The organism is Rhizobacter sp. SG703 (assembly GCF_012275445.1).
Lineage (GTDB): Bacteria > Pseudomonadota > Gammaproteobacteria > Burkholderiales > Burkholderiaceae_C > Rhizobacter.
Map to the genome: position 1 here is coordinate 1 of NZ_JAAZQK010000014.1, position 54907 is coordinate 54907.

54 protein-coding genes and 1 pseudogene (1 of these 55 cut by a window edge) are annotated in these 54907 nt (G+C 69.6%); 25 read left to right on the plus strand and 30 right to left on the minus strand.

Features of this window, described 5'->3' with window-relative positions; genetic code table 11:
- The first annotated feature begins 696 nt into the window (after positions 1 to 696).
- Together FHT26_RS25250 and FHT26_RS25255 are read left to right on the plus strand one after the other, a co-directional pair.
- Positions 697 to 1245, plus strand: a complete 549-nt coding sequence (locus tag FHT26_RS25250) for a YcxB family protein (protein WP_168562864.1) — start codon at positions 697 to 699, stop codon at positions 1243 to 1245.
- Positions 1246 to 1334: 89 nt separating this feature from the next.
- A complete protein-coding gene (locus FHT26_RS25255; protein ID WP_168562865.1) occupies positions 1335 to 1742 on the plus strand; it encodes a hypothetical protein in 408 nt (135 codons plus the stop codon).
- Between the two features lie 7 nt (positions 1743 to 1749).
- On the opposite strand, the gene FHT26_RS25260 is transcribed toward FHT26_RS25255, so the two are convergent.
- The 5 genes from FHT26_RS25260 to FHT26_RS25280 form a co-directional block, all read right to left on the minus strand.
- The gene (locus tag FHT26_RS25260) at positions 1750 to 2103 is read right to left on the minus strand and encodes a hypothetical protein (RefSeq protein ID WP_168562866.1); all 354 of its coding nucleotides are present in this window, start codon (positions 2101 to 2103) and stop codon (positions 1750 to 1752) included.
- Between the two features lie 8 nt (positions 2104 to 2111).
- Positions 2112 to 2627, minus strand: a complete 516-nt coding sequence (locus tag FHT26_RS25265) for a hypothetical protein (RefSeq protein ID WP_168562867.1) — start codon at positions 2625 to 2627, stop codon at positions 2112 to 2114.
- 202 nt (positions 2628 to 2829) lie between these two features.
- Positions 2830 to 3435, minus strand: a complete 606-nt coding sequence (locus tag FHT26_RS25270) for a TonB family protein (protein WP_168562868.1) — start codon at positions 3433 to 3435, stop codon at positions 2830 to 2832.
- 228 nt (positions 3436 to 3663) lie between these two features.
- Positions 3664 to 4269 carry a TonB family protein gene (locus FHT26_RS25275; protein WP_168562869.1) on the minus strand — a complete coding sequence of 202 codons (606 nt, stop codon included), beginning with the start codon at positions 4267 to 4269 and terminating at the stop codon, positions 3664 to 3666.
- A 47-nt stretch (positions 4270 to 4316) separates the two neighbouring features.
- On the minus strand, positions 4317 to 4952 hold the full coding sequence (locus FHT26_RS25280) for an FMN-dependent NADH-azoreductase (protein ID WP_168562870.1): 636 nt from the start codon (positions 4950 to 4952) through the stop codon (positions 4317 to 4319).
- Positions 4953 to 5039: 87 nt separating this feature from the next.
- On the opposite strand from FHT26_RS25280, the gene pdxR reads away from it, so the two are divergent.
- The 3 genes from pdxR to sugE all read left to right on the plus strand — a co-directional run bounded on the left by pdxR (position 5040) and on the right by sugE (position 7342).
- Positions 5040 to 6458, plus strand: a complete 1419-nt coding sequence (pdxR, locus tag FHT26_RS25285) for a MocR-like pyridoxine biosynthesis transcription factor PdxR (protein WP_168562871.1) — start codon at positions 5040 to 5042, stop codon at positions 6456 to 6458.
- A gap of 97 nt (positions 6459 to 6555) precedes the next feature.
- A complete protein-coding gene (locus FHT26_RS25290; protein ID WP_168562872.1) occupies positions 6556 to 7023 on the plus strand; it encodes a carboxymuconolactone decarboxylase family protein in 468 nt (155 codons plus the stop codon).
- A 1-nt stretch (position 7024) separates the two neighbouring features.
- The gene (sugE, locus tag FHT26_RS25295) at positions 7025 to 7342 is read left to right on the plus strand and encodes a quaternary ammonium compound efflux SMR transporter SugE (protein WP_168562873.1); all 318 of its coding nucleotides are present in this window, start codon (positions 7025 to 7027) and stop codon (positions 7340 to 7342) included.
- On the opposite strand, the gene FHT26_RS25300 is transcribed toward sugE, so the two are convergent.
- Positions 7335 to 8951, minus strand: a complete 1617-nt coding sequence (locus FHT26_RS25300) for an esterase/lipase family protein (protein ID WP_168562874.1) — start codon at positions 8949 to 8951, stop codon at positions 7335 to 7337. The two genes, sugE and FHT26_RS25300, sit on opposite strands and share 8 nt — an antisense overlap.
- A 77-nt stretch (positions 8952 to 9028) precedes the next feature.
- Here FHT26_RS25300 and FHT26_RS25305 point away from each other — a divergent pair, with 77 nt between their 5' ends.
- The 4 genes from FHT26_RS25305 (at position 9029) to FHT26_RS25320 (ending at position 11353) form a co-directional block, all read left to right on the plus strand.
- Entirely contained in the window at positions 9029 to 9442 is a 414-nt protein-coding gene (locus FHT26_RS25305) for a hypothetical protein (RefSeq protein ID WP_168562875.1), read from the plus strand.
- A gap of 12 nt (positions 9443 to 9454) precedes the next feature.
- The gene (locus tag FHT26_RS25310) at positions 9455 to 9952 is read left to right on the plus strand and encodes a GNAT family N-acetyltransferase (RefSeq protein ID WP_168562876.1); all 498 of its coding nucleotides are present in this window, start codon (positions 9455 to 9457) and stop codon (positions 9950 to 9952) included.
- 19 nt (positions 9953 to 9971) lie between these two features.
- A complete protein-coding gene (locus FHT26_RS25315) occupies positions 9972 to 10412 on the plus strand; it encodes a hypothetical protein (protein WP_168562877.1) in 441 nt (146 codons plus the stop codon).
- Positions 10413 to 10480: 68 nt separating this feature from the next.
- The gene (locus FHT26_RS25320; RefSeq protein WP_168562878.1) at positions 10481 to 11353 is read left to right on the plus strand and encodes a hypothetical protein; all 873 of its coding nucleotides are present in this window, start codon (positions 10481 to 10483) and stop codon (positions 11351 to 11353) included.
- Positions 11354 to 11356: 3 nt separating this feature from the next.
- Here the strand turns inward: FHT26_RS25320 and FHT26_RS25325 are convergent, their stop codons facing one another.
- On the minus strand, positions 11357 to 12340 hold the full coding sequence (locus tag FHT26_RS25325) for an AraC family transcriptional regulator (protein ID WP_168562879.1): 984 nt from the start codon (positions 12338 to 12340) through the stop codon (positions 11357 to 11359).
- A gap of 88 nt (positions 12341 to 12428) precedes the next feature.
- On the opposite strand from FHT26_RS25325, the gene FHT26_RS25330 reads away from it, so the two are divergent.
- Positions 12429 to 13622 carry an MFS transporter gene (locus tag FHT26_RS25330; RefSeq protein WP_349238223.1) on the plus strand — a complete coding sequence of 398 codons (1194 nt, stop codon included), beginning with the start codon at positions 12429 to 12431 and terminating at the stop codon, positions 13620 to 13622.
- Between the two features lie 24 nt (positions 13623 to 13646).
- Complete coding sequence (locus FHT26_RS25335; RefSeq protein WP_168562880.1) at positions 13647 to 14687, plus strand: NADPH-dependent curcumin/dihydrocurcumin reductase; 1041 nt, start codon at positions 13647 to 13649, stop codon at positions 14685 to 14687.
- 10 nt (positions 14688 to 14697) lie between these two features.
- Here the strand turns inward: FHT26_RS25335 and FHT26_RS25340 are convergent, their stop codons facing one another.
- Entirely contained in the window at positions 14698 to 15504 is an 807-nt protein-coding gene (locus FHT26_RS25340; RefSeq protein ID WP_168562881.1) for a helix-turn-helix transcriptional regulator, read from the minus strand.
- Positions 15505 to 15580: 76 nt separating this feature from the next.
- Between FHT26_RS25340 and FHT26_RS25345 the strand changes: the two genes are divergently transcribed.
- Positions 15581 to 16486 carry an SDR family oxidoreductase gene (locus FHT26_RS25345; RefSeq protein ID WP_168562882.1) on the plus strand — a complete coding sequence of 302 codons (906 nt, stop codon included), beginning with the start codon at positions 15581 to 15583 and terminating at the stop codon, positions 16484 to 16486.
- 69 nt (positions 16487 to 16555) lie between these two features.
- Here the strand turns inward: FHT26_RS25345 and FHT26_RS25350 are convergent, their stop codons facing one another.
- Positions 16556 to 17872: an aspartate aminotransferase family protein gene (locus FHT26_RS25350; RefSeq protein WP_168562883.1), complete on the minus strand. Its 1317-nt coding sequence runs from the start codon at positions 17870 to 17872 to the stop codon at positions 16556 to 16558.
- Positions 17873 to 17968: 96 nt separating this feature from the next.
- Between FHT26_RS25350 and FHT26_RS25355 the strand changes: the two genes are divergently transcribed.
- Positions 17969 to 18826 (plus strand): LysR substrate-binding domain-containing protein, encoded by an 858-nt coding sequence (locus tag FHT26_RS25355; protein ID WP_168562884.1) that lies wholly within the window; start codon positions 17969 to 17971, stop codon positions 18824 to 18826.
- Positions 18827 to 18859: 33 nt separating this feature from the next.
- On the opposite strand, the gene FHT26_RS25360 is transcribed toward FHT26_RS25355, so the two are convergent.
- Positions 18860 to 19783: a hypothetical protein gene (locus tag FHT26_RS25360; protein WP_168562885.1), complete on the minus strand. Its 924-nt coding sequence runs from the start codon at positions 19781 to 19783 to the stop codon at positions 18860 to 18862.
- A gap of 165 nt (positions 19784 to 19948) precedes the next feature.
- A complete protein-coding gene (locus tag FHT26_RS25365) occupies positions 19949 to 20890 on the minus strand; it encodes a DUF4172 domain-containing protein (protein ID WP_168562886.1) in 942 nt (313 codons plus the stop codon).
- Positions 20891 to 21129: 239 nt separating this feature from the next.
- Here FHT26_RS25365 and FHT26_RS25370 point away from each other — a divergent pair, with 239 nt between their 5' ends.
- From FHT26_RS25370 to FHT26_RS25395, 6 genes are read left to right on the plus strand one after another with little or no spacing between them, the layout of a single operon-like run.
- The gene (locus tag FHT26_RS25370; protein ID WP_168562887.1) at positions 21130 to 22101 is read left to right on the plus strand and encodes an ABC transporter ATP-binding protein; all 972 of its coding nucleotides are present in this window, start codon (positions 21130 to 21132) and stop codon (positions 22099 to 22101) included.
- Positions 22098 to 23183: an ABC transporter ATP-binding protein gene (locus FHT26_RS25375; protein ID WP_168562888.1), complete on the plus strand. Its 1086-nt coding sequence runs from the start codon at positions 22098 to 22100 to the stop codon at positions 23181 to 23183. Before FHT26_RS25370 ends, FHT26_RS25375 begins: the two co-directional genes overlap by 4 nt.
- 19 nt (positions 23184 to 23202) lie before the next feature.
- Positions 23203 to 24723, plus strand: coding sequence for an ABC transporter substrate-binding protein (locus FHT26_RS25380; protein WP_210427595.1), 1521 nt, complete (start codon positions 23203 to 23205; stop codon positions 24721 to 24723).
- Between the two features lie 7 nt (positions 24724 to 24730).
- The gene (locus tag FHT26_RS25385; protein WP_168562889.1) at positions 24731 to 25672 is read left to right on the plus strand and encodes an ABC transporter permease; all 942 of its coding nucleotides are present in this window, start codon (positions 24731 to 24733) and stop codon (positions 25670 to 25672) included.
- A gap of 2 nt (positions 25673 to 25674) precedes the next feature.
- Entirely contained in the window at positions 25675 to 26553 is an 879-nt protein-coding gene (locus FHT26_RS25390; RefSeq protein ID WP_168562890.1) for an ABC transporter permease, read from the plus strand.
- Positions 26554 to 26586: 33 nt separating this feature from the next.
- A complete protein-coding gene (locus FHT26_RS25395) occupies positions 26587 to 28206 on the plus strand; it encodes a gamma-glutamyltransferase family protein (RefSeq protein ID WP_168562891.1) in 1620 nt (539 codons plus the stop codon).
- A gap of 22 nt (positions 28207 to 28228) precedes the next feature.
- Here FHT26_RS25395 and FHT26_RS25400 read toward each other — a convergent pair whose 3' ends face one another.
- The 4 genes from FHT26_RS25400 to FHT26_RS25415 are packed head-to-tail and all read right to left on the minus strand — an operon-like array spanning position 28229 to position 31808.
- Positions 28229 to 28972: a VWA domain-containing protein gene (locus tag FHT26_RS25400; protein WP_168562892.1), complete on the minus strand. Its 744-nt coding sequence runs from the start codon at positions 28970 to 28972 to the stop codon at positions 28229 to 28231.
- A complete protein-coding gene (locus FHT26_RS25405) occupies positions 28972 to 29910 on the minus strand; it encodes a hypothetical protein (protein WP_168562893.1) in 939 nt (312 codons plus the stop codon). The genes FHT26_RS25400 and FHT26_RS25405 overlap by 1 nt, the downstream gene beginning before the upstream one ends.
- 34 nt (positions 29911 to 29944) lie before the next feature.
- Positions 29945 to 30586, minus strand: coding sequence for a TerD family protein (locus FHT26_RS25410; RefSeq protein ID WP_168562894.1), 642 nt, complete (start codon positions 30584 to 30586; stop codon positions 29945 to 29947).
- 13 nt (positions 30587 to 30599) lie between these two features.
- Positions 30600 to 31808 (minus strand): hypothetical protein, encoded by a 1209-nt coding sequence (locus FHT26_RS25415; protein WP_168562895.1) that lies wholly within the window; start codon positions 31806 to 31808, stop codon positions 30600 to 30602.
- A 188-nt stretch (positions 31809 to 31996) separates the two neighbouring features.
- Here FHT26_RS25415 and FHT26_RS25420 point away from each other — a divergent pair, with 188 nt between their 5' ends.
- Positions 31997 to 32398, plus strand: coding sequence for a nuclear transport factor 2 family protein (locus tag FHT26_RS25420; RefSeq protein WP_168562896.1), 402 nt, complete (start codon positions 31997 to 31999; stop codon positions 32396 to 32398).
- A gap of 81 nt (positions 32399 to 32479) precedes the next feature.
- Positions 32480 to 32722 carry a glutaredoxin family protein gene (locus tag FHT26_RS25425; RefSeq protein WP_168562897.1) on the plus strand — a complete coding sequence of 81 codons (243 nt, stop codon included), beginning with the start codon at positions 32480 to 32482 and terminating at the stop codon, positions 32720 to 32722.
- A gap of 94 nt (positions 32723 to 32816) precedes the next feature.
- Here FHT26_RS25425 and FHT26_RS25430 read toward each other — a convergent pair whose 3' ends face one another.
- Complete coding sequence (locus FHT26_RS25430; RefSeq protein WP_168562898.1) at positions 32817 to 35885, minus strand: di-heme oxidoredictase family protein; 3069 nt, start codon at positions 35883 to 35885, stop codon at positions 32817 to 32819.
- A gap of 434 nt (positions 35886 to 36319) precedes the next feature.
- On the opposite strand from FHT26_RS25430, the gene FHT26_RS25435 reads away from it, so the two are divergent.
- Positions 36320 to 36877 carry a DUF308 domain-containing protein gene (locus FHT26_RS25435; protein WP_168562899.1) on the plus strand — a complete coding sequence of 186 codons (558 nt, stop codon included), beginning with the start codon at positions 36320 to 36322 and terminating at the stop codon, positions 36875 to 36877.
- Between the two features lie 11 nt (positions 36878 to 36888).
- On the opposite strand, the pseudogene FHT26_RS25440 reads toward FHT26_RS25435, so the two are convergent.
- The 7 genes and pseudogenes from FHT26_RS25440 to FHT26_RS25470 form a co-directional block, all read right to left on the minus strand.
- Positions 36889 to 37247, minus strand: a pseudogene (locus tag FHT26_RS25440) (hypothetical protein).
- Between the two features lie 21 nt (positions 37248 to 37268).
- A complete protein-coding gene (locus FHT26_RS25445; protein WP_168562901.1) occupies positions 37269 to 37652 on the minus strand; it encodes a hypothetical protein in 384 nt (127 codons plus the stop codon).
- Positions 37649 to 38104: a GTP-binding protein gene (locus FHT26_RS25450; protein ID WP_168562902.1), complete on the minus strand. Its 456-nt coding sequence runs from the start codon at positions 38102 to 38104 to the stop codon at positions 37649 to 37651. The genes FHT26_RS25445 and FHT26_RS25450 overlap by 4 nt, the downstream gene beginning before the upstream one ends.
- Positions 38101 to 38835 carry a hypothetical protein gene (locus FHT26_RS25455; RefSeq protein WP_168562903.1) on the minus strand — a complete coding sequence of 245 codons (735 nt, stop codon included), beginning with the start codon at positions 38833 to 38835 and terminating at the stop codon, positions 38101 to 38103. Before FHT26_RS25455 ends, FHT26_RS25450 begins: the two co-directional genes overlap by 4 nt.
- Positions 38836 to 38867: 32 nt before the next feature.
- Positions 38868 to 40085, minus strand: coding sequence for a polysaccharide lyase family 1 protein (locus FHT26_RS25460; protein WP_168562904.1), 1218 nt, complete (start codon positions 40083 to 40085; stop codon positions 38868 to 38870).
- A 182-nt stretch (positions 40086 to 40267) separates the two neighbouring features.
- On the minus strand, positions 40268 to 43321 hold the full coding sequence (locus FHT26_RS25465) for a sensor histidine kinase (protein WP_168562905.1): 3054 nt from the start codon (positions 43319 to 43321) through the stop codon (positions 40268 to 40270).
- Positions 43293 to 43946 carry a response regulator gene (locus tag FHT26_RS25470; RefSeq protein WP_168562906.1) on the minus strand — a complete coding sequence of 218 codons (654 nt, stop codon included), beginning with the start codon at positions 43944 to 43946 and terminating at the stop codon, positions 43293 to 43295. The genes FHT26_RS25465 and FHT26_RS25470 overlap by 29 nt, the downstream gene beginning before the upstream one ends.
- A 186-nt stretch (positions 43947 to 44132) precedes the next feature.
- On the opposite strand from FHT26_RS25470, the gene FHT26_RS25475 reads away from it, so the two are divergent.
- Complete coding sequence (locus FHT26_RS25475; RefSeq protein ID WP_168562907.1) at positions 44133 to 44570, plus strand: winged helix-turn-helix domain-containing protein; 438 nt, start codon at positions 44133 to 44135, stop codon at positions 44568 to 44570.
- Positions 44571 to 44586: 16 nt separating this feature from the next.
- Here FHT26_RS25475 and FHT26_RS25480 read toward each other — a convergent pair whose 3' ends face one another.
- The 5 genes from FHT26_RS25480 to glmS form a co-directional block, all read right to left on the minus strand.
- A complete protein-coding gene (locus FHT26_RS25480; RefSeq protein ID WP_168562908.1) occupies positions 44587 to 45342 on the minus strand; it encodes a hypothetical protein in 756 nt (251 codons plus the stop codon).
- Positions 45343 to 45542: 200 nt separating this feature from the next.
- Positions 45543 to 47372, minus strand: coding sequence for a multicopper oxidase domain-containing protein (locus tag FHT26_RS25485; protein ID WP_168562909.1), 1830 nt, complete (start codon positions 47370 to 47372; stop codon positions 45543 to 45545).
- A gap of 139 nt (positions 47373 to 47511) precedes the next feature.
- Positions 47512 to 49254 carry a glycosyl hydrolase gene (locus tag FHT26_RS25490; protein WP_168562910.1) on the minus strand — a complete coding sequence of 581 codons (1743 nt, stop codon included), beginning with the start codon at positions 49252 to 49254 and terminating at the stop codon, positions 47512 to 47514.
- A 396-nt stretch (positions 49255 to 49650) separates the two neighbouring features.
- A complete protein-coding gene (locus FHT26_RS25495) occupies positions 49651 to 50154 on the minus strand; it encodes a P-loop nucleotide/nucleoside kinase family protein (RefSeq protein WP_168562911.1) in 504 nt (167 codons plus the stop codon).
- Between the two features lie 76 nt (positions 50155 to 50230).
- Positions 50231 to 52108 (minus strand): glutamine--fructose-6-phosphate transaminase (isomerizing), encoded by a 1878-nt coding sequence (gene glmS / locus FHT26_RS25500; RefSeq protein WP_168562912.1) that lies wholly within the window; start codon positions 52106 to 52108, stop codon positions 50231 to 50233.
- Positions 52109 to 52245: 137 nt separating this feature from the next.
- Here glmS and FHT26_RS25505 point away from each other — a divergent pair, with 137 nt between their 5' ends.
- Positions 52246 to 52737, plus strand: coding sequence for an Lrp/AsnC family transcriptional regulator (locus FHT26_RS25505; RefSeq protein ID WP_168562913.1), 492 nt, complete (start codon positions 52246 to 52248; stop codon positions 52735 to 52737).
- Here the strand turns inward: FHT26_RS25505 and FHT26_RS25510 are convergent.
- The gene (locus FHT26_RS25510) at positions 52727 to 53083 is read right to left on the minus strand and encodes a winged helix-turn-helix transcriptional regulator (RefSeq protein ID WP_168562914.1); all 357 of its coding nucleotides are present in this window, start codon (positions 53081 to 53083) and stop codon (positions 52727 to 52729) included. The genes FHT26_RS25505 and FHT26_RS25510 overlap by 11 nt on opposite strands.
- 76 nt (positions 53084 to 53159) lie before the next feature.
- Between FHT26_RS25510 and FHT26_RS25515 the strand changes: the two genes are divergently transcribed.
- Positions 53160 to 53726, plus strand: a complete 567-nt coding sequence (locus tag FHT26_RS25515) for a carboxymuconolactone decarboxylase family protein (protein ID WP_168562915.1) — start codon at positions 53160 to 53162, stop codon at positions 53724 to 53726.
- 23 nt (positions 53727 to 53749) lie between these two features.
- Here the strand turns inward: FHT26_RS25515 and FHT26_RS25520 are convergent, their stop codons facing one another.
- Positions 53750 to 54907 carry the 3' portion of a class I SAM-dependent rRNA methyltransferase gene (locus FHT26_RS25520; RefSeq protein WP_168562916.1) on the minus strand. Its footprint extends 24 nt past the window's final position, so 1158 of the gene's 1182 nt are visible here — the last part of the coding sequence; the start codon falls outside the window, past its right edge; it ends in the stop codon at positions 53750 to 53752.

Consider the following 54907-nt stretch of genomic DNA (forward strand, 5'->3'; position numbering starts at 1 on the left):
CGATTTGACCCGCAACTTGCAGGGTGCGCCCTGACTTCCAGACGACTGCTTTGCGGCAGTCAATCCAGTGCACTGAAGGACTGCAACGGGTCGATCAGAGACAGTTGACCGCGGTTCCAACCGGTCGTTCATTCACCAACCGCGTACCTGGATGCTCAGTACATGCTATCGAAGGCGAGGCAGTTGTCCGAGGTAGCGACCATCGAGTGACCGGTGTTCGACCAAGCTGTCGCTCGGCGCGGTTGCCCCGAGCGACTCAGTTCAGTCTGAAGCGGACGCCACCGGCCAGGACTCCGCACGTCAAACCATCTTCCCAATGCACTCGAAAGAAGTCGCCCGCGCTACTTCCCATTGCGATCCGCACACTTCCCGTTCGCCTTCCTGAACCCAGCTCCGCCGCGAGACCCGCATCCGCGCGAGCCTCCCGAGCCGCCGCTTCCGCCACGCCTGCTGTTGTCGCTTGAGCTGCGCTTGCGTGCTTCTGCATTGCCAACAGAAAATCCGCTGAAGGCAGCCAAGGCGCCCAGCGAAAACAATCGACGGTTCATGCTGCGTCTCCCGTGTGTGCGTCGAACATAAGCGACGCCCGTCAGAAAGACACTGCGGGTTAATCCAGAGAGGTGGTTGCAATGGCGGGCAATTCTCACGTTCAATGCCAATTGCCGGCCCCAAGTTGCCGGCAACATGGGGGCGACAATGGTGAACACGACCGGTCTCTTGCCCATCCGCCCAATGTCCAACCCAGCATCGACCGTCTCCGGCACCTACACCCCGCGCGACATCATGTCTGCCACGTGGGTCTCCTTGCGACCGCAGCGCCTCGTGCGTGTGATCGGCGTGGTTGTCATCCTCCCCGCCCTGTGGAGCGGCTGGATGGAGTTCTTCGGTCCTCGCGCCGAGCAAGGAGGCTGGATGCGATGGGTGGTTCCCGCCGCCGCGCTCTACTTCGGCTTCGTGGGCGGGGTTCTTCTCCCGCTGGAGTCGCGCCGCGCCTTCGAGCAGCGCAAAGATCTGCAGCGGCCATGCTCGCTCACCGCCAGCGACGCCGGCCTGCTCCTTTCGACGGAAGGAACCACGAGCATGAAGCCGTGGAGCGACTACCTCAAATGGAAAGAGGGTGACGCTGTGCTGCTGCTTTACATGGCCGATTGCGCGTACCAGATCATCCGAAGCGCTTCTTCGCGTCGACCGCCGATCTGGAGGCATTCAAGGCGGTTCTGGGCCAGAAGATCGCGCACCGCGTGAGCTGACGCCACCTGCTGCGGCCGTCACATGGATCACCTCCAATGAGCCGCGATGTTCCCGCCTGACCCCCTCCACCTCCGCCTCACCCCATGGACACCACCAAACTCAAGCACCTGGTCGAGCAGCTCTCCGCCCAACCCGCGCCGCAGCTCATTCCCATCGCGACCTTCTTCGACGGCAACGATGACCTCGGCTCCATTGGTTGCAACCTGATGGACCATCCCGGCATCGATGCCTTCCGCGAGACCTTCGCACGGATCGCGCGCAGGCGCGATGTGCAGGCCATCTACGCGCGGATCTCTGAAGTCGACCCCGACGACGATTGCTGGCCCTTCACCGACACGGTGTTCGTCGTCGGCACCATCCACGCCGACGAACTCGCGGCGGAGTTGTCGGCGCTCGAGCCCGATGAAGTGGGCAGCGCCAAAGACTTCGGCATTCCCGATGCGCTGGCCCGCAAGTACACCGCTCCGATCCTTGTCGCGTGGTGGGATTGATGGCGGGTCACCCAGCCCGCGCCGGGCGGGATGACCCCAGCCTGCGCCAAACTCCATGCAGAAGCCACAGGCAGGCCGCGTAGAGGCCCCAATCCGCGACGAACGCCAAGGGGTCGCCCTGGTCTTCACCCACAGACAGCTGGTTCTCCACCGAGACGCCAGGCATGTCCACCAGAAAGGCCAGCGGAAACCCGCCCTTGAGCGTCGGCCTCATGCAAGGCTGGTTGTGCAACGGGCCGCACATGTCGCTGTACTGCACCAGCTCGGGGCCGCGTCGTTCAATCCTCACGGACGAAGCAGCGACAACGGCCGAGACAAACAACAGGGCGGCGAACCCGGTGAGCTTCGGCGTGCGAAGCACGGCAGAACTCAGGAGCACCCTTCAGCCGACCGGATCGCATGCTCCGCCCCGACGAACAACCCGGCGGCCACCTGGTTCCCGTCGACGCGGATCGCGAACTGCTTGTCGCCCGACACCAGCACGATGCTGCGATCCGCCGCGTTGTCGGAGCCGTGCTGCTGCACGTCCTCGATGCGCGACCCGAGCGAGCGCCGCACCTTGTCCAGGCTCGAGCCGATGCGCAGGCCCGACGGCGTCACCACATTCGGCTCGTGCGTCTCGATGCGAACGATCTTCTGGTCCTCGGTCATGAACGTCAGCTCCGGCGACGCCTGGTAGCGGCCGCAACCGACCTTCGCCACCCCGCGCGGGCTCGGCAGGTTCTTGCGCCCCAGCTTGGTCAGCAGCTTGTGGGCTTGCGCGACAGGCATCCCGATCTGCACCGGCCCATACGAGTTCATCGTCAGAACCAGGTCGGCCGCGAACGCGTCGGACGACGCCATCAACTGCGTTGCGACAAGAGCCACGGTGGCGAAGAATCTCATGAGCTTGCAGGTGCCGGCGGTTGGAATGGGCGCCATGTTACGGCGCCTTCGGCGCTTGGCGTCCCGCCAGCGCCGCCCACAGCAGGCCGATGGCGCAGGAGCGTCCACGTGGCTCGAGTCGAGAAAGAGGAGCCTTTCCATCGAACTCGCAAAGCAAATGGGCTGAGCCTGATCCTCTATCGCTTCGATGGGTGGGCCGGGTCTACTCGAGGCGAAAGCCGAAGGGAATGCGCATCCGGTTGACGGTGGGCTTGCAATTCAGCCGTTCGACGAAGCCACGTGCGACCTTCGAAAACACCTCGTGGGTCGACGCCAGGATCACCACCTCGGTAGGGCGCCCGTCGGCATCCACCCGGAATTCGATGACCGTCTCACCGCGAGTCAATCCCAATTGAATGGCTTCCCGCGGAAAGCCAAGCAGTTGCTGGGCTGCCCCCTTGCAACCCGTTTGCTCGAACAACGCAAGCGACAGAGGGTCACCGAACTTGAAGTTGACAGGCAACTGAGTCTGCAGGCTGGTTGACCGCCTGTCGCACCGAAGCCTCGACACGACGGAGAGCGCCGCGTCGCCGAACACCGGGTGCGTGGCGGACTTCACTTGCTTGTCGACCACCTCGCCGTCTGCACGAACAGTGAAAGCGACAACCGCGTTGCCTTCGCCGATCCCGAGCTGGATCGCCTCTTCTGGAAAGGCGACGGAGTCGACAGCGGCCTGGAGATTGGGGCAGTTCGGTGCCTGAGCCTGGGCGTCGACTGTCCAAACGATGAACAGCAGACAGAAGCAAGCGATTTCGGACTTGAGGTGCATGGTGATGGATGCTGAGAGCGCGGCCGCGGCAACATTGGCGAATGGTTCGGGCCCTACTCGCTCGAATCCGCTCAGAGGCCGGACATCATTGACTATTTCGGCGATGAGTTTCCGGCCAAGCTCGTGTGGTTCAGAGGACGGCAAGTCATCGGTGACGTGGCGTCGTTCAAGGGTGCTCAGGACAGAGATTGAGGCGGACGGGAGACAAGAATCATGCTGGCGAACACCCTACGTGATGCTGAAGCTCAGGGGGATTCGAAACTTGTGGCCGATGGGCGTGCAGCTCAGCCGCTTGGCGAAACGAAGTGCGTACTTCGAAAACAGCTCGTGAGTGGATTCCAGGATCACGACGTCGGTCGCGCGTCCGTCGGCATCGGAATTGAATTCGACGACCACCCGACCACGGGTCACGCCCAACCGCACGGCGTCCCTCACGAAGTCGAATTTGCCGGCGGCCGGCTCTTCGCAAACCAGTTTCTCCGCCAGCGCAGGGGATGGCGCATCGCGCAAGCGGAAGTCGACAGGCAGTTGCGCCTGCCAGCTGAGGGAATGCTTGTCGCACCGAAGGCGCGAAACGATGGCAAGCGCTGCCTCGCCGAAGATGGGTTGCGTGGCGGACTTCACTTCCTTGCCAACCACTTCGCCGTCCGCGCCAACGGTGAAGGCGACGACCGCGTTGCCCTCGCTGATCCCGAGCTTGATCGCCTCTTCCGGAAAAGCGACAGAGTCGACGGCGACCTGAAGGTTGGGACAACCCAGTTCTTGAGCCTGGGCGTCAGCGGCCCACACGGCGAACAACAGGCAGAAGCCAGTGACAGCGGACTTGAGGTGCATGGAGGCGCATCATCGTCGACAACCGGTGATCGGCAAAGTGGCGTCGTTCAAGTCGCGTCCGGAACGCGCTCGACGCGGGCAATTGCGAAGTGCGCCGCCAGCGCCTGATCCGCCCGAGCCCGCGCCGCCTCCACCGCCTCGGCTCCCGCACCCGTCCCTTCCACCGAAAAGAGGCGTACGTCGTGCAGCCCGATCGTGCCGAGGATCGCCTTCAAGTGCGGCGTCAGAAAATCCGGCTGCCGCGCCTGCTCGCCCGAGAACCGGCCACCCGAGGCGATGGCCAGGTACACCGGCCGGTCGCGCAGCGCGCCGACCTTGCCGGCAGCCGTCACATGAAACGTCCGCCGCGCCCGCACCACATGGTCGAGCCACGCCTTCAGCACGGACGGCACGCCGAGGTTGTGCATCGGCGTCGCGATGACGATCGCGTCTGATCGCTCCAGCTCGCGGATCAGCACGTCGGACGTCGCCATGCTCCCCAGCGATGACACCTCGGCCGCGGCCGCGTGCTGCGCCAGCGCGTAGTTCGCATCGACATGCGCCAGGCTGCCGTCGCCGATCGACCGCTCGACCACGTTCGCTGCCGGCGCTTGTGCCACCAGGCGATCGACGATCTTCTGCGAAAGCCGTTGACTCTCTGACGATGCCCCGCGAGGGCTGCAACTGATGCGAAGAATGTTCATGCGATCAGTCTAGGAAGATCGTGGTCCAGGCAGAAGAGCCATGACATGGCTGCTTGACTGGGCCATGAACCGGACCATGATCGGGGCATGACTGCCGCCCCATCCGCCTCCCTGCCGCCGCTGGATCCTGCAGCGGCCGAGCCCTACTACCGCCAGATCTACGACCGCGTGCGCGGCGCCATCGCCAGCGGCGCGTTGAAGCCGGGCGACCGCCTCCCGTCGGCGCGCGCGCTGATGAAGGAGCTCGGTCTCGCCCGCGGCACCATCGAAGCGGCCTACGCGCTGCTCACCGCCGAGGGCTACATCCAGGCCCGCGGCCAGGCCGGCACCGTCGTGTCGCCCGAGCTGAAGCCGCGCGCGCCGCAGCCGGTCGCGCCGCCGCCCGATCCCGCCACCGCCGAGCCCAGCTTCCGCCCCGACACCACGCTGCCCTTCCAGATGGGCCTGCCGGCGCTCGATGTCTTCCCGCGCAAGATCTGGGCACGCCTGGGCGCGCGCTGCATCCGCGCGATGCAGCCGGCCGACATGGCGCATCCGTCGGTGCACGGCCTGCAGGCGCTGCGGGCCGAGATCGCCGCCTACTTGCATCTGTCCCGCGGCGTCGATTGTTCGCCGTCGCAGGTGTTCGTGACCACCGGCTACCGCCACACGCTGCAGCTGGTCGGCCAGGCGCTGTTCAAGGCGGGCGATCGCGTCTGGCTCGAAAACCCCGGCTACCCGCCGACGCGCGAGGTGCTGCAGCACCTGGGCGTCGTGGCCGCGCCGGTGCCGGTGGATGCCGACGGCCTCGTCGTCGACGACGGGCTGCGAACCGCGCCGCGCGCGCGGGGCGCGATCGTCACGCCGGCGCACCAGGCCCCGCTGTGCGTGTCGCTGTCGCTGCCGCGCCGCCTCGCGCTGCTCGACTGGGCGTCGCGCAACAAGGCCTGGATCGTCGAGGACGACTACGACGGCGAGTTCCGCTACGTCAGCCGCCCGTTGCCGGCGCTGCAAAGCCTCGACCGCCACGGCCGCGTGCTGTACGCAGGCACCTTCAGCAAGCTGCTGTTCCCGAGCCTGCGTCTGGCGTACCTCGTCGTGCCTCCGGCGCTGGTGCCGCGCTTCGAGCAGATCGGCCAGGCCTTCGCCGGCGGCAGCCCGCAGCTCACGCAGGCCATCGTCACCGCGTTCATCACCGAAGGGCACTTCGCGCGCCACATCCAGCGCATGCGCCGGCTCTATGCCGAGCGCCGCGCAGCCACCGTGGCGGGCCTCGAAAGCGTGCTGGGCCGGCACCTGCGGATCGACCCGCAACCCGGCGGCATGCACCTGATCCTGCGGCTGCAGCACCGCCGCTCCGACCGCAAGCTGGCGGCACGCCTGCGCGAAGCCGGCCTCTTTGCCGAAGCGCTGACCGACTGGTCGTTCGAGCGCGACGGCCCGTCCGCGCTGATGCTCGCGTTCACGAACGTCGATTCCCGGCGCAGCGCCGAAGGCCTCGCGAAGCGCATGCTCGAACTGCTCTGATCATGGCCCAGTCCGCAAGGCCGATCTTGGCTCTTCTGCCGTGGGCCAAGACGGCGCACGATGACGTCCTTCCATCACACGACACACAAGGATTGTCATGAGCCATCGCCTCGATTACGCAAAGGCCGCCCCCGAGGGCTACAAGGCCTTCGGCGCCGTCTACGTTGCGGTCCAGAAAAGCGGCCTGCCGAAGGAACTGGTCGACCTCGTCTACCTGCGCGTCTCGCAGATCAACGGCTGCACGTTCTGCATCGACATGCATTCGCGCGACCTGCTCAAGGCGGGCCTCGCCGTCGACAAGCTGGTGCTGGTGCCGGCCTGGCGTGAAGGCGGCGCCGTGTTCAGCGCCCGCGAACGCGCTGCGCTCGCGTGGGCCGAAACCGTGACCCGCGTGGCCGACACCGGCGTGCCCGATGCGGAGTACGACGCCGCCAGCGCCGAGTTCAACAAGAAGGAACTGGCCGACCTCACCTACGCCATCGGCCTGATGAACGCGTTCAACCGCCTCGGCGTGTCGTTCCGCGCGACGCCCGCTGCGGCCGTCCACGCGGCCCAGGCGGCCTGACGTGGCCTGGCTGCTGCTGGTGGTCGCGGGCGTGCTCGAGATCGCGTTCGCCTACGGCATGAAGTCGTCCGAAGGCTTCACGCGGCTGATGCCCTCGCTGTTGACGGTGACGACCGGACTCACGAGCGTGGTGCTGCTGTCGCTCGCGATGCGCACGCTGCCGATGGGCACCGGCTACGCGGTCTGGACCGGCATCGGCGCGGCCGGCACGGCCATCGTCGGCATCGTGGTGATGGGCGATTCGGCGGCGCCGATGCGCCTGCTGTGCATCGCGCTGATCCTGGCCGGCGTGATCGGGCTGAAGCTGGTCGTCAAATGATGTCGAGCACGGTGTACACCGCGGCAAAGCCGAGCAGCGACCACAGCGCCCTCTCGGCATGGAACTGCCCGCCGGCGAAGACGAACCAGCCGGCCCCGGCGACCACCCCCAGCACCACCAGCTTGGCCAGGTACGGCATGCTGTTCGACAGCTGCCGGTAGTAGCCGGGCGTCGTCAGGCCGGTGGGCTTGGCCGGGTCGTCGCCGAGCGCGAACGCGGCCAGCATGTCGAGCCGCTCTTCCTTCAGCGCCTCGCCGTGCCCGCCTGCGTGGTAGGCCACCTCGTCCGTCATCTCGCCCAGGAAGCCGGCGAAGCCCGCCGTGCCGACGTCCTTCATGCGGATGCCGTTGAGCGCATTGCACAGCAGCGCCACCGGCCAGTCGCGGTTGGCGCGGTCGTTGCGAATGCGGCCCACCTGGCGGCCGAGGTTCCGGAAGCGCTGCAGGAAATCCTGCGGCAGCACGCTGCCGGCCAGTGCCACGTTGGTGAAGCGCATGCCGGGCGTGCGCAGCAGGCTGTGGCCCAGGATGTAGGTGCCGTTGCTGTGGGCAATGATGTCGAACTCGGCCGCCGGGTGCCTGGCCAGTTCCTCGGTGTACCAATCCTGGAACACGCGGATGTTCTTGCGCCGCACCGAAGGCAGCGCGAAGCGTGCGGCCGAGAAGTAGCCGTAGGTCGGGTTGCGCACGACCACGCGCTCGCCTTCGCGGGCCTTGATCCGCTGCTCGAGCCCGTCGACCCAGCCGTCGACGTTCGACGCGCGGATGCCGTGCAGCAGGAAGACGACGCGGCGCACCGGGTCCGGCGGTGGGGCAGCCTTGCTGGCGAAATCGCCGAGCAGCGCATGCCGTAGCACCGAGTAGCGCAGTTCGGGGTCTTCGGTCAGGTCGAGCCGGTACACGCCCTTGTGATTGGCCTCGGGCACTTCGAGGTAGTGCCCATCGGGGAACGCGAGGATGTCCTTGCTGTCGTCGGCGCTGACCAGCCCGTCCGACGTGCCCAGCACCTGGATGACGGACGGCATGTTCGATGCAGGCGCCGGTGCGCGGAAGTGGCGGATCCAGTCGATGCGCAGGTTGGTCAGGAAATCGGAGCCGCGCAGGATGTCGATCGCGGTGAAGTGCGGCGAGAACGGCACGACGCGGGCGAGCCAGGCCATCAGCCGCTGCGGCACGCTGGCGGTGCGCAGGTCGACGCCGCGGTTCAGCGACGCCATCAGCACGATGCGTGAAACGCGTGCCGACCAAGCCGAAGCCGCCACGTCGGCCACGCCGCCGGCGGCCAGCAGGTAGGCGTGCCGCACGACCAGCCCGCCCATGCTGTGGCCGATCAGCAGGATCTCGTCGTAGCCGCCGCTGCGCAGCCATTCGGCCGCCACCAGGGCGTTGAGCCGCTTGCCCAGGCTGTCGAGCCGGCCCATGCTGTACCAGCGGGTTCGGTGGTCGAAGCGCAGCCACGTCACCCGGGCCAGGCTGAAGGGCGGTTCCTTCTCGACCCGCTCGATCAGCGGTTGCCACCATCGCGAGTCGCCACCGATGCCGGGCACCAGCACGACCAGGCGCTTGCGAGGGAAGGGGGGCTGAGGTTCGTGCGCGATCTGGTCGGTCATGGACGGAGGCCAGGCAGTGGCGGCGCGGGCAGAATAGCCCGTCTTGAGTCCGTGGAGTACGTTTTGAGGAATCTTCAATGAGCCGCATCAGCTTCAAGGCCGTGGCCGTCGGCTTCCTGCTGACGCTCGGGCTCGACATCCTGGTCGGCATGGCGCTGCTGTTCCTGCATGGCGACGAGGTCACCGTGGCGGGCCGGTCGGCCGAGCAGGTGTCGCAAGACCTGGCGAACGTCACCGGCAGCACCGGCTTCCTGCTGGCGAGCATCCTCCTCGGCAGCTTGACCACGCTGGCTGGCGGCTGCGTCACCGCGCGGCTGGCCAGGCGCTACCCCTACTTCAACGGGCTCGCGGTCGGCGTGCTCGGCGCGTTGTTCGGGCTGCTGTTCTGGTCCGAGAACCCGGTGTGGTTCAACCTGTTCGCGCTCGTCACCGTGATCCCGACGGCGCTGCTGGGCGCGCACATCGGCGCGCGCCAGTTGCCGCCCGCCTGACCCGGACCGCGCATGCTCCAGATCCGCGCGATGGCCCCGGCCGACTCCGTCCACGACCTCACCCGGCTGCTGCACCGCGCCTATGCCCGCCTCGGCGCGATGGGCCTGAACTACACCGCCGTCGACCAGGCGCCCGAGGTCACCGCGCGGCGCATCGAAGGCGGCCAGTGCTACATCGCCGAATGGTCGGGCGCGCTGGCCGGCACCATCGTCGTGAAGCCGACCTACGCGGTGAACGAATGCGCGTACTTCACCCGGCCGGGCGTGGCGGCGGTGCACCAGTTCGGCGTCGAGCCGACGCTGCAGGGCCACGGCATCGGCCGCGCACTGCTCGCGCAGTCGGAGCGCTGGGCGCAAGAGCGCTCGTTCCGCGAGCTGGCGATGGACACCGCCGAGCAGGCGACCCACCTGATCGATCTCTACGGCCGGCTCGGCTACGAGCACGTCGACTGGGTGCAGTGGACCGGCAAGGTGTATCGCAGCGTGGTGCTGAGCAAGCGGCTGGACTGAGCTTCGAAGGGGAGCGACGATGGAACGACTGAACGGCATCGCGTCATCGGTGCGCCACAGCCAGAGCATCACCCGCCAGCCCCACCAGCGCATCGTGACGCAGCACATCACGGTCCTGAAGGTGGCCGCGCTGCCGGTGCAGATCGGCTCGCGCGTGCCGGCGATGATCGACGACGGCGACCGCGTGGCCGTCGCCGGCCCGGTGCGAGACGGCATCCTGCAGGCGCTGGCCTACCGCAACCTCACGACCGGTGCGATGGGCAACGCCGGCCTCGGCGCGTCGCTCGCCTCGATGGTCATCTTCCTGGCGGCCTCCGTGCTGGTGCTGCAGTGGTTCTCGTCACCGTTCTTCGGCTCGATCCCGATGCTGGTGACGGCGGCACTGGCGTGCGGCGGCGCGTGGTCGGGATGGAAGGCGGTGCAGATCCACCAGGCGGTGCTCGGCGTTGACGGGGCCTAGGAGCCAGGCGCTGTCGCCTGGCCGCGGCAACTCAGCCTTTTCCCGATGCCGATCTCAGCCGCCGCCTGATGGCAGCCGCAGCGGCGGCCGGCTACCTTGGCGGAATGAACAACGCACCACGCCTGCAAGCCGCAGCGTTGCAGCACCATCCGGCTGCACAAGCTGAGCGCCCGTCGCCGACGCGCCAGCTCGTCCATGACCTGGACAACAGCCCGCGCCAGGTGGCGCAGCGGCGGCAGCTGGAGGCGTCCTTCGGGCGGGCCGCGATGGGCGGCGGCGCGCCGGCCGGGCCGGCGGCGCAGCGTGCGGTGTACCAGTTGCAGACCCGCCTCTACTACGCGCCACCGAACAATCGCGACGGCAACTCGGTCATCGGTGCCACCTCGCACAACAGGAACCTGCACAACAACACGCAGCGCGATCTCGCCGCGTATCACAGCGGCTACGTCAACAGCGTGCATGCCGCGACACGCGGTGCCAACATCTGCAACCACCATGTCTCGTACACGGCCATCGCGCGGGCCGTCCGCGATGCATTCGCGGTCAATACGCCCAACCACACCTTGAGCGAAGCGGTCGGCTGGGTCGGCACGGATTACAACCCCAATCACCGCGGCGCCCGGAACTTCCACAATGGGAGTTTCGGGTTCCAGTTCGGCGCGCTTCCCGATGCCGACATCAACGATGTCGGTGCCGGCATGGCAGAGGAATACGATGAGTTCGAAGTCGAAACCGAATTGGACGACGTGATCTTCAATCTCGCCAACGACCCGCAGAATCTTTTCTATTGGCCGACGAAGACCGGTGGGGATCCGGACAAGCCCACCAATGGAAGCAACTCCGACATGCACGGCAACAACGTCACGAGGCAAGATCTGCGCACGCGCCTCGAGGATTACCGAGACCACTTGGCCAACGACATCGGGCTGAACGTTCCGTAGTTCTCAAGCCGCCACCCGCGACGCGCTCGGCGGGTGCCCGATCACCCGCTTGAACGCCCGGCTGAACGAGGCTTCGGAGTCGTAGCCGAGCCGGTCGGCGGCCACCGCGATGCGCATGCCGTCGTTGGCGATCCAGTGCCGCGCCTGGAACATCTTCACCTTGGCGACGTACTTCGCCGGGCTCTCGCCCATCGTTTTCGTGAAGGCCTCGGCGAAGCTGGAGCGCGACGAGCCCATCACGTCGGCCAGCATCGGCACGCTCCAGTCGCGCTCGGGCGCCGCATGGATGGCCGCGATCACCTTGCCGATCTTCGGGCAGCGCACCGCGGCGATCCAGCCGGTGGCGTCGCTGCAGCCGCATTCGACCCAGGCGCGGATGATGCTGGCCGCCAGCACGTCGGCCAGCCGCGCGAGGATGCCGCAGGCGCCGATGCGGTCGAGCGCCACCTCGCGCTCCATCGCGTCGAGCAGCGCCGGCACGGTGACGTCCCGCTTCGCGAGGTCGCCGGCGAACATCACGTCCGGCATCATCGTCAGCAGCGGGTGCAGCGGGTCCAGGTTGAAGCGCAGCGCGCCGCAGAACATCACGTCGGGTGGGATGGCATCGGCCGCGGCATCGCGTGCGTCGCCGGCCGATCGTTCATGCGAGATGTTCTCGGCGCCCACCAAGTAGATGTTGTCCGATACCGCCACCCGCGCCAGCGAATCGATGTCGACCGTCGGCACGTCGGGCGCGCTCGCCATGATGTGGAAGCTGCCGCGCGGCAGCAGCACCGCATCGCCCGGGTTCAGCCGCTTCCACTCGGTCGACGGCGTGCGCAGCCAGCAGCCGCCGTTGCCGACGAAGTGAAAACGCGCCGAGCGCTGCGCCGGAAAAGCGATTGCCCACGGCGCGCGCATCACGCAGCGGCCGTACTCCACGCCGTCGAGCCGCAGCCCCAGCAGGATCTCGGTGAGTTCATCGCGCTCGGACAAAAAGTCATGCATTTCGGCTCTTCCGGCATTCAAACGCCGAAATACTAGCCCTAAGCTCCTTCCCAAGTCCACCACAAGGCCACTTCCAGGCCTGCCCACCGTGTCTTCCTCCCCGATTGCTGCGCTTCCCCCCACCCAGGCCGGCCATGCCGACTGGCCTGCCATTGCCTCGTTGACGCTGGGCGTGTTCGGCCTCGTCACGGCCGAGTTCCTGCCGGCCAGCCTGCTGACCGCGATGGCCGCCGACCTCGGCGTCACCGACGGCGCGGCCGGCCAGGCGGTCACCGCGACGGCGCTGGTCGGCGCGGTGGCGGCGCCGTCGATCCCGCTGCTGACGCGCCGGCTCGACCGCCGCATCGTGATGCTGGCGCTGACCCTGCTGCTGATGCTGTCCAACCTGATCGCGGCCACCGCCAGCAGCTTGCCGGTGCTGCTGGTGGCGCGCGTGATGCTGGGCATCGCGCTCGGCGGGTTCTGGTCGATGTCGGCCGCACTCGCGTTGCGGCTGGTGCCCGAAGCGCAATTCGCGCGGGCGATGTCGGTGATCCTGACCGGCGTCTCGGTGGCCACCGTCGGCGCCGCGCCGATCGGCGCGTGGATGGGCTCGGTGTGGGGCTGGCGCAGCGCGTTCATTGCGGCCGGCGCGGTCAGCGTCGTGACGCTCGCGGTGCAGCTGTTCACGCTGCCGGCGCTGCCGCCGCGCGACAACCCGAACCTGCGCGTGCTCGGCGAGCTGCTGCGGCGTCCGCCGGTGCGCGTGGCCTTGCTGGCGGTGCTGCTGGTGGTGTCGGGGCACTTCGCCGGCTTCACCTACATCCGCCCGCTGATGGAACACGTCACGCACCTGTCGGTCAGCGCGGTCTCGGCGGTGCTGCTCGGCTACGGCATCGGCGGCTTCTTCGGCAACTTCGCCGGCGGCTGGGTGGCCCAGCGCAGCGAGCGCCACGCGATCGTGCTGGGCGGCGTGCTGATCGCGCTGCTGGCCACCAGCCTGCTGGTCGGCGGCAGTTCGATGTGGGTGACGGCCATTGCCGTGCCGCTGTGGGGCTTTGCGTTCGGCGCGTTCCCGGTCGGCTTCCAGACCTGGATCGTGCGGGCCGCGCCCGACCAGGCCGAAGGCGCCGGCGGGCTGCTGGTGGCCGCCTTCCAGATCGCGATCGCAAGCGGCGCCATCGGCGGCGGGCTGCTGGTCGACCACATCGGCGCGCTCGGCGGGCCGGCCTTCGCGGTGGTCGCGCTGGTGCTGGGCACGCTACTGACCTTGCGCCACGGCCCGCGTCCGGTGCGGGCCTGAGGGCCTGAGGCAGGGGCCGCGACGATGAACGCCACCACCAGCCGCCGCATCGTGCTCGCCGCGCACCCGCGCGGGCTGCCGGCGGCGCACGACTTCCGCATCGAGACCCAGCCGATTCCGGTGCCGACCGACGGCCAGGTGCTGCTGCGCACGTTGGTGCTGTCGATCGATCCGTACATGCGCAACCTGATGGAGCCGGTCGGCCCGGGCTATGCGCCGCCGGTGGCACTCGGCGCGCCGATGGTCGGCGGCACCGTCAGCCGCGTGACCGCATCGCGGCACCCGCGTTTTGCGGTCGGCGAGCTGGTGCTGGCCAACGCCGGCTGGCAAGAGCATGCGCTGTCGAATGGCGACGACCTGCTGGCGCTCGGCGACATGGCGCAGCCGTCGCTCGCGCTGGGCGGGCTCGGCATGACGGGCTTCACCGCGCACGTCGGCCTCGAAGACATCGGCCAGCCGCGCGCCGGCGAGACGGTGGTCGTCGCGGCGGCCACCGGCGGTGTCGGTGCGGTGGTGGGCCAGCTCGCCAGGCTGAAAGGCGCGCGCGTGGTCGGCATCGCCGGCGGGGCCGACAAGTGCCGCCACGCGGTGGAGGTGCTCGGTTTCGACGCGTGCATCGACCGCCACGGCGCCAAGGTCGCCGAGCGCCTGGCAGCGGCCTGCCCGGCCGGCATCGACGTGTACTTCGAGAACGTCGGCGGCGCGGTCTTCGATGCGGTGCTGCCGCTGCTGAACATCGGCGCGCGCGTGCCGGTCTGCGGCTTCATCGCGCACTACAACGACGCCGAGCCGTCGCCCGGCCCGGACCGTTTGCCGAAGCTGCATGCCGCGCTGCTGCAGAAGCGCATCCGCATGCAGGGCTTCATCGTGCTCGACCATTTCGGGGACGAGCAGGGCGAGCGCTTCGCGCGCTTCCGCCGCGAGATGGCGCAGCGGGTCGCCGACGGCGAGGTGGCGCTGCACGAAGACGTCGTCGACGGGCTGGAGAACGCACCGGCCGCGCTGCGCGGGCTGCTCGAAGGGCGCACCCTCGGCAAGCTGGTGGTGCGCGTCGCGCAGGGCTGAAGTCGCCGGGTCACGGCGACAGCAGTGCCGCGATCGCGCGCGCCACGTCGGGCGTGCTCGGCGTGAAGACCACCAGGCTGAGCCCGTCGGCACCGTCGACCGCGAAGGTCGAGTACTCGAGCGAGATCGGCCCGGCGACCGGGTGCTCGAGGCGCTTGCGGCCGACCCATTGCCGGCTCACCTCGTTCTCGGCCCACATGCGGCGGAAGTCGTCGCTGCGGGCCTGCAGTTCATCCGCGAGTGCCTGGGCCTGCGGGCTGCCGCCGGCGCGCGCCATGTCGAACCGGAACGCCGCCAGTGCGAAGCGCGCATCCGATTCCCAGTCGGGCCAGCGGTCGATGGGGCTGAGCTCGCTGAACAGGCGCCGCAGCAGGTTGCGCTCGCCGACCGGCAGCATCGCGTAGTCGGTCAGCACCGCGGCGGCCGCGGCGTTCCACGCGACGATGTCCCACAGCGGCGTTTTCACGACCGCGGGGCTGGTGGCCAACGCATCGAGTACGCGCTGCAGCGTCGGCGACACCGGCGGTGGCGCGCCGGGCGTGAGCGGCGGCGGCCTCTGCTGCGCCAGCAGGAACAGCATCTCGCGGCCGGTGGCATCGAGCTCCAGTGCCTGCGCGAGCCGCTCCAGCACCTCGTTCGACGGCGGGCCGCCGCGCCCCTGTTCCAACCAGGTGTACCAGGTGATGCTCACCGCCGCGCGGGTCGCGACCTCTTCGCGCCGCAGCCCCGGCGTTCGGCGACGGCCCGGCGCATCGGGCGGCGGCAGCAGGCGTTCGCGGCGGTCGCGCAGGAAGGCACCGAGGGTGTTGACTGTCATACCTGTATACGCTCTCGGCTTTTCGCGGCCCGGACAACGAAGGACAGTTCGCTCCTTCAACTTTTCGGGAGTCAGTATGCGTGTATTCGTGACCGGAGCCACCGGCTTCATCGGGGCCGCCATCGCGCGGGAACTGCAGGCCGCGGGGCACCAGGTGCTCGGGCTGGCGCGCAACGACGCGGCGGTCGCCACGCTGGCATCGATGGGCGTCGAGGCGCACCGCGGCGAGCTGTCGGACACCGCCAGCCTGGTCGCCGGCGCACGGGCCTGCGACGGCGTGATCCACATGGCCTTCATCCACGACTTCAAGGCCTATGCGGCGTCGGTCGAGACCGACCTGCGCGCGGTCGATGCGCTGGTGCAGGCGCTGGAAGGCAGCGGCAAGCCCTTGATCTCGACCTGCGGCACAGCCGTGCTGGGGGGCGGCCGCACCGGCACCGAGGCCGATGCACCGACGCCGGGCTCGGCGGGCTTCATGCGCGCCGCGTCGGAGGCCAAGGTGCTGGCGGCCGCGGCGCGCGGCGTGCGCGCGAGCGAGGTGCGGCTGGCACCGTCGGTGCACGGCGCCGGCGACCACGGCTTCGTGCCGATGCTGATCGACATCGCCCGCCGCAAGGGCGTCGCCGCGTACGTGGGCGACGGTGCGAACCGCTGGCCGGCGGTGCACCGCTCGGACGCCGCGCGGCTGTACCGGCTCGCGCTGGAGGGCGCGGCGCCAGGCTCGCGGCTGCATGGCGTCGCCGAGCAAGGCGTGCCGATGCGCGAGATCGCCGAGCAGATCGGCCGCGGCCTCGGCGTGCCGGTGCGCAGCCTCGATGTGGACGCAGCCCGTGCGCATTTCGAGTGGATGACCGGCTTCGTCGCGATGGACAATCCGTGCTCCAGCGAAATCACCCGCCACGCGCTGGGATGGCATCCGACCGGGCCGGGGCTGCTGGAGGACATGCGCGACAACGGGTATTTCCGAACCCGTTCGGCCTGAGCTTGTCGAAGGCCCGCGCGCCCTGGCGGCAACCCCTCGACACGGGCCGTCGACGGGCTCAGTCCCTGCTCAGGGCGAACGGTGGCCCGCCACCTCGATCGCCCGGTCCAGCAACTCCAGCCCCAGGTCGATCTCGCTGTCGCTGACCGTCAGCGGCGGCGCGACCCGGAACACCCCGCCCATCGCCGGCAGCTTGACGATGTTCATGCTGAGCCCGAGCTTCATGCACTCGCGCGTGATCGCCTCGCCGAGCGCGAAGGCGGGCTCCTTGGTGTCGCGGTTCGTGACCACCTCCAGCCCGAGCAGCAGGCCGCGCCCGCGCACGTCGCCGATGCACTCGTGCTTGGCTTGCAGGCGGCGCAGCCCTTGCAGCAACCGGTCGCCGGCGACGCGGGCGCGTTCGACCAGCCCGTCGCGCTCGACCACGTCGAGCACCTTCAGGCCGACCGCCGCCGGCAGTGGGTCGGACACGTGCGTCGTGTAGAACAGGAAGCCGCGCGCGTGGGCTTCTTCCTCGATCGCCGTGGTGGTCACCACGGCCGCCAGCGGCAGCCCGGCGCCCAGCGTCTTCGACAGCGTCAGGATGTCGGGCGCGACGCCGTCGCGTTCGCACGCGAACATCAGCCCGGTGCGGCCGATGCCGGTCTGCGCCTCGTCGAGGATCAGCAGCATGCCGCGCTCGACGCACTTCTGCTTCAACGCCGCCATGTAGCCGGTCGGCAGTTCGAGGATGCCGCCGCTGCTGAGGATCGGCTCGGCGATGAACGCGGCCAGCGCGCCGGTGGACTGGCGGTCGACCTGCTCGAAGCCGTCGTCGAGTTCGCGGCGCCAGTCGAGCTCGCCGCCCGGTCCGGCGAAGCGCGGCCGGTACGCATTCGGTGCCGGGATCGCCATCGAGCCGACCGAGGCCGGCCCGTAGCCCTTGCGCCCGGCGCTGTAGGTGGCCGATGCCGCGGCGCCGGTCATGCCGTGCCACGACTGCGTGAAGCCGACCACCTCGTGCCCGCCGGTCACCAGCTTGGCCATGCGCAACGCGGCCTCGTTGGATTCGGCCCCGGTGCTCAGCAGCAGGCAGCGCTCCAGTCCGGCCGGCGCATGGCGCGCGAGCCGCGCCGCCAGCTCGACCACCGGGCGCGACAGCATGCCGCTGAACAGGTGGTCGAGCGAATGGATCTGCTCGGTGACGACGGCCGCGATGTCCGGATGCGAGTGCCCGAGCACCGCGCTCATCTGGCCGGACGTGAAGTCGAGGATCGCGCGGCCGTCGGCGTCGTAGACGAAGCTGCCCTTGGCGCGCTCGATGATCAGCGGCTCGAAGCTGCCGCCGTAGCGCACCAGGTGCCGGCGGGCCTGTTGCCAGAACTGCGGGTCGTCGTTCCTGCTCATGTCGGTACCTCGTGATGGAGTTGTGGCACCTTACGCACCGGCACCCGCTTCGTGAAGCGAATAGTTTTGGAACGAGCCATCAGGAGAATTCATACCGTGGGCCAGTCACTCGACATCGACCTGCTGCGCAGCTTCGTCGCGATCGCCGAAACCGGCGTGCTCGGCCAGGCGGCCGCGCGCGTCGGGCGCACGCAGTCGGCGCTGAGCATGCAGATGCAGCGGCTGGAAGGCGTGGTCGAGCAGCCGCTGCTGTTCCGCACCGGCCGCGGCGTCACGCTCACCGCGGCCGGCGAGCGGCTGCTGGCGCATGCGCGGCAGCTGCTCGGGCTGCACGACGAGACGCTGGCCGAGCTGCGCGGCGAGCAGCTGTCGGGCGTGTTGCGCTTCGGCTGCCCGGACGACTACGCGGTGGTGTTCCTGCCGCACCTGCTGCGCGGCTTCGCGAGCCTGAACCCGCGCGTGCAGCTGGAGGTGGTGTGCGCGCCGACGCCGCGGCTGCGCGAGCTGCTCGCGCGGCATTCCATCGACCTGGCGCTGGTGTCGGTGACCGGCGCCCTGGAGGGCGGCGACGTGATCCGCCGCGAGCCGCTGGTGTGGGTCGGCCAGCGCGGCGGCAGCGCGGCCGCGCTCGACCCGCTGCCGCTCGCGCTCGGCGCGCCGGATGCGTTCGACCACCAGGCGCCGCGGCAGGCGCTCGAAGCGGCCGGCCGCGCGTACCGGCTGGCCTGCGCGAGCAGCAGCCTGGCGGGCCTGGTCGCGATGGCGCGCTCGGGGCAGGCGGTCACGGTGCTGACGCAGACCGCCGTGCCCGACGACCTGCAGGTGCTGCCGGCCGGTGCCGACCTGCCTTCGCTGCCGACGGTCGGCATCGCGCTGGCGTTCGACCGCGAGCAGCCGTCGGCCTTGGTGTCGGCCTTCGGCGCGCACGTGCGGCAGGCATTGCCGCAGGCCTGATGCCCGACGCGTCGGGCTGTTCGACGGGCCCGGTCAGCGGATCACGCCGCTTGCCGACGAAGCCGGCGGCGACGGCGGGATCGGCGTCGGCTTGACCAGCGCGGTGGCCTGCCAGGTGCCGGTGTCGTCGGCGGCCGGGCCGGCCAGCGTGCCCGCCAGGCTGCCGTCGGCGGCCAGCGTGCCGGTGCCGGTCAGCGCCGTGTCGCCGGCCGTCAGCTTCAGCGTCAGGCTGCCGTCGGCGGCTTGCGTGCCGGTCACGTCGTAGACCGTCTTGCGGCCATGCTGCTTGCCGCCATGGCTGCCCCACAGCCCGATGCTGCTCGCATCGCCGCCGGCCGCCACCACCTTCTCCTGGTAGCTGGTGACCAGCGCGGTGCTGTCGGTCTTGAACTGCTCGGTGCGGGTCTTCACCGCCTCGATGAAGGTCTTGATGGCGGCACGCTGGGCCTCGTTCAGGCGGTGGCCGGTGCCGGGCGTCGCGGCGGCGTCGAGCGCGGCCTTCAGCGTCGCCTGCAGCGCGTCGACGTCGGTCTTGTACGCCGTCTTCAGCGCTTCGAGCGCGGTCGCGAACTCGGCTTGCAGCGCGACCACCGCATCGCTCGGCGTGGCGGTCAGCTTGCCGGCGATCAGCTTGCCGGTGAGGGCGGTGGTGCCGTCGTCCTGTGCGACGCTCTGCAGCACCAGCGTGCCGTCGAGCGCCTGGCCGGCATCGGTGCCGGCAGCGATCTTGGCCGCGAAGGTGTACAGCGCGGCCTCGACATGGCTGCCGTTGAAGCGGCTGCCTTCACCGGTGGTGGTCTTCACCGACAGGCCGGCGGCCGACTCGCTGACGGTGACCGACGCGGCGTTCGCCGATCCGCTGTCGGCGTCCTTGTCGGCACCGCCGCAACCGAAGAGCAGGGCGGAGGCGACCGCCAGTGCGGTCCACTTGGCGGCGTGGATGGTTCCCGATGTCATGTTCGAACTCCTCTGTGTGCGCTGTGGGGGGCCGGACGCGGATCCGCTTCCGGGCAGCGCAATGTAGGAGCGAGGTCCCGCGTTGTCGCGGCTTCGTAAGCCGCATCGGCAGGCACTTACGAAATGCAGGGGAAGTCGGGCAAGCGCTTACGCGCCGCACCGAAATCACACGACTGTGTCGGCGATGAAACGTTGCGACCAGGACCTGGCCTTCTCGATCGCGCGGTCGATCACGTCGCTCGAGCGCTCGCAGGCCAGCGCGAACTGCTGCGCGAACCACAGCACCCAGTCGGTCGCGTCGCCGTTGCCGCGCTGCGCGGCGTTCAGCGCGTCGTAGTAGCCCTTGCGCGATTCGAGCAGCTGGCGCGACAGGCTGTACAGCCGCACCGGCATGCGGTGGTCCTGCGCGATCGCCATGTCGACGATGGCGCGGCCGACGCGGCCGTTGCCGTCTTCGAACGGGTGGATGGTCTCGAACCACAGGTGGGCCAGCGCGGCCCGCGCCAGCCCGTCGAGCGGCGGCAGGCGACCTGGCACCGGCGTGGTCTTCGCGAACCATGCGAGAAAGCGGTCCATCTCTTTCGCGACGCGGCGCGACGGCGGGGCGTCGTAGCTGACCACCTCGCGGCCGGGCAGGCCGGTGACGATCTGCATCGGCCCGGCGTGGTCGCGGTAGCGGCCGACGGCCACCGGGTGGCCGCCGCACGCTCCGCCGGCGAACAAGGCCGACTGCCAGCGCTGCAGGCGCTCGCCGTCGAGCGGCATGGCAAAGCCGTTCATCGCATCGTCGAGCACCTCGACCAGGCCGTCGACGCGGCGGTCGCGCGGGCCGCTCGCATCCAGCCCGAGCTGGCGCATCACCGCCGACTGCACCGCGGCGAGATCGAGGCGCTCGCCCTGGATCGCGGCGGTGGAGATCGCTTCGTCGGCCATCAGGTCGCACGCGACCTGCCCGTCGCGCTCGATGCCGATGGCCAGGGCCTTGGCTTCGACCACGCCCTGCAGGCGGCGGGCGCGCACCAGTGCCGGGCCCACCCGCTGGTGGTCGAAGCTCAGTGCGGGCCAGCGCGCTTGCTGCCAGAGGTAGGGGCGCCAGGGGGAAACCATGGTCGCGATTCTAGGGGGCCGGGCTCAAATCGGGCGCCGGCGAACGGCGCGCTGCGGTGCGTGGCACACGGCTTGCAATCCTGTCGGTCTTCTGCCAGAGAACTCCAATATGTCGTTGAGATCATGTTTGCGCGCGCTTCGCTGAACTCGCCGGGCTTGATGAATCCGCTGCTCGAACTGCAGCGCGTGTCGCGCAAGAGCCCGGAGCGCCACCAGTCGGCCCTGAAGGACAAGGCCCCATGACGGCCCTGCTCGAGGTGCGCCGGCTGCGCACCGTCTTCAAGACCGACGACGGCGAGTTCCCGGCGGTCGACGGCGTCAGCTTCGAGGTGCAGGCCGGCCGCACGCTCGCGATCGTCGGCGAATCGGGTTGCGGCAAGAGCGTGACCTCGCTGTCGGTGATGGGCCTGGTGCCATCGCCGCCCGGACGCATCGATGGCGGCTCGATCCGCTTCGAAGGCCGCGAGCTGGTCGGCGCGCCGGCGCAGCAGATGCAGGACCTGCGCGGCAACGGCATGGCGATGATCTTCCAGGAGCCGATGTCGTCGCTGAACCCGGTGTTCACGATCGGCGAGCAGATCGTCGAGGGCCTGCTGCGCCATCGCCGCATCGGCCGCGCCGAGGCGCACGCCGTGGCCCTCGCGATGCTGCGCAAGGTGCGGATCCCGGCGCCCGAGCAGCGCTTCCACGAGCACCCGCACCAGCTGTCGGGCGGCATGCGCCAGCGCGCGATGATCGCGATGGCGCTGGCCTGCGAGCCGCGGCTGTTGATCGCCGACGAGCCGACCACCGCGCTCGACGTGACGATCCAGGCACAGATCCTCGCGCTGATGCGCACGCTGCAGCAGGAAACCGGCACCGCCGTCATCCTGATCACGCACGACCTCGGCGTGGTGGCCGAGGTGGCCGACGAGGTGGTCGTGATGTATGCCGGGCGCATCGTCGAGCGCGCGCCGGTGCAGGCCTTGTTCGAGTCGCCGCAGCATCCGTACACGATCGGCCTGCTCGGCGCGGTGCCGCGGCTCGACGGCGAACGCACGCGGCTCGCGTCGATCGACGGCCAGGTGCCGAGCCCGCTGCGGCGGCCGCCGGGCTGCAGCTTCGCAGGCCGCTGCCCGTTCGTCGAGCCGCGCTGCCGCGACGCCGCGCCGGAGCTGGTCGAGCTGGCGCCGCGCCATGAAGCGGCCTGCTGGAGGGCGCCGCTGCCATGACCGACCGCTTGCTGGACGATCCCTTGTTGCGCGTCGAAGGCCTGGTCAAGCACTTCCCGGTGCGCCGCGGGCTGTTCGGCCGCGCGAGCGGCGCGGTGCGCGCGGTCGATGGCGTCGACCTGCGGATCGAGCGCGGCGAGACGCTGGGCGTGGTCGGCGAATCCGGCTGCGGCAAGTCGACGCTCGGCCGGCTGGTGCTGCGGCTGATCGAGCCGAGCGCCGGCCGCGTGCACTTCGACGGGCAGGACCTGGGCACGCTCGACGCCGCCGCACTGCGCGCCCGGAGGCGCGCGATGCAGATCATCTTCCAGGACCCGTTCTCGTCGCTGAACCCGCGGATGACCGTCGGCCAGGCGCTCGCCGAGCCGCTGATGCTGCACGGCCTGCACACCGGCCGGCACCGCGAGCGCGTCGCCGAGCTGCTGCACACCGTGGGCCTGGCGCCCGAGCACGCGCAGCGCTTCCCGCACGAGTTCTCCGGCGGGCAGCGCCAGCGCATCGGCATCGCGCGGGCGCTGGCGGTCGAGCCGCGGCTGATCGTCTGCGACGAGGCGGTGTCGGCGCTCGACGTGTCGGTGCAGGCCCAGGTGGTGAACCTGCTGCAGGACCTGCAGCGCCGCTTCGGCATCGCCTACCTCTTCATTGCGCACGACCTGGCCGTCGTCAAGCACATCGCGACGCGGGTCGCGGTGATGTACCTCGGACGCGTGGTCGAGCTGGCCGACAAGCGCGCGCTGTTCGCGGCGCCGCGCCACCCGTACACGCAGGCGCTGCTGTCGGCGATCCCGCGTCCTTTTCCAGTTCGGGAACCGGGCCTGCAGCGCGAGCGCATGCTGCTGGCCGGCGACGTGCCGAGTCCCGTCAACCCGCCGACCGGCTGCCATTTCCACACGCGCTGCGCGCATGCGCGCGAGCGCTGCGCGCAGCAGGCGCCGCGGCTGGAGCTGCACGACGGCCATGCGGTGGCCTGCCATTTCTGGCGCGAGCTGCCGGCGCCGCCGCCGTTGAAGCCGCCAACCGAGACCACGCCCGCCCGCATCCGCCTCGCGCGCCTGCAGGCGGCTTTCGAACCCAATCCCTGAGCTGTTCCCGGAGTTCACGATGACGCACCCGATGACCCGATGCCGATGGATCCCCGCGCTGCTGCTGGCGGCCCTGCCCGTGTTGACGCCAGCGCAGACGCTGCGCGTCGGCCTGGCCGAAGACCCCGACGTGCTCGACCCGTCGCTGTCGCGCAGCTTCGTCGGTCGCGTCGTGTTCAGCGCGCTGTGCGACAAGCTGTTCGACGTCGACGAAAAGCTCGCGATCCAGCCACAGCTCGCCAGCGCCTACGAATGGTCGGCCGACAGCAAGACGCTGACGCTGAAGCTGCGTCCCGGCGTGACCTTCCACGACGGCGAGAAGTTCGACGCGGCCGCCGTCAAGTTCAACATCGAGCGCCACAAGACGCTGCCCGGCTCGAACCGCCGCGGCGAGCTCGCGCCGGTGGCCACCGTCGACGTGGTGGACCCGCTGACGGTGCGGCTGAACCTGTCGGCGCCGTTCTCGCCGCTGCTCGCGCAGCTGGCCGACCGGGCCGGCATGATGGTCTCGCCGAAGGCGGCGCAGGCGGCCGGCGACAAGTTCGGCACGAAGCCGGTCTGCTCCGGGCCGTTCAGGTTCGTCGAGCGCGTCGCGCAGGACCGCATGGTGTTCGAGCGCTATCCGCAGTACTGGAACAAGGACGCGATCCACTTCGACAAGATCGTCTACACGCCGATCCCCGATGCCACGGTGCGCCTGGCCAACCTCAAATCGGGCCAGCTCGATTTCATCGAGCGCGTGGCGTCCAGCGACATCGAGAAGCTGCAGTCCGACAAGAAGCTGAAGACCTCCCGCATCACCGAGATCGGCTACCAGGGCATCACGATCAACCTGGCCAAGAGCGACAAGGCGAAGCAGAACCCGCTGGGCCGCGACGCCCGCGTGCGCGAGGCCTTCGAGCTGTCGCTCGACCGGCAGGGCATCGCGCAGGTGGTGATGGACAACGAGGCGACGGTCGGCAACCAGTGGGTCGCCCCGGGCAACGCCTGGTACGCGAAGAACGTGCCGGTGCCCAAGCGCGACGTCGCGCGCGCCAAGGCCTTGCTGAAGGAAGCGGGCGTGCCGAACCCGAGCTTCACGCTGGTGACGCCGACCACGTCGGACGCGCAGCGCCTGGCGCTGGTGGTGCAGGCGATGACGCGCGAGGCCGGCTTCGACGTGAAGATCCAGGCCGCCGAGTTCGCGACCTCGCTGAACATGGCCGACAAGGGCGACTTCGAGGCGCTGGTGCTGGCCTGGAGCGGCCGCGCCGATCCAGACGGCAACCTGTACAGCTTCGATGCCTGCAAGCAGCCGCTGAACTACGCCGGGTATTGCGATGCCGAGACCGATGCGCTGCTGAACCAGTCGCGCGCGCTGCGGGACCCGGCCGAGCGCAGGAAGCTGTTCGAGCAGGTCGCCGCCCGCGTGCTGAAGGAGCGCCCGATCGTCTACCTGTACCACCGCAACTGGCTGTGGGCCTACAACGCGAAGCTCTCCGGCGTGCGCAACGTGCCCGACGGGCTGCTGCGCGTGACGGGCCTGAAACTGGCCCCGTGATCGACCGATGTTCGAGTACCTCGTCAAGCGTGTCGCGACGCTGCTGCCGACGCTGCTGTTCGTCTCGGTGCTGATCTTCGGCTTGCAGCAGCTGCTGCCCGGCGACCCGGCCAAGATCCTGGCCGGCGAAGACCAGGACCCGCAGGTGGTGGCCTACCTGCGCGCCAGGCTGCACCTGGACGAGCCGCTGCCGATCCGCTATGCGCGTTGGGTGGGCGGCGTGCTGCAGGGCGACCTCGGCGAATCGGTGCGCAACCAGCAGCCGGTGACCGGCCTGATCCTGCAGAAGCTGCCGGTGACGGTGGAGCTCGCGCTGCTGGCGATGGCGATCGCGCTGGCGATCGGCATCCCGTCGGGCATCGTCTCGGCGGTGGGGCGCGGCACCGCATGGGACTGGGCGGCCAACGCGTTCGCGCTGTGGGGCATCTCGACGCCGAACTTCTGGCTCGGCATCCTGATGATCCTGCTGTTCTCGGTGCAGCTCGGCTGGCTGCCGGCCTCGGGCTACGTGAGCCCGTTCGAGGACCTGGGTGCCAACCTGGCTGCGATGATCATGCCGGCCTTCGTGCTCGGCAACGCGATCGCCGCGGTGCTGATGCGGCACACGCGCAGCGCGATGCTGCAGGTGATGTCGGCCGACTACGTGCGCACCGCGCGCGCCAAGGGGCTGGGCGAGCGCACCGTGGTGCTGAAGCATGCGCTGCGCAATGCGCTGACGCCGATCATCACGCTGGGCGCGCTGGAGCTCGGCACGCTGCTGTCGGGCGCGGTGCTGACCGAGCAGGTGTTCACGATCCCCGGCTTCGGCAAGCTGGTGGTCGATGCGGTGTTCAACCGCGACTACGCGGTGGTGCAGGGCGTGGTGCTGGTCACCGCGTCGGCCTACATGCTGCTGAACCTGCTGGCCGACCTGGCCTACTTCGCGGTGAACCCGCGACTGAGGCGCTGACGATGGCCGCCGTGCTTCCTCTTCCTGTTGCGCCTCGTTCCGAGGCCGGTCCGTGGCGTCGTGCGTGGCGCCGGCTGAAGCGCCGTCGCGGCGCGCTGGTCGGCCTCGCGGTGGTGCTGCTCTTCATCGCGATGGCGCTGCTGGCGCCATGGCTCGGGCTGCAGGACCCGGTGGCCACCAGCTGGAGCGCGATCCGCAAGGCGCCGAGCGCCGGACACTGGTTCGGCACCGACGAGATCGGCCGCGACGTGCTGTCGCGCGTGGTGTGGGGCACGCGCGCGTCGCTGCTGGCCGGGCTGGTGTCGGTGTCGATCTCGCTGCTGCTGGGCGTGCCGATCGGGCTGGCGGCGGGCTTCCTCGGCGGGTTCGCCGATGCGCTGATCTCGCGCATCACCGACGCCTTCCTGGCCTGCCCGTTCCTGATCCTCGCGATCGCGCTGGCGGCCTTCCTCGGGCCGAGCCTCTCCAACGCAATGATCGCGATCGGCGTGTCGGCCACGCCGATCTTCGTGCGGCTCGCGCGGGCGCAGGTGCTGAACGTCAAGGTCGAGGACTACATCGAGGCGGCGCGCGCGGTCGGCAACCCGCCTCTGCGCATCGCGCTGCGGCACGTGCTGCCGAACATCACGCCCCCGGTGATCGTCCAGGCGACGCTGGCGATCGCGTCGGCGGTGATCGCCGAGGCGAGCCTGTCGTTCCTCGGGCTCGGCCAGCAGCCGCCGGCGCCGAGCTGGGGCAGCATGCTGAACACCGCGAAGAACTACGTCGACTCGGCACCATGGATGGCGATCTGGCCGGGCGTGTCGATCTTCCTGCTGGTGCTGTCTTTCAACCTGCTGGGCGACGGGCTGCGCGATGCGCTGGATCCGCGACAACGCTGAACAACTCCCGGATTGGCGTCCGGGCTACAGACCATGAACTTCGACTGGGCCAATCCTTATCCCACCATCCGCAGCCCGCTGATGGCCCGCAACGTCGTCGCGACCTCGCAGGCGCTGGCCTCGCAGGCCGGGCTGCGCATGCTGCTGAAGGGCGGCAACGCGGTCGATGCGGCGATTGCCGCCGCGGCGGCGCTGACCATCGTCGAGCCGGTGTCGAACGGCCTCGGCAGCGACAACTTCGCGATCCTGTGGGACGGCAAGGCGCTGCACGGGCTCAATTCATCGGGCGTGGCACCGGCCGCGTGGAACCCCGGCTACTTCCGCCGCAAGTACGGCGAAGCCAACGGCCACAAGCTGCCGATGCGCGGCTGGGATTCGGTGACCACGCCGGGCGCGGTGGCGGGCTGGGTGGCGCTGTCCGAGCGCTTCGGCAGGCTGCCGTTCGCCGACCTGCTGGAGCCGGCGATCGAACTGGCCGAGCGCGGCCACGGCGTGGGCCGCATCGTCGCCGACAAGTGGGGCCGCCAGGTGCCGGGCCTGAAGGACCAGCCCGGCTATGCCGAGGCCTTCATGCCGCGCGGTCGTGCCCCCGCACCGGGCGAGCGCTTCGTGTTCGCGACCGCCGGCGCGACGCTGCGGCAGATCGCGCTGACGAAGGGCGAGGCCTTCTACCGCGGCGAGATCGCCGAGAAGCTGGTCGTGCATGCGAAGGCGCATGGCGGCGCGATGGCGTTGTCGGACCTGGCGAACTTCCGGCCCGAATGGGTCACGCCGATCGCGAAGGACTTCGCCGGCCACACGCTGCACGAGATCCCGCCGAACGGTCAGGGCATCGCCGCGCTGATGGCGCTGGGCATGCTCGAGCGGCTGGACCTCGGGCGCCATGGCGTAGACAGCGTCGAATCGCAGCACCTGCAGATCGAGGCGATGAAGCTCGCGTTCGCCGACACCTACCGCTGGGTCGCCGACGAACGCTCGATGACCGAGGTGACAGCCGCCGACCTGCTGAGCGACGGCTACCTGAGCGAGCGCGCGAAGCGGATCGATCCGAAGCGCGCCGCCGACCCGGCGCACGGCACGCCACCGAAGGGCGGCACCATCTACCTGAGCGCCGCCGACGAGCGCGGCATGATGATCAGCTTCATCCAGTCGAACTACATGGGCTTCGGCAGCGGCATCGTGGTGCCGGGCACCGGCGTCAGCCTGCAGAACCGCGGCCACGGCTTCACGCTCGACGAATCGCACCCGAACGTGGTGGCGCCGGGCAAGCGGCCGTTCCACACCATCATCCCCGGCTTCCTGACGCGCGACGGCAAGCCGCAGATGAGCTTCGGCGTGATGGGCGGCAACATGCAGCCGCAAGGCCACCTGCAGACGCTCGTGCGCATGCTGGTGCACCGCCAGCAGCCGCAGGCGGCCTGCGATGCGCCGCGCTGGAAAGTGGGCAACGGGCTGGCGGTGGATTTCGAATCGACGATGGCGCCGGCGCTGGTCGACGGGCTGAAGGCGCTCGGCCACCGCTTCGAGCCGACGCCCGACACCTACATGGATTACGGCAGCGGGCAGTTCATCTGGAAGCTGAGCGACGACCTGGAGGACGGCTACGTCGCGGCGAGCGATTCGCGGCGCGACGGGCAGGCGGTGGGCTGCTGAACGGGATCAACCCCTCAGCCCCTCACCCCTTCAGCCACGCGATCAGCTCCTCGTCGATCAGCTGCGCATTCAGCTCCTCGTCCGACTGCCCGACGAACTGCCGCAGGTTGTGGATCGCCTTGAAGCCGGTGTTGCCGAACTGGTCGCCGATGCGCTCGAGGAACGGAAAGCTCGAACCCTGGTTCGAGATGCCGAGGAACAGGAAATAGACCTGGTCCTGGCGCTGCTCCGATTCGCGCAGCACGCGCAGCGTGCGCTCCTTGTCGGTGTTGTCGCCGTCGGTCGCGACGATCACCAGCGAGCGCTTCTTCGCCACCGGGATCACCTCGTCCTTCTGCCCCATCAGCCGGCCGAAGAAGCCGGCCTTCTTCTCGATCGGGCCGGCCCAGCCGAAGTGCTTCAGCATGCGCTCCAGCAGGTGCGAGTAGTCGGTGCCGCCGTTCCAGCCGGGCACCTTCGCGATGATGTTCTTCGCGACGTAGCCGTCATGGTTGCCCGCATCGACCGCGCCCACCTCGTGCACGCCGGCCGCGCCGGACGAGAAGGTGAAGACCTCGACCTTCTTGTCGGGGTCGAAGGCCAGGCCCCACGGCACCAGCCGCGTCAGCAGCCGGTCGGTGATGCCGGCGCGGTGCTCGTCCTCGAACGAGCCGGAGACGTCCAGCCCGAAGCCGACCTCCAGCGCCGGGGGCTTGGCGATGCCGGCCTTCTCCAGGCTCAGCACCAGGGTGCGGGCAGACTTCTCGAGGTTCAGGGTCAGGGCCATCAGAGCGCTCGCTTCAGGGTTTGCAGGATGTCGGTGAGTTTCTCGGCCGCCAGGAAACGCTGCGTCTCGCTCGGGCGCGAGGCCAGGCGGGCCAGTTGGGCGTGGACCGCGGGCAGCTTCAGCAGCACGCCGTCCTGCACCCAGGTCATCAGTTCTTGCAGGTGGCCGGCGTCCTGCTCCAGGTGCAGGCGGTGCTCGTGCAGCATCGCCTGCGATCCGGTCAGCGACGTGAGCCGCGCGAGCAGCAGGCTGCCCGCTTCCGGGCCGACCTGGTCCAGCAGGTACTCGGCGGCCAGCGCGCTGGCTTCGAGCCGCTGCGCGCAGGCCTGCACCGGCTGCTTCAGCTGGCCGAGCGCCTGCAGCTGACCGGACAGCGCGGCCTGCGACGCGCCGAGCAGCGATTCGAGCTGCACGACCTCGGCCTCGTGCCCGGCCCACACCGCGGCGGCCGGCCGGCGGAAGAAGCCGCCATCGAGCGCTTCCAGCACGTCCGTCAACAACTCCTGCAGCCGGCGCAGGTGCTGCGGCACGCTGCGCGTCGTGGCCTCTTGCGCCACCTGCAGGCGCTGGCGGATCAGCGCCGCAAGCTCTTCCTGCTCGGGCATGCCGAAGCGCAGCCAGCCGGCGGCGTCGAGGCTTTCCACGTGCACGCCGGCCAGCACGCCTTGCGTGCGCTGCAGCGCCGCGGCGTCGGCCTGCGGGAAGCGGCGTGCCAGTTCGGGCAGCGTCACCTCGACCGGCTTGCGTCGCACGCCGGGCAGCGCGGATGCGGTGAACGACGGGGCTGGCGCGACGACGACGGGCGGCGTCGACGGCATCGCGGTGGCCGGCAGCGTCGATCCCGGCAGCACCGTCGGCCTGGCGCCTGCCGCGGGCCCCGGCGCCGTCTCCGGCGTGGGCGGGCGGGCGCCGCCGATCACGGTGACCTTGATGCTCATGTGCTGCGCCGGCCGCGGACCCTCGCGCGGGCCATCAGGAGAAGTGGCCCAGCACCTGGTTGAAGTCGCTGTTGAAGCCGACTCCGACGCCGACGAAGGACGAGCCCGACGCCTCGACCATGATCGAGCCCATCTGCACGCCGACGAACTCGCCGAACTGGTCCGACAGGCTGACGTTCAGCAGCTCCTTGCCGAGCGCGTTCTCGACGATCACGCGCGCGTTCTTCACGCTGCGGAACGCGCGGCCGGAGCCTTGCGGATGGATCATCGCGACCAGCGGGATCTCGATGACGCCGGCCGCCGGCGGAGCCAGGCGGTCGGGCTGGATCGACACCCATTCGTCGTCGCCGGCGGCCAGGCCGTCGGTCGCGTCGGGGCTGTGCACCAGCGCGCCGCCATGCACCGAGAAGGTCTTGTCGGCATGCAGCGGCAGCGTGCCGGTGGCCTGGCCGCGGATGGTGCGCTGCACGTTGTAGGTCGACAGGATGTCGCCGAAGTCGGACACCTTGGCGCCGCTGCCGGTGTTCACCGCGACCAGCGCGTGCAGGTCGATGTCGGTGTCGCCGTCCCAGGCCAGCCGCACGCGGAAACGCTCGCCCTTGTCGAGCGACAGCGACAGCTTCGGGGCGGCATCGCCGGGCTTGGTCAGGTTCAGCTTGAGCGAAGGCGTGGACATGGCGGGGTGTCTCTCAGCGGGTGGAGGTGTAGGACTGGGCGGCGACGGTGGCGGCGGGGTTCAGGCCCTTGCCGAGGGTCAGCATGTCTTCGCGGGCCTGCGCCATCAGCGCGCGGGCTTCGTCGAACTTGCGCTGGTTGGTGTCGCGCGCGGCGTCGACCAGCGCGACCAGGCTCTGCGTGTCGGCCACCACCGATTGCAGTTGCTGCGCCTGCGCCAGGCGGTTGTCGCCCGGCGCGGTGGCGGCGGTCTCGACGACGTCCTTCATCAGCATGCCGCGCACCTTGTTCAGGTTGCTGTCGAGGTCGGCGCCCTGCTGGGCCAGGCGCTGCAGGTCCTGCACCATGCGCGCGCCGTGGATGGTCAGCAGCGTCATCTTGATGCTCGCGAAGCGCGAGGCCATCGTCGTCGCCAGTTCCTGCAGCGTCGCGACGCCGGCGTTCTGCAGCTGGCGGATCACCAGCTGGTCGGCCGGCAGCTTGGTCAGCGTGCCTTCGACGGCCAGCGCGCGCGATTCGAGCGACTGCAGCTTGTCGCGCACGTCGTGGCGGCGCTGCGGGTCGGCGGCCAGCTCGGGCTCCATCGCCGCAACCTCGGCACGCGCCTTCGCCAGCACGCTGTTCAGGAAGGCCGCGTCCTCGGCGAACGCGACGAAGCTCTTGCGGTACTCGGCCTTCACGGTGTCGAGGTGGCGCAGCTCTTCGTTCAGGCGCGTCATCTCGGCGCGCAGCTTGGTTTCCATGCCGCCGATCAGTTCGGACAGCGCCTTCGAGCGGCCCGACGCGACGCGCGCTGCTTCTTCATAGGCGCGATTGGCGGCCTGGCGCAGCGACTTCGGGTTGAAGAGGCCGAGAATGCGCGCCAGCAGCGACGGGCGCGCGTTCAGGATGCGGTTCGCCAGCTCGGGCAGGTTCTCATCCTGCACCTGCTGGTTCAGCGACGCGACCAGCGTGAACAGCTGCGGCGAGCTGCTCTTGTCGATGCGTGACAGGAACCCGTCGAGCGTGCGGTTCAGCGCCAGTTCGGGCTCGAGGCCGAGCGATGCGATGTCGTGCTGCGAGATGTCGCCGAACCGGAAGGCATCGACCCGGGCCAGCAGGCTGTCCTGCTGCTGCGGCGACAAGGCCAGCGGGAAGTTCTGCGGCAGGCTCAGCGTCGAGGACGACTGCGGTGTCGACGGCGAGGAGGGCGCCGTGGCCACGATGGCGTTGGGGTCGGTCATGGTGCGCATTCTCATACAACCGGCCCGGCGCGGGCCGCGTGCGGTGGGTCAGGGCCCTTTCGGGCGAGTCGCCGATCCGACGGCGCGTAGGCGCGTCCCTACGGTCGAAGCCACCGTTCTCCGATGGCCTCGATCTGCCGAGGTCGCACGATGCAAGCCTGTTCGTGACGTGCCTGAAAGGAGTTCCCATGCCGACGCCGCAGAAGACCCTCATCGACCTGGAGAAGAAGTTCTGGCAGTCGATGGTCAACCAGGACACCGACACCGCACTGGAGATGCTGAGCGAACCGTCGTTGATGGTCAGCGCGCAAGGTGCGATGAGTTTCGACCATGCGTCCTACCGCAAGATGGCGGAGCAGGGAAAGATGATCGTGACCTCGTTCGAGCTGAGCGACGTGGCGGTGGTGTTCCCGAACGACGCGACCGCGATCGTGACCTACCACGTCAAGCAGAGCGTCGCCCCGCGCGGCGAAAGCAAGGCCACGCAGCAGGAGATGAACGACAGCTCGACCTGGGTGAAGAACGGCAAGGGCTGGCAGTGCGTGATGCACACCGAGACGCCGGCCGAGGCCGCGCCGACGAAGCACTAGGCGACGCGGGGAAGCACCCCGGCTGCGCAGCCATCGCTGAAATTGGCTACGCTGTCGGGCCTTTTGCACGAGCCCCGTTCCATGAACCTGAACATCGTCGTCTATTCGAAATCGGCCTGCCCGCAATGCGACTCGGCCAAGATGCTGCTCACCTCCCGCTCCCTCCCTTACGAGGAGATCCGCATCGACGACGAGGCCGAGCGCCTGGCGTTCTTCGAGAGATGCGGCCCGTCGGTGCGGCAGATGCCGCAGGTCTTCATCAACGACCAGCGGGTCGGCGGGCTGGCGGGGCTGCAGGCGGCGCTGGCGCAGCTCGGGCGCTGAGCGTCATCGATCTTCCGCCGCTGCAATGAAAACCGCCGCCTCGAAGGGCGGCGGTCTGCTTGCGGTGCCGGGCCGGGAAGGCCCGGTGCAGGCGTTACAGCGATCCGAGGAAGGCCAGGACGGCGTCGCGGTCGGCCTTGCTCAGCGCCGCGAAGCGATCGCGGCTGGCCGCGCCTTCGCCACCGTGCCACATGATGGCTTCGGTCAGGTTGCGGGCGCGGCTGTCGTGCAGGTAGCCGACCTTGATGGTCTTGCCCGCCACCAGCTCGGTGTAGCCGATGCCCCACAGCGGCGAGGTGCGCCACATGTTGCCGGTGGCCAGGCCTTCGGTCAGGCCGTCGCCCAGGTCGGCGCCCATGTCATGCAACAGCATGTCGGTGTAGGGCTTGATCTTCTGGTCGCGCACTTCCTGGAACTCGCTGGTGGAGCCGGTCGTCATGGACTGCACGTGGCAGCTCTGGCACTTGAGCGTGTTGAACACCGTCTCGCCGGCGGCGATCTTGTTGACGTCCGGGTTCAGCGCGGCCAGCGGCGTCACACCCTTCGGGTAGCCGCTCGCCACGCTGCGTTGCGCCGGCACGGCCAGCAGGGCCACGTAGCGTTCCAGCAGCTTCAGGGCGTCTTCCGTCAGGCCGGTGTCGGTGCGGTTCGCAGTGGTGCACTTCGCCGGACCGAACAGGCAGTCGCGGTTCGGGTAGACCGGCGAGGTGACCGACATGTCGAGCAGCGCGGCCGCCGAAGCCTGGTGGCGCAGACTGACCTTCGAGGCCTTCCAGCCGTAGCGACCCAGGCGCACCTTGCCGGTTTCCGGGTCGTACGCGAAGTTCGCGACGCCCTTGACGCCGTCGGAATCCGGGGCGGACTTGGCACGCGCAATGATGTCGGCATCCGGGATCGCCTCGAGCAGCCCCATGCCGATCACCGGCTGCGCGCTGCGCACCGAGTACACCGCCGGCGTCGGGCCGTCGAAGGCCACCACCGGCTTGCTCAGTTCCACCGAGGTGCCGTCGGCCAGCTTCACCGTCTTCAGCTCGAAGCCGGACACGTGCACCGCCGTGCCCCAGTCGCGACGCACGCCGTCGGTCGACGCCTTGGCGTTCATCTGCGCGCCCAGGCCGTACATCGGGTGCGGCAGCTGCTGGCCGTTCGCATCGACGGCGGCCGTGCGCACCGCCATCGTGTCGATCTTCTGGTTGACGACGGTCGGGGCCAGGCTGCGGCCGTTGTTGACGTGGCAGCCGAAGCAGGTCGACTGGTTGAACATCGGCCCTTGCAGGCCCACCGCGGCCAGGTTGCGGTCGTTGCCGTTCTCGGTGTGGTCGCCGGTCTGCATGCTGGTGTGGAACCAGCGGCGGCCTTCCACGAAGCGCTGCATGTTCTGCATGCCGATGTTGTTGTGCGGCTGCTGGAACACGAAGTTCGAGTTGTCGGCGTAGTCGTACGAGACCGAACCGAGGCCGCCCTGCAAGGTCGCGGAAGGCAGCGGCGTGTTGTTCAGGCGCGGTTGCGCACCGTAGTACGGACGCAGGCCGGCACCGACCACGTAGCTCAGCTCGTTGGTGTAGTAGCGATGGCCGTCGCTGGTGCCCAGGCCCTTCATGATCTCGGTCGTCGAGAAGAACGACGGCGTGAACTCCACCACGTCACCCGCCTTCAACGAGCGCGCCGGGACGGTCTTGGTGGCCACCGGGGTGGCGGTCGTCGTCTTGTCGGTGGCCGGGTCGAAGGTCACCGCGTAGTCGTAGAACTGCGTGGCGCCGGGCACGTCGGCGCTGCGGACCAGCACGCCGTTGGCGTTGGTCGAGAGCGCGGAATGGCCGGGGAAGGTGTCGAACACCACGCTGCAGCCGTCGTTGGCGCCGATCACGCCGTTGTAGCCGCTGGTCGGGCTGGCGAGCGCGTTCTGCGGCGGCTTCGGCACCACCGGGCACGAGGCCTTGTTGACGAAGCCGTCGGTGTATTTCGTGTCGTCCAGCAGGTCGCCCGGGCTCATCCAGCCGAAGCCGGTGGTGTTGGGATTGTCGAATCCGCGGACGAAGGAGTGGCCGCCGCCGAACTGCGGCTGCTGGAAGTACTGGTTGACGATGATCTTCGGCTTGGTGACGCCGCTCACCTTGCTGTTGTCGATGAACTCGACACCCCAGGTGCGGAAGGCGAAGTAGTTGGCCACGAAGTTCAGGTGCGCGCCGGGCCCCTTGTCGACCGGGTTGCCGGCCGCATCGACGGTCTCGTTCGCGCCGAAGCCGGCTTCGTTCCAGTCCTCGCCGCGCTCGCGTGCGTGACGCGAGCGTCCGACGAAGCCGACGCGGGTCACCAGCGTGCCGTCGGGCAGCGTGAACTGGATGGTGTCGATCGGCGGCTGCTGGGCCGCCGGCGGGATCAGGTTGCTGCCGTCGGCCGGGTGCGGGATCACCGAGGCCGTGACCGCCGAGCCCAGCGTGTTGTCGCTGCCCGGCGACTTGAAGCTCGCCTCGATGATCGAGTAGCCGTAGCCGGTGGCGCGCTTGACGCCGCTGATGCGCACGTAGCGGACGTTGGCGTTCAGGTTGTAGAACTCTTCGGTGCCGCCCTTGCCGTCGGCGACGTAGCGCAGCTGGTACCAGGTCGCGCCATCGTCGGAGACGAGGATGGCGTACTCCTTCGCGTATGCGGCTTCCCACACCAGCTTCAGGTAGCCGAGCTGGGTCTTGGCGCCGAAGTCGAACTGGATCCAGTTGTCGTCGCTCTGCGAGCTTTCCCAGCGGCTGTCCTGCGTGGCCTTGCCGTCGATCGCCTTGTCGGCGGTGTTGCCGCCGTTGGCGCTCGAGGCGGTGGCCTTGGCCGGTGCGACGGCGACGCCGGGCTTGCTCATGTCGACGCCGGCCGGCAGTTGCTGCGCGGGCGTCGGCGCCGGCGCGGCGGGCGCGCCGCCGGACGGAATCGACGGGGGCGTCGGAGCCGGCGGGTTTTCCTGATTCGGCGGATTCGGATCGCTGGCCGGAGGCTGGGCGGGCGGCTCGGCCGGCGAATTCGGCGACGGCGCGCCGACCGGGCTCGAGCCCGAGGCTGAATCCGCATCCTTGCCGCCGCACCCGCTGAGGACGGCCGCTGCGAGGAAGAGGGAACTCAGTGCCACCAGCGCTGTGCGCGGCCGGCGCGGGTCCCTGGGAATCGTGTGCTTCATGCTGACAGGTCCTTTGATCGTCTGGGTCTGCTTGGAATCGGGCGCCGCGAGAATTTCAGCAATCCTCAGTACATGGCGCATACGAGAAGTGATGCGCAGGTTTGATGCCAGCCGCGGTGCTGCGGAACCGGTTCCTCCGTGCGGTCCTGCCGCACGCGAGGCGGCACGGCCCGTCCGCAAAAGAGGGTCGTTTTCACGCTCGAAACAACTCGATACAAGCCTGACCCATCGGGACCCGCGGCAACAGTTTGCGGCGGCCATCGCAGCACTGCAGCGCTTGCGGTGACAAGGATCGGGCGCTGCGGCTGCGATGAACCTCCACGAAACGACGATACGTTCCATTCGGCGTGCAACGGTATCGGTCAATCGTCCGATGCCGCGGGCGAGCGGCCGGCCGGACACTGCCGGGATCAACTTCCCGACGACCTCAAGCCATGATCACTCCGACCCATGTCCCGGCGAACGCCCGCTGGTTGAGAACGCTCTATGTCACGCGTGCCGCTTTTTCCATCGCCTGGGTGGTGCTCGCCTTCACGGTGGCGCGGACGTCGCCCGTCGTGGCGGGCGTGCTGCTGGTCGTGTACCCCGCGTGGGACGCGTTGGCGAACGCCGTCGATGCCCGGCAATCGGGCGGCATGTCGGCGAATCCGACGCAGATGATCAACGCGCTGGTCAGTGCCATCGCCACGATCGCGATGGCGGTGGCGGTGGGGCGCGGGATGCCGGCCGTGTTCGTCGTGTTCGGCGCCTGGGCGGTGCTCTCCGGCGTGCTGCAGCTCGGAACCGCCGTGCGGCGCTGGAAGCACTTCGGCGCGCAATGGGCGATGGCGCTCAGCGGCGCGCAGTCGGCGCTCGCCGGCATCTTCTTCGTGAAGCAGGCGAGCGAGCCCAACCCGATGCTGCAGAACCTCGCAGGGTATGCGGCGGTGGGGGCGCTCTACTTCCTGATCTCGGGGGCGGTGCTGCTGTACCGCGAGCGCACGAGCCGCTGATCGTCAGCTCGTCAGATCGTCAGCTCGCGCTCGACGTCCTGCGCCTTGCGCCGCGCCAGTGCCAGGTTCGATTTGCCCTTGTCGAGCACGAAGTACACGAACACGCCTTCCTTGCGCGAGACCGGGCGAAGGACGTGGTACTGCCTGCCGAGCGTGATCAGGATGTCGTCGATCACGTCGTTCAGGCCGAGCTGGCGCATGGTCTTCAGCTTCGCGCGCACGACCTCGGTGTTGCCGGCGGCAGCCACTTCGAGGTCGAGGCCGGCGCCGGCGCAGCCGAGCATCATGCCGCTCGCGGAGTCGACGACCGCGGCGCACATGGCGCCGTCGAGGTCAGCAGGTCGTCCAGGGATTGTCGAATGGTGGCCATGTCTTCGTCCGTCGTTGAGTGTCAGAGGGGGGAGGGTTTCGGGAGATTCAGCAAGCGGCCCAGCGTGCGCACCATGCACTGCCAGGCCAGCCAGTCGACGCCGCGGTGGCGGCCGTGCGCGACGAGCAACAGGTCGGGCTCGCTGCTGCACGGGAACACCGCCAGCACGCCGTTCGCGTGGTACATGACGGCCGCCGCCAGCGTGCCCAGCCCGGCAAAGTGCAGCTTCTGCCGGTCGTGCAGCCGCCAGTAGTCGACGGCCGCTTCCCAGACACGCTCGGAGCCCGGCGTGCCGGCGCTGGCATGCCACACCAGCCCGGTGGACGCGTCCACCAGGGCGCAGCCCAGGATGCCCGGCTGACCGGCCATGCGGCCCATCTCGGCGATCACGAGCGGCAGGTTCATGCGTCGTTCACCAGTCGCTCTGACCAGTGCCGCCAGGCGGGCCGGCGCCACGGCCATGCGGCCGCCGTGCGCGAGCTCGAAGCCGTCGGCGCTGGCGACCACGATGGCGCCGGCGCCGTCCAGGTCGACCAGGAGGGCCTGCACCGCGCGCAATGCCTGCGCGGCGGCATCGGCGGAAGAAACTTCGAAGATGGGGCATCGGTGGCGACGATGCGCCACATGAACTCGAAGCGCACCTGGCCGGGCGTGCCGAACAGGCGCACGCACTGGCCGTCGCCCAGATCGACCTGCCCGAAGTCCAGCCCGACGGTGGTGCGGGCCTTGTGCAGCCGGACGTCGGTGTTCTGCACCTCGGTGCTCACCGGTGGCGTGTCGCTCAGCGCCGCGATCGCGGTGGTCTTGCCGGCACCGGGCGTGCCGGTGAACACGATCTTGAAGTCCTTCATCGTCATGAGGCGAGGCCCAGGCGGCGGCGGATGCGCGTGATCAGGCCGGTGGACGCGGGGGCGCCGTGCGGCGGTACCGGCGAAGGCTCGGGCCACGATGCCGGCACTGCGGCGGACTCGAACACGCGGGCCGCCTGCACGTCGAGCAGGCCGAGCGCGATCAGCGTGGTGGCGAATTCATCGCACAGCGTCCGGTCCACGTTGCTCAGGTGCGCCAGCTCGTCCAGGTCCAGGTGCCTCGACGACAGGAAGCTGGCCAGGGTCCGGTGGTGGCGATGTGCCTGCAGCACGGCCGACGGCGGCCAGCGGCGCAAGCGGCAGCGCGCGCCCGGCAGCAAGGTCGGCAACAGCATCGGCGTGGCCTCGCCGAAGGGTTGCGCGATGGCGTAGGTGAGCACCGCCGGCGGCGCGGGCCGCCTGTCGAGCAGCCGGCTCTCCAACGCGCACAGCGCATCGACGAAGGCGTCGTACTGCAGCGGGCGGACCAGCGCGTTGCGACCGGCGGTCCGGTCCGGCTGCGGGTCCGTCACCGACAGGCTCGGCATCGACCCCGGCGTGCCGGTGGGCAGGCCGCGGCCGGACAGCAGCAGGTCGGCCTGGCCGTCGGACACCAGCACCCAGCGGCACTGGAAGCGGGCACTGCCGACGCGCAGGAAGGCCGCGATCCGCCCGAGGTCGTTCGCGGTGAGGTGCTGCGTCAGCAGCTTGAGCTCGCGCAGGGTGGTGGGGGGATTCATGGGGACTGCAACGAGAGGGATCGCTCGGCGCATCAGCGCAGGTGCCCGACACCCACCCCGGCCGACAGCACCGCCGGCACCTTGCGGGCCGGGTAGGGCCGCACGATGCTGCCCGGCGGGGCGGCCTTCGCGGCGGCCAGCACCGCGGCATCCGCGGTGAAGCCGTCGGCGGCCGGCGCCGGCGTCGCGATGTTGACGGCGCAGTTGCGGCCCAGCGCAGCGTTGCAGGCCGACGTGCCGGCGTCGGTCTGCGCGAGCAGGCCATGCACCGAGCCGGCGGCCGGGCCGTGCAGCACCGGCACCGGAACGTCCTCGAAGTAGTTGCCCTCGACCAGCACTCGGGTGCCGCCGCCCGCGGTGTCGATTGCATGCCAGGAGCCGTCCTGGAAGTGGTTGTTGACCACCTGCACCAGGGCGTCGCCCTCGATGCGCGGGCCGCGGCCGGAAAAGTCGTGCAGCCAGTTGTTCGCGAAGGTCAACCGGCCCGTGCCGTGGAACAGCAGGGGCCCGTCGTGCGTGTCGTCGCAGCGGGCCGGCCAGGCGCTGTGGCCGTCGAACTCGTTCCACGAGATGGTCACGTCCGCCGCCGCGCCGCCGTGATCTCCAGTGCCGGTCACGATGAACCGGCGCCCGACGCGGGCGAAGCGGTTGTGGTCGATCCACACGCCACTCGCATCGGCGATCGTCACGGCATCGCCGCCGAAAGCCAGTCCCTCGTCGATGTCGGTGATCGACAGGTTGCGGATGACGACGTTGCTGACGCCGTTCCGCAGCAGGAAGCCCTGGCCCTTCACCGCTGCATTGGCGCCGATGCCGAGCACCGTCTTGTTCGATCCGACGGTCATGCCGCGCGCGGCCGCCGCGTTGTACCGCACGTCGAAGAGCTGCTTGCCGTCGCAGCCCTCGGCCGCGGCCGGGCCCTCCGCGTAGTCGCCGAGGTCGATGGTGGTCGCGATCTCGATGGTGCGCGGCGTGGTGTCGGTGCACGCGCCGGCCGACGCGTTGCGGCACAGCTCGTACTTCAGCTGCGCCGGCGTGCCGACCCGCACCGTCGCGCCGCCGGCCCCGCCGGTGACACCGGCACCGGCGCCGACCGGCCCGCTCGCGGTCGCGCTGGCCGGCAGCGCCGCCTCGCCAACGTCGCCGCCGGCGACCGGCAGGCCGCCGCCGCAGCCCGTCAGGACCCACACCGCGGCCAGGCCGGCGGCGCGCTTCATCGGGGCCACTGTCGAGTGCGGTGAATGCTTCATCGGGACACCTCGGGGACTGCTGCTTCGGGACGAGCCGCGAATGTAGGGAGTCCCCGTCCGGTGCGCATGACCGCGAGCTGATCGACGCTTGACGGGTGCCTGACCGGTGCGGCCCGTGCCGCGGCGCCGTGACGTGGCTCACGCCGGGCCGCTCAGGGCGCCGGTATTCCGGGCCGCACGCTTCACGCGGTGGTGTTGCGCGCGGCCTCCTCGAAGCGCACCCGCACCGTCGTGCCGGCGCCGGGCCGGCTGTCGATCCCGAACGAGCCGCCCAGCAGGCGTGCACGTTCTTCCATGCCGAGCAGGCCGTGCCCGCTGCGCTCGCCGGCGGGGTCGAAACCGACGCCGTCATCGGTGATGGTCAGCACCCAGGCCTGCGCGTCGCGCTGCAGGCTCACGCTCACCTGGCTGGCCTGCGCATGGCGGCGCACGTTGGTGAGCGACTCCTGCGCGAGGCGAAAGAGCTGCGTCGCTGCATCCGGCGCCAGTCCGTCCGCCGCCGCATCGAGCTGCAGCCGGCACGGCGCACCGGTGGCGTGGGTGAACTCAGCGGCCAGCCACTCGAGCGCTGCGGCCAGGCCGCCGTCGAGCGCCGGTGGTCGCAGCTGCTTGACGAGGGCGCGCACGCCGCCGGCCAGGTGATCGATGCGATCGAGCAGCAGCTGGAAGTGCTCCTGCGCCGGCGGCCGCTCGCCACGCGCCCGCGCGCGCAGCACCGACGCCTCCATGCGCAGCGCCGCCAGCTGCTGGCCCATTTCGTCATGCAGTTCGCGTGCGATGCGCCTGCGCTCGTCTTCCAGCGCGTGCGTGTTGTGCTCGCCCAGCCGGCGCAGCGCCTGGCGCGACGTTTCGAGCTCGGCGGTGCGCTCGGCCACCGCGTGCTCGAGGCGCTCGCGGTCGCGGTGCTGGCGCCGGTTCGCGACCAGGTTCGACAGCCACCACAGCAGCGCCAGCGCCGCCGCGGCGGCCAGCTTCGCCGGTGCCGACCGCCACCACGGCGGCGCGATCACGAAGGCGATGCGCAGCGGCGGGCCGGCCTCGGCGATCGGCACGCGGGCTCCGGCGCGCACCTGGAGCAGGTGCGCGCCCGCCTCGGGCGACTCGATGGTCACCACGTTGCCGTCGATCGCACGCCATGCGGCGTCGTCGTCCAGCCGGTATTCGACGCGCAGCGTGCGGCCGCGGGCGATGCTGGGGGTGGCGAGCGCGAGTTCCAGGTGGCGATCATCCCAGGCGATCTGCGGCAGCGAGGCCGGCTGCGCCGTCTTCGCGCCGAAGCGCAGCGCGTCGGCACGCAGCGTCGGGGGCGCTTTCGCCTGCGCCGGGCGCAGCCGCGTGATCCCGGCGCTGCTGCCGATCCACGCCGTGCCGTCGGCTTCCAGCAGGACTGCATCCTCGTCGATGTCGTCCCACAGCAACCCGTTCGTGCGATCGATGTGCGACCAGCGGCCGCCGTCGTGGATGAAGACGCCATGGTCGGTGCCGAGCCAGATGCGCCCGTCGGGCGCGCAGCGCAGGAAGTAGACGGCCGGGTCGCCGAACAGCGTGAGGTCGAAGCGGCGCACCAGCCGGGCTGTGGCGTCGCCCTGCAGCGTGTAGACGGCCAGGCTGCGCGAGTCGATCACCCAGAACTCGGACGCGCCGGCGAAGCTCGCGTGCCCGTCGGCGTCGATCACCTGGCCGTGATCGTCGCGCATCGGCACCCAGGCGTTGTCGACCACGCGGAAGATGCGGCGCTCGCCGATGAACCAGTCGACCGCGGCGGGCCCGGTCCCGGCGACGACGACGCTGCCCACCCACTCGCCTTCCGGCAGGCCCTGCGCGACGGGTTGGCGGCGCAGTCCCGTCGCAGAGGCGACGATGCGGTCGACGCCATGGCGTCCTGCAAGGTAGACGGTGCCTTCCTTGCCCGGCATCGCCGCGGTCAGCGAGGGATCGTGGAACACCGCGTCGGCAGCGGAGGCACCGGCCTTGAGCCGCAGCACCTGCCCCGCCTCGACCCACCACAGCGCGCCGTCGGCATCGACGACGACCACGTTGGCCGCTCCCCTGGGACGCGACGAGGGCAAGGGTCGCACCCGGTCGCCGGTGCCGTCGAGCCAGGCGATGCCCTGCGCGGTGCCGGCCCACAAGCGCCCGCGGCCGTCGCGGGCGAAGCTGAAGACGGCGGGGGCCGGCAGCCCTTGCGCCGGCGTCCAGTGATCGGCCTGCAGGTAGCCGACCCAGTGGTGCAGGCCACGGCCCGAGGTGCCCAGCCACAGCGCGCCCTCGGCGTCGAACAGCAGCGAGCGGACCAGGGTCTCGGGCAGCCCCTCTTTCGGCGTCCATGATTGCCACCGCTGTCCGTCCCAGCGTGCAACGCCCGCATCGGTGGCCACCACGATGCGCCCCGCCGGGTCCTCGGCGAGGGCCGAGGTGGCCGGAAAGCGCCGCGCCGCCGGGGCCTCGACCGCGACGAAGCGGTGCTGCGCCGGCCGCAGTTGCGCGAGCAGGTCGCTGCTGCGCGCCCAGACGCTGCCGTCGCGGCCGAGCACCAGGCTGCCCCACATGCGGGCCGGCAGGCCGTCGGCCACGCCCCACGAACGCAGCGTTCCGTCGCGCCATTCGCACAGGCCCAGGCCACAGCCGAACCACAGGGCGCCGCGGCCTGCGCGCAGCGGCCCGGCATCGGCATCCATCGCCCCCGGCGGCACCGCGAAGGCCGGCAGCTTCACGCGCTGCACGACGGGTGCCCGGCCTGCCGGTGCCGTGGCGTCGATCGCCCACACCCGGCTGCTGCGGTCGATGGCGTAGACGATGCCGCGCTCGTCGACGTCGATGCGCTGCCCGCCTTCGACACCGATCAGCGCCCCGCTGGGCTGGGTGACCGCGGTCCAGGCCGGCCTGCCGTCGGTCTCGCGGCGCAGGAACAGGCCGAGGTCGGTCGCGATCCACAGCCGGCCGCCGCCATCGGCCCGCGCCGTCAGCAGCACCGCCCGTTCCGCGCCCGGCGGCAACGCCTCGCGCCGGATGCGAAAACCGTCGAAGCGGAACAGCCCGTTCTCGGTGCAGATCCACAGCGTGCCGTCGGTCGCCTGCGTCAGGCAACCGACCGCCATGTTGGTCAGCCCGGCCGATTGCTGGTAGCCCTCGAACACCGCATGCTGCGCGTGCGCGGCCGCGGCCAGGCCCACCAGCAGCAGCGCCGCGAGCGCCGCCTTGCCGCGCTCAATCCACCAGGCCGTGTCGCAGCGCATAGCGGACGAGGTCGCTCAGCGAATCCTGGCCGAGCTTCTCCATCAGCCGCGCCTTGTAGGTGCTGACGGTGTTGGGCGCGAGCTGCAACTGCGCGGCGATGTCGGTCGGCGATCGGCCCTTCACCAGCGCGATCAGCACCTGGCGTTCGCGCGTCGACAGCAGGGCCATCGGTTCTTCCTGCGCCTGCTCGGCGCGGATCAGTTCGGCGCTCAGCGACGGATCGACATAGCTGCGACCGGTGGCCACGCGGTGGATCGCGTCGATCAGTTGCTCGGGCGAGACGTCCTTCGTGAGGTAGCCGAGGGCGCCGGCTTTCAGCGCGCGCCGCGCGATGTGCGGATCGGCGTGCATCGTCAGCACCAGCACCGGCAGCCCGGGGTGCGCGGCGGCGACCCGCTCGATCAGGTCGACGCCGGTGCAGCCGGGCATCAGCAGGTCCAGCAGCAGCAGGTCGACGCCGCCAGCCTGGAGCCCGGCCAGCACCTCGGCGGCCGACGCGGCCTGGCCGGCCAGCGCCAGCCGGTCGTCGAGATCGAGCATCTTGCGCAGGCCTTCGCGCACCAGCGCGTGGTCGTCGGCGATGAGGACGCGGATCGGGCCCGCGGCGGGCGGCGTGGGGTTCATGGGCGCAACCGGAACGGTGCCGTGATGTAGTGATCAGTCTACATGACGACGCCATGACGTGTCCCATCCTTCGACGAGGAGCCCGCAAATCGGCCCGAAGCGTGACAACTTCCCCGTCGACTTGTTACCGCTGTGTTGTAGATTAATGTCTACAACGTTCGTTGCAACACTACACCGCGAGGCCCCATGTACAGCTTTTCGTCACCCCGCCACCCGTTCGACAACAACACGATGCCGGGCCTCGCGCCTGCGGGGTCGCGGGCCGACGAGCCTGCGACGGTGGCGGTGCCCGAGTGCGTGGCACCGCTGCGGTTCGGGCGCTGCGAGGTCCGTGTCGCCTCGCGCGAGGTGCTGGTCGACGGCCTGCCGCGGGCCTTGCAGCCGCGCCCGTTCGACCTGCTGGTGTACCTGATCGAGAGCCGCGACCGGGTGCGCACCACGGACGAACTGCTCGACCAGATCTGGCGCCACGAGATCGTCCAGCCCGGCTCGCTGGCCGCCGCGGTGATGCGCATCCGCCAGGCGGTGTGCGATGGCAGCCCCGGCATCGGCCAGGTCATCCGCACCTACCCGCGCGTCGGCTACCGCTTCGTCGCCGTGCTGGACGGCGACGGCCTGCGCTGACGTCGCGCTGGTGCCTTCATCGCGGCACCGGCAGGGGCGGGGCGTGCAGCTCCCATTGCTGCTGCGCTTCGACGAAGCGCGACAAGCCCACCTCGTCGACCTCGACGGGCCGCGTCAGCGGCGCGACGTCGTCGTCGCTGCGCAGCACCACCAGCATCAGGCGCGAACGCAGGATCGCGAGGCCCGGGCTGCCGTCGGGGATGCCGATGGCGCGCAGCTGGTCGAGCGCCCGTCGCAGCACACCGAGGGGCAACGCGTGCGCGGCGTCGACATCCTTGCGGCGCAGCGCGCGCTCCAGCACGCCCAGGTGGGTAAGCACGCGGCGCGCGCGGGGGTGCTGCGCCAGCAGCGAGCGCAGGTCGTCGCCGATGCGCTCCAGCGTCGACGGCGCGATGTCGTCGAGCCAGCCCGGCATCGCGGCGCGTGGCACGTCTGGTGCGCGCGGCGACTCGGGCGCCGGCCTGCGCACCTGCACCGCGGCACGCGGCGCGAGGCGGCTGCGCAGCAGCTGCAGCAGCAGGCGCCAGGTGCTGTCGCGCCGCCGCCGCGGCGGGCCGTCGGCAGACGCTTCAGCAAATGGCCCGAGCAGCACGCCGGCGCCGTCGAGCAGCGCCAGCAGCGAGTCGATCTCGGCGTCGGCCAGCCCTGCCTCGCGGCGCAGCCAGTGGCGGCTGACGGTGTGCACCGACATCGCGCTCAAGGCCTTGCGGAACCGGGTTCGGTCGAGCGACGGTGGCAGCGCAGGCAGGCTGCTGATGCGGTACGAGGACATGGCGAGGGCCTTGCGAGAGCGGGTGGAGCGTGCGAGGGATCGTAGGCAGCGCCCTCGGCGGCGTCTTGACGGGACCCTGATGGGGTTCTGACGGTCCCGGCACTTCCCCACGATCGCGGGCGGGGCCGCAAGCTGAAGGCAGGCGACACGTGCAGGTGTTCGGTCCCACACCCAGGCCGACTTCGCCCGCATGCGCGGGGTCAGGCCTCGACGTCCAGCACCATCATGAGGCCGCCGCCGCCCTGGTGTTCCACGTTGTTGTTGGTCGTGTGATGCGGGATGTGGCAATGCACGAGCCACTTGCCGGGTCGGCGGGCCTTCCAGATCACGTCGTAGCGCTGGCCCGGGCCGACATTCACCGTGTCGGCGTCGAAGCGGGCCGCGGGGGCCAGGTCGTACCCGTCGCGCGCCACCACGGTGAAAGGCCCCCCATGGACATGCATCGGGTGCACGAAGTTGTTGTGGGTGCCGATGAAGCGCAGCTTGATCGTCTCGCCGACCTTCATGCTGACGGTATCGGTCTCGGGATAGGCCTTGCCGTTGATGGTGAAGTAGTTCGGCAACCCGCCTTCCATCAGCATCGCCGGGAAGGTTCTTCCTTCGCGCTCGAGCCACTCCTGCAGCTGGATCACGTATTCCTTGTCGGCACGTTCCCCGGCGGCCGGGTTGCGGGGATCGATGATGAGCGCCCCGTACAGACCCAGCGCCTGTTGCCGATCGGCATGGTCGTGCGTGTGATAGAAAAACGTGCCCGCCTGCTCGGTCGTGAACTCGTAGGTGTAGTCCTGGCCCGGCTGGATCGGTTGCTGCGTGATGTTGGCCGGGCCGTCCATCGCGTTCGCCAGGATCAGGCCGTGCCAATGCACCGTGGTGGATTCAGGCAGGCGGTTCCCGACCCGGATGCGAACGCGGTCGCCTTCGGTGACGCGAAGGCGGGGGCCCGGAATCTGCCGGTTGAAGGCGTAGCCCTCGACCTGCACGTTCGGCAGGATGTTCCAGCGCACGACGCTGGCTTGCAGGTCGAACACCTTCACGCCGTTCTCGATGCGGGGTTGCAATTCGGTGTCGCCCCGTGCATCCGGCGCCGACGTGGATGCGACATTGCGCGGGTGCACGGCGGCCATGTCGCGCATGGCCTCTCCCGGGGTGTCCCAGCCCATGATCATTCCCGGCGGCATGATGGCCCCGCCGACGTCCCGTGCCGACAGGCGCATGTTGACGAAGAGCGACGGGACCGTCATGCCGCCCAGCAGCATCAGCGTGGTGGTCATCGTCACCGCCAGCAACTGCGGACGCGTCACGTCCGGACCCATGCCCGAGCCCATGCCTGCGTGCTGGTGCTTGTGCTTGTGCTTGTGCCCGGATGCACGTTCGGTCATCAGCCCATGCTTCAGGCGCCGGGCGACCATCCAGACGTTGACCGGATACGCCACCGCGAAACCGGCGATCACGCCCAGCGACATCGCGCCCCAGAACAGCAATTCCGTCGGTTCCATCGCCCGCATGTCGCGGCCCATCATCAACAGCGTCATGACCGGCGCCATGCCGGCCATCATCGCGTTCATGCTGATGAACTCGGGCGCGAACGACTTGCGGACGTTCTCCAGGTAGCTGCCGCCCATCATGTTCTTCATGAAGAGCGACTGGAAGATGAACAGGCCGAACGCGAAGCCGGCGGTGTATTCGACGATGAGGTCCAGCCACATCGGCAGGCCGAGAGAAGCCGTCACGACGGCGGCCAGGATGATGCCGGTGGCGTCACCGGCAACGCAGTGGATCGTCGAGCCGGCGCCTTGCTTCCACAGGGGCTTGATGAACGCCTCGTGCTCGCCCGGATGCGGCTCCTTGTCGGCCATCACATACAGCAGCAGCCCGATCGGCCCCATGTAGAGGGTGACCAGCACGAAGCCCCACTTCATGACCACGGGCTCCGGGTTGTGGCGGAACTGGTCCCACGCGACATACGCGGTCGACAAGCCTGCCAGCACGAACCACGCGACAAGAAAGTAGTCGACGGGCTGAATGATCATCGGACTCCCCTCGATTCCTGGAGGGGGGCACTTTCAGGCCGGCCCCGATGGGAAGGTCAAGGCGTGCGTCGATTCCTTCGAGGAGGGTGTGGTTTTCTCCGGCAGGGCGCTTCGCTTCGAGCCGCGTTCTGGAAGAAGGTCACGGCAAGGTGTAGGTCAGGATCAGTTCGGGCGGGCTTTGCGCCCCGTTCCAGTCGATGTAGTTGTTGGTGTTCGTGCCGTCCGTGGCCTTGAAGAACGACACGCGGTACTGCGTCCGCCCGTTGCCGCGCGTGAGGTTGATCGTGTTGGCCGGCACGCTGCCGTGCGACAGGACTTGGGTCGGACCCTGCGCCGGGTCGCTCATCTGTCCGACACCTGGCCGGTCGGCACCGCTGAAATCTTCCGGTGCCAGGCCCGACGCGCCACCGAACCAGCGGTTCGCCGCATCGATCGACAAGGGCGCGAATCCGGCGGCGAACGGGTTGGTGCCCGCCCCCGTGGCCGTCTGCGTCAACAGCAGCGTCGGCTGGCTCGGCCCCACCACGGCGTCGGCGGGCAGGGCCTGCTGCGTGTAGAACGACAGCACCGCCTTGGATTGGCAGTTCTTGCATCCGCCGGCGCCGCCATTGGTGTCGCCTGTGCGCACAGGCCAACCCGGCGTGGCCAGCGCGCCCGCGCCGGGCGTGGCGGGAGAGTCGCGCACGGTGCCGCTTTCCGTGTTCACGGCGTCGATGCCGGTGATGCTGGCCACTCGCACGTCATCGACGAATTGCGTGGCGTGCGCCTGACTCTGGACATCCATGCAGGCCTTGTTGTCGCCCCAGTAGTAGGCGAATGCCAGGTGCTGCACCGGACCGAGCGCGGTCGGCTGGCTGTGCTGCGCATCGATGCTCGTCATGAACTGCAGCGTGTTGGCGTTGTCGCCGTAGCCGCAGGGCGTCTGGTCGTCGGGCGGCGCGTACTTGTAGTTCACCGCGTACTGCGCCGCGCCGAAGGGCTTGTCGTTGTCCACGGCGAGCTTCATCAGCGAATAGAACACGCGCTCGTCGTTGCCGCCGGCGGGGAATTCGAGCTTGAAGAACCCGGTGTCGCCCTTCAGGAAATAGAAGGCTCCGGACACCACATCCACCCAGCTGCTCTTGCCTGCGGCATCGCGCGGGTACCAGGGGTCGAGGTCGCTCGTCGCCGCCGTGCGGTGGAAGACCCAGGCCTCCCAGCAGAAGATCAGGTTGTGCAGGTGGCGCTGGTTCACGTAGTAATCAGCGACCTGGTTCCACAGCGTGACGAAATCGGCCGGCAGCTTGCCGTCCGCGTAGTATTTTTCGCCGGTGTTCACTTCGGCGAACGGCCGGAAGACGACCGGTATGCCGGCGTCGCTCAGCGTCTGCAAGCCGTCGGCAATGGTGTCGATGTCGTCCCAGAAGCGGCCCGCGGGCGTATCGGGGGCGCGGTTGGACAGGAACAGCTTGGACAGCGCCTTGTCCTTCGGGCTGGACGAGCGGCCGGAGTTGCGGTCCCACGGATTGGGCGGCGTGGCCGTGATGCTGACGATCGGATGGTAGATCGCCGAGGCATCGAGCAGGCGGGCGTTGATCTGCGACACGTAGGCCTGCTCCAGCACATAGTGCGTGGCGTCGAGGTTGGCGTCGTACCGCGCACCGATCATGCGCGGGTAGGCGCGGCGCGGGGAGGCGCTGGCGATGCGGTAGGTGTTCATGTCGAACACCTGCGGTGCCGACGACAGGTCGCCCGGGCCGCCCATGTGCTGGCCCTCGATCATGTTCGACCGGCTTGCCAGCGTGCGCGTGCGGATGAAGTCGAAGACAGACTGCGTCTCGGCGCTGTGGGCCTTGTCGTAGAGCTCGGCGGAGGACCCATCGCCCGCGTGGGCGGCGGGCATCAGCGAGCCGAAAAGAACCAGGGCCGCCAAGGCGCGCCATGGAAAGAGACCTGACATGTCTGGAGCTCCCTTGTCTGAACCCCATCGCCGGGGGCGCTCAATGGTAGGAGGATGCCGTCCCGCAAGCGTGGTTCAGGTTAGGGGGCCGCGTGGCCGTCTCCAGACAAGCCTCGAGAACGCTGATGCTCGAAAATCCGCGATGGACGCTCACAGCGACTGGCAGCGAGGATCCATCTTTTGTCGACGCCAGTCAGGTCTGACTTGGCCTCTCCCGACGCCGTGAAAAGCCAAGCGCAATAGCCGTACTGGAACCATTGCAAGAACGACCGACGGCAGGCACCGCTGGAAAAAGCCCCGGGAATGTGAGCGCCGTACTTGGAAGAACGCCTGCGTTCTTCATTCGGGGCATCGCACCGCCGCGCCCGTGGTGTCGACGTGCACGACCCCTGTCAGCTCGTCGGCCTGGAGCGGCAGAAAGCGCGACTTCAGCGCGTCGTAGGTCGCATCGGCAACGAACACGCTGCCTCGCAGGTTTCGGTTGCGCTCCTGTATCCGGTGGCGGGCCAATTCCTCGGGGCACGACAACGCATACAGCCGCACATCGGCACCCAATTCGGCTGCGCCGGCGCGGGCGGCGTCGCGCCACGAGCGAGTCCAGAAACCGTAGTCGAGGATCACGTCGGCGCCGCAGCGCACGACCGCCCGCCACTGTTCGTTCGCGATGTCGAAGACTCGCGTCATGAAGTCGTCGAAACGCTCCGCCGGCGGGTCATCACCGTAAAGCCGCGTGAGCCATTCGTCGGGCGAGAAGCGCACGGCACGAATCTCGCGTTCGAGGCGGCGTGCGAAAGTGGTCTTGCCGACGCCGAGATAGCCGTGGATGAGGTGGACGATGGGCATGGGCAATGCTAGCGCGAGGGTCGAGAGGCCGCTGCCGAGGCTTGTTGGCGATCACGGAAGCAAGCTCGACAGCGCCTCACTCCACCGTCACGCTCTTCGCCAGGTTGCGCGGCTTGTCCACATCCGTCCCCCGCGCACACGCCGTGTGGTACGCCAGCAGCTGCAGCGGCACCACGTGAAGAATGGGCGACAGCGCGCCGTAGTGCTCCGGCATCCGGATCACGTGCAGCCCTTCGCTGCTTTCGATGCGCGTGTCCGCATCGGCGAACACGAACAGCTCGCCGCCGCGCGCGCGCACTTCCTGCAGGTTGCTCTTCAGCTTCTCGAGCAGCGCGTCGTTCGGCGCCACGGTGACCACCGGCATCTCCGCCGTCACCAGCGCGAGCGGCCCGTGCTTCAGCTCGCCGGCCGGGTAGGCCTCGGCATGGATGTAGCTGATCTCCTTCAGCTTCAGCGCGCCTTCCAGCGCGATCGGGTAGTGCAGCCCGCGGCCCAGGAACAGCGCGTTCTCCTTGCGTGCGAACTCTTCGCTCCACGCAATCACCTGCGGCTCCAGCGCCAGCACCGCCTGCACCGCCACCGGCAGGTGGCGAAGCGCCTTCAGGTGCTCCTGCTCCTGTGCATCGCTCAGGTGCCCGCGCACCTGCGCCAGCGCCAGCGTCAGCAGGAACAAGCCGACCAGCTGCGTGCTGAAGGCCTTCGTCGACGCCACGCCGATCTCGGCGCCGGCGCGCGTGATGTAGGCCAGCTCGCATTCGCGCACCATCGCGCTGGTTGCCACGTTGCACACCGTCAGCGTGTGCTTCATGCCCAGGCTGCGCGCGTGCTTCAGCGCGGCCAGCGTGTCGGCGGTCTCGCCGCTCTGCGTGATCGTCACGACCAGCGTGCGCGGGTTCGGCACGCTGTCGCGGTAGCGGTACTCGCTCGCGATCTCGACGCTGGTCGGGATCTTCGCGATGCTCTCCAGCCAGTACTTCGCGGTCGAGCCGCTGTAGTAGCTGGTGCCGCAGGCGAGGATCAGCACCTGGTCGACGTCCTTGAAGACCTTGTACGCGCCGTCGCCGAACAGCTCCGGCGTGATGCCTTCGACCGCGTCCAGCGTGTCGGCGATCGCGCGCGGCTGCTCGAAGATCTCCTTCTGCATGTAGTGCCGGTACGGGCCGAGCTCGGCCGCGCCGGTGTGCGCGTGCACCGTGCGCACCTCGCGCTGCACCACCTTGTAGGCGCCGTCGGCGGCGCGGCTGGTGATCCACAGCTTGCCGAGCTGCAGGTCGACCACGTCGCCCTCTTCGAGGTAGACGATCTGGTCGGTCACGCCGGCCAGTGCCATCGCGTCCGAGGCGAGGAAGTTCTCGCCGCTGTTCTTGCTGCCCGCTCTGTCGCCGATACCCAGCACGAGCGGCGAGCCTTCCCGCGCGCCGATCACGCGGTGCGGCTCGTCGCGGCAGAACACCGCGATCGCGAACGCGCCGCGCAGCTGCAGCGTCGCGCGCTGCACCGCGTCGAGCAGGTCGCCGTCGTACAGGTGGTCGACCAGGTGCGCGATGACCTCGGTGTCGGTCTGGCTGTCGAACACGTAGCCCTTGGCCTTCAGCTCGGCGCGCAATTCGTCGTGGTTCTCGATGATGCCGTTGTGCACCAGCGCGATCCGCCCGGCGGAGGCCGCCTTCGCGCCCGGGCCGGCCGAGAAATGCGGGTGCGCGTTGTGCACCACCGGCGCGCCGTGCGTCGCCCAGCGGGTGTGGGCGATGCCGGTGCCGGACTGCACTTCGTCGCTGCGCACGTTGGCTTCGAGTTCGGCCACGCGCGAGGTGCTGCGCGCCCGGCGCAGCTGGCCGTTCTGGTGGACGGCCACGCCGCAGGAGTCATACCCGCGGTACTCCAGGCGTTTCAGCCCTTCGATCAGGATCGGAACGATGTTGCGGGTGCTGACGGCGCCGACGATGCCACACATGGGAGTCTTTCTGGTGAAACGGGATGGGCGGATCGTAGGGAGGTTGGTGTGGCAAATGTTTGCTCAAAAAACGCATGAATGAAATAATCTGCCATTCACTGGAAAAGTGGAGCGAATATTTCAAATGACTGCGTGAAATGGCGGAATCGGACAAAAAACTGAGCCTCGACCCCACCGACTTGAGGGTGCTGGAGCTGCTGCAGAACGACGCGTCGCTGTCCAACCAGGACCTCGCGGCGGCCGCGCACACCTCGCCGGCCACCTGCCTGCGCCGCGTCAAGCGGCTGGTCGAGGCCGGCGTGATCGAGCGGCGCGTGGCGATCCTGTCGCCCGAGAAGCTCGGCGCCGGGCTCACGGTGCTGGCCGAGATCACGCTGGATCGCCAGGGCGCCGAGCACCTCGCCGCCTTCGAGGCGCGCGCGGTGGCCGAGCCGGCGGTGCAGCAGTGCTACCGCGTCTCGCCCGGACCGGACTTCATGCTGGTGATGCAGGCGCCCGACATGGCCGGCTACCACGCGCTGGTGCAGCGCCTCTTCACGCAGGATGCCAACGTGCGCAACGTGAAGGCCTTCTTCAACGTGCACCGCGCGAAGTTCGAGCCGCGCATCGCACTGCCGGTCATCGGCTGAGCGCGCGCGCCCAGTTCTGCGCCCAGCGGTCGAGCGGGCCCAGTTCGTCGAGCAGCCCGAGGCCGCGCGCAGTCAGCGCATAGCCGTCGGGCCGCAGCTCCAGCAGCTGCGCCTGGCGCAGTTCCTTCGCGCGGCTGTTCAGCAGCGTCGGCGACGCGCCGCCCATGCTCTGCTGCAGCGTGCGGAAGTTCTGCGGCCGCCCGTCGCGCAGCTCCCACAGCAGGCGCAGCGTGCCGCGCCGGCCCAGCAGGTCCAGCAAGGCCATGATCGGCCGCCCGCTGGCCGAGCCGCGCACGCGCGTGCCGGGCAGCGGGGCCTTCGGGCGGGAGGAGGGGGTCGTCGTCACGTCGGCGACTATGCCACGGCGGCTTCGGTGCCAAGATGTCTTTGCTACCAATTTTGTAGCAGACCAGGAGATCGCCATGGCACCGACCCTCCCCCGCATTCCGCCCGTCGCGCCGCCGTACGAACCGGAGCTCGACGCCTTGCTGCGCAAGATGACGCCGCCCGAAGCCGTCGACGTGCTGCAGCTGTTCCGCGTGTTCGCCCGCCACCCGCTGCTGGCCGAGCGGCTGCTGCCGTGGGGCGGCTTCATGCTCGGTCGCCACGCAACGCTGTCGCTGCGCGACCGCGAGGTGGTGATCGACCGCGTCTGTGCGCGCTGCGGCGCCGAGTACGAATGGGGCGTGCATGTCGCGGCGTTCGCGAAGGCGGCCGGCTTCACGCCGGCGCAGGTCGTGGCGATCGAGCGCGGACGCGCCGATGACGACGCGCTGACCGAACGCGATGCGCTGCTGGTGCGCCTGGTCGATTCGCTGCACGAGACGGCCGACGTCGACGACGACCTGTGGGCGCAGCTGGCCGCCGTCTGGAGCGAGCCGCAGCTGCTGGAGCTGCTGCTGCTCGCCGGCTGGTACCGGGCGATCTCGTACGTCTGCAATGCCGCACGCGTGCCGCTGGAGCGCTGGCAGGCGCGGTTTGGCGCGTAGCGGGACGAGCGCCGGGCGGACATTCAGCGCTTGATGATCGCGAGGCCCTTCAGGTAGTCCCCCTCGGGGAAGTTGATCGTCATCGGATGGTCCGGCGCGGCGCCGGTGCGCGCATAGACCAGCCCGTCGACCTGCGCATCGAGCCCCGCGCCGGCGACGATCTTGTGGAACAGGTCGGGGCTGATGCCGCCCGAGCACGAGAAGGTGAACAGCACGCCGCCCGGCTCCAGCAGCATCAGCGCGAGCCGGTTGATGTCCTTGTAGGCGCGCGCGGCGCGCTCGGCGTGCGACACGGTCGGCGCGAACTTCGGCGGGTCGAGCACGATCGCGTCGAAGCGCCGGCCTTGCTGCAGCATCGCGCGCAGCGTCTGGTTGACGTCGGCGTCCAGCGTCTCGTGCGCCGCATCGTCGAAGCCGTTGCGCAGCACGTGCGCACGCGCCCGCTCCAGCGCCGGGCCGGACGAATCGACGCTCGTCACCTGCGCTGCGCCGCCGGCGAACGCGGCGACGCTGAAGCCGCCGGTGTAGCTGTAGCAGTTCAGCACGCGCTGCAGCCCGAAGTGCCGCACGGTGTCGGCGAACAGCTTGCGGCTGTCGCGCTGGTCGAGGTAGTAGCCGGTCTTGTGGCCCTCGGCCACGTCGAGCGACAGCTGCCAGCCGTGCTCGCGGATCGTGATCTCGGTGCTGCCGTCGCCGCGCAGCCAGCCGGTCGCCGGTGGCAGGCCTTCGAGCTCGCGCGAGTTGGCATCGCTGCGCTCGTACAGCCGCGCGAGGCCGGTGGCCTTCAGCAGGTGGTCGGCGATCGTCGCCTTCCAGCGCTCGGCACCGGCCGACAGGAACTGCGCGCTCAGCGTGTCGCCGTAGCGGTCGACGATCAGCCCCGGCAGCCCGTCGGCCTCGCCGTGGACCAGCCGCACGCCGTCGCTCGCGATCGGCAGCCGTGCGCGGATCGCGATCGCCTGCTCGATGCGCCGCAGGAAGAACGCGCTGTCGATGCGCTCGGTTTCGACGAAGCTCCAGGCGCGCAGCCGGATCTGCGAATGCGGGCTGCAGGCGGCCCAGGCCAGGAACTTGCCGTCGTGCGATTGCACGCGCACCGTCTCGCCGAGGTCCGCCTTGCCGCCGGCGACGCTGCCCTCGAACACCCAGGGGTGGCGGCGCTGCAGCGAGCGCTCCTTGCC

Excerpts from the sequence above, each read along its gene's own strand:
- FHT26_RS25310 (WP_168562876.1), top strand. The coding sequence starts at position 9,455 with ATGCTCCAGATCCGCGCGATGGCCCCGGCCGACTCCGTCCACGACCTC.
- FHT26_RS25345 (WP_168562882.1), top strand. The coding sequence starts at position 15,581 with ATGCGTGTATTCGTGACCGGAGCCACCGGCTTCATCGGGGCCGCCATC.
- FHT26_RS25290 (WP_168562872.1), top strand. The coding sequence starts at position 6,556 with ATGAGCCATCGCCTCGATTACGCAAAGGCCGCCCCCGAGGGCTACAAG.
- FHT26_RS25275 (WP_168562869.1), bottom strand. The coding sequence starts at position 4,269 with ATGCACCTCAAGTCCGCTGTCACTGGCTTCTGCCTGTTGTTCGCCGTG.
- FHT26_RS25475 (WP_168562907.1), top strand. The coding sequence starts at position 44,133 with ATGTACAGCTTTTCGTCACCCCGCCACCCGTTCGACAACAACACGATG.
- FHT26_RS25455 (WP_168562903.1), bottom strand. The coding sequence starts at position 38,835 with ATGAATCCCCCCACCACCCTGCGCGAGCTCAAGCTGCTGACGCAGCAC.
- FHT26_RS25425 (WP_168562897.1), top strand. The coding sequence starts at position 32,480 with ATGAACCTGAACATCGTCGTCTATTCGAAATCGGCCTGCCCGCAATGC.
- FHT26_RS25495 (WP_168562911.1), bottom strand. The coding sequence starts at position 50,154 with ATGCCCATCGTCCACCTCATCCACGGCTATCTCGGCGTCGGCAAGACC.
- FHT26_RS25265 (WP_168562867.1), bottom strand. The coding sequence starts at position 2,627 with ATGAGATTCTTCGCCACCGTGGCTCTTGTCGCAACGCAGTTGATGGCG.
- FHT26_RS25270 (WP_168562868.1), bottom strand. The coding sequence starts at position 3,435 with ATGCACCTCAAGTCCGAAATCGCTTGCTTCTGTCTGCTGTTCATCGTT.
- FHT26_RS25435 (WP_168562899.1), top strand. The coding sequence starts at position 36,320 with ATGATCACTCCGACCCATGTCCCGGCGAACGCCCGCTGGTTGAGAACG.
- FHT26_RS25445 (WP_168562901.1), bottom strand. The coding sequence starts at position 37,652 with ATGAACCTGCCGCTCGTGATCGCCGAGATGGGCCGCATGGCCGGTCAG.
- FHT26_RS25415 (WP_168562895.1), bottom strand. The coding sequence starts at position 31,808 with ATGACCGACCCCAACGCCATCGTGGCCACGGCGCCCTCCTCGCCGTCG.
- FHT26_RS25515 (WP_168562915.1), top strand. The coding sequence starts at position 53,160 with ATGGCACCGACCCTCCCCCGCATTCCGCCCGTCGCGCCGCCGTACGAA.
- pdxR (WP_168562871.1), top strand. The coding sequence starts at position 5,040 with ATGACTGCCGCCCCATCCGCCTCCCTGCCGCCGCTGGATCCTGCAGCG.
- FHT26_RS25480 (WP_168562908.1), bottom strand. The coding sequence starts at position 45,342 with ATGTCCTCGTACCGCATCAGCAGCCTGCCTGCGCTGCCACCGTCGCTC.
- FHT26_RS25460 (WP_168562904.1), bottom strand. The coding sequence starts at position 40,085 with ATGAAGCATTCACCGCACTCGACAGTGGCCCCGATGAAGCGCGCCGCC.
- FHT26_RS25335 (WP_168562880.1), top strand. The coding sequence starts at position 13,647 with ATGAACGCCACCACCAGCCGCCGCATCGTGCTCGCCGCGCACCCGCGC.
- FHT26_RS25250 (WP_168562864.1), top strand. The coding sequence starts at position 697 with ATGGTGAACACGACCGGTCTCTTGCCCATCCGCCCAATGTCCAACCCA.
- FHT26_RS25365 (WP_168562886.1), bottom strand. The coding sequence starts at position 20,890 with ATGGTTTCCCCCTGGCGCCCCTACCTCTGGCAGCAAGCGCGCTGGCCC.
- FHT26_RS25280 (WP_168562870.1), bottom strand. The coding sequence starts at position 4,952 with ATGAACATTCTTCGCATCAGTTGCAGCCCTCGCGGGGCATCGTCAGAG.
- FHT26_RS25300 (WP_168562874.1), bottom strand. The coding sequence starts at position 8,951 with ATGACCGACCAGATCGCGCACGAACCTCAGCCCCCCTTCCCTCGCAAG.
- FHT26_RS25465 (WP_168562905.1), bottom strand. The coding sequence starts at position 43,321 with ATGCGCTGCGACACGGCCTGGTGGATTGAGCGCGGCAAGGCGGCGCTC.
- FHT26_RS25370 (WP_168562887.1), top strand. The coding sequence starts at position 21,130 with ATGACGGCCCTGCTCGAGGTGCGCCGGCTGCGCACCGTCTTCAAGACC.
- FHT26_RS25430 (WP_168562898.1), bottom strand. The coding sequence starts at position 35,885 with ATGAAGCACACGATTCCCAGGGACCCGCGCCGGCCGCGCACAGCGCTG.
- FHT26_RS25395 (WP_168562891.1), top strand. The coding sequence starts at position 26,587 with ATGAACTTCGACTGGGCCAATCCTTATCCCACCATCCGCAGCCCGCTG.
- FHT26_RS25450 (WP_168562902.1), bottom strand. The coding sequence starts at position 38,104 with ATGACGATGAAGGACTTCAAGATCGTGTTCACCGGCACGCCCGGTGCC.
- FHT26_RS25320 (WP_168562878.1), top strand. The coding sequence starts at position 10,481 with ATGGCAGCCGCAGCGGCGGCCGGCTACCTTGGCGGAATGAACAACGCA.
- glmS (WP_168562912.1), bottom strand. The coding sequence starts at position 52,108 with ATGTGTGGCATCGTCGGCGCCGTCAGCACCCGCAACATCGTTCCGATC.
- FHT26_RS25490 (WP_168562910.1), bottom strand. The coding sequence starts at position 49,254 with ATGCCCGCCGCCCACGCGGGCGATGGGTCCTCCGCCGAGCTCTACGAC.
- FHT26_RS25405 (WP_168562893.1), bottom strand. The coding sequence starts at position 29,910 with ATGAGCATCAAGGTCACCGTGATCGGCGGCGCCCGCCCGCCCACGCCG.
- FHT26_RS25360 (WP_168562885.1), bottom strand. The coding sequence starts at position 19,783 with ATGACATCGGGAACCATCCACGCCGCCAAGTGGACCGCACTGGCGGTC.
- FHT26_RS25470 (WP_168562906.1), bottom strand. The coding sequence starts at position 43,946 with ATGAACCCCACGCCGCCCGCCGCGGGCCCGATCCGCGTCCTCATCGCC.
- FHT26_RS25380 (WP_210427595.1), top strand. The coding sequence starts at position 23,203 with ATGACGCACCCGATGACCCGATGCCGATGGATCCCCGCGCTGCTGCTG.
- FHT26_RS25340 (WP_168562881.1), bottom strand. The coding sequence starts at position 15,504 with ATGACAGTCAACACCCTCGGTGCCTTCCTGCGCGACCGCCGCGAACGC.
- FHT26_RS25375 (WP_168562888.1), top strand. The coding sequence starts at position 22,098 with ATGACCGACCGCTTGCTGGACGATCCCTTGTTGCGCGTCGAAGGCCTG.
- FHT26_RS25505 (WP_168562913.1), top strand. The coding sequence starts at position 52,246 with ATGGCGGAATCGGACAAAAAACTGAGCCTCGACCCCACCGACTTGAGG.
- FHT26_RS25325 (WP_168562879.1), bottom strand. The coding sequence starts at position 12,340 with ATGCATGACTTTTTGTCCGAGCGCGATGAACTCACCGAGATCCTGCTG.
- FHT26_RS25305 (WP_168562875.1), top strand. The coding sequence starts at position 9,029 with ATGAGCCGCATCAGCTTCAAGGCCGTGGCCGTCGGCTTCCTGCTGACG.
- FHT26_RS25390 (WP_168562890.1), top strand. The coding sequence starts at position 25,675 with ATGGCCGCCGTGCTTCCTCTTCCTGTTGCGCCTCGTTCCGAGGCCGGT.
- FHT26_RS25410 (WP_168562894.1), bottom strand. The coding sequence starts at position 30,586 with ATGTCCACGCCTTCGCTCAAGCTGAACCTGACCAAGCCCGGCGATGCC.
- FHT26_RS25350 (WP_168562883.1), bottom strand. The coding sequence starts at position 17,872 with ATGAGCAGGAACGACGACCCGCAGTTCTGGCAACAGGCCCGCCGGCAC.
- FHT26_RS25255 (WP_168562865.1), top strand. The coding sequence starts at position 1,335 with ATGGACACCACCAAACTCAAGCACCTGGTCGAGCAGCTCTCCGCCCAA.
- FHT26_RS25385 (WP_168562889.1), top strand. The coding sequence starts at position 24,731 with ATGTTCGAGTACCTCGTCAAGCGTGTCGCGACGCTGCTGCCGACGCTG.
- FHT26_RS25315 (WP_168562877.1), top strand. The coding sequence starts at position 9,972 with ATGGAACGACTGAACGGCATCGCGTCATCGGTGCGCCACAGCCAGAGC.
- FHT26_RS25485 (WP_168562909.1), bottom strand. The coding sequence starts at position 47,372 with ATGATCATTCAGCCCGTCGACTACTTTCTTGTCGCGTGGTTCGTGCTG.
- FHT26_RS25400 (WP_168562892.1), bottom strand. The coding sequence starts at position 28,972 with ATGGCCCTGACCCTGAACCTCGAGAAGTCTGCCCGCACCCTGGTGCTG.
- FHT26_RS25420 (WP_168562896.1), top strand. The coding sequence starts at position 31,997 with ATGCCGACGCCGCAGAAGACCCTCATCGACCTGGAGAAGAAGTTCTGG.